This window comes from Salipiger thiooxidans (assembly GCF_900102075.1).
GTDB lineage: Bacteria > Pseudomonadota > Alphaproteobacteria > Rhodobacterales > Rhodobacteraceae > Salipiger > Salipiger thiooxidans.
In genome coordinates this window covers 1-55622 of sequence record NZ_FNAV01000023.1, presented here as the reverse complement: position 1 = coordinate 55622, position 55622 = coordinate 1, and the positions used below count along the sequence as shown (strand labels likewise).

The 55622-nt window shown below is 67.0% G+C and carries 53 protein-coding genes and 2 pseudogenes; 38 read left to right on the top strand and 17 right to left on the bottom strand.

The genetic code is table 11. The features are described 5' to 3' along the window. The first annotated feature begins 413 nt into the window (after positions 1-413). Together BLQ77_RS24630 and BLQ77_RS24625 are read left to right on the top strand one after the other, a co-directional pair. Positions 414-641, top strand: a complete 228-nt coding sequence (locus BLQ77_RS24630) for an AbrB/MazE/SpoVT family DNA-binding domain-containing protein (RefSeq protein ID WP_089963594.1) — start codon at positions 414-416, stop codon at positions 639-641. After that, positions 631-1026, top strand: a complete 396-nt coding sequence (locus BLQ77_RS24625) for a PIN domain-containing protein (RefSeq protein ID WP_008888010.1) — start codon at positions 631-633, stop codon at positions 1024-1026. Before BLQ77_RS24630 ends, BLQ77_RS24625 begins: the two co-directional genes overlap by 11 nt. 333 nt (positions 1027-1359) lie before the next feature. Here BLQ77_RS24625 and BLQ77_RS24620 read toward each other — a convergent pair whose 3' ends face one another. The 4 genes from BLQ77_RS24620 to BLQ77_RS28910 form a co-directional block, all read right to left on the bottom strand. Further along, positions 1360-2676 (bottom strand): acetamidase/formamidase family protein, encoded by a 1317-nt coding sequence (locus tag BLQ77_RS24620; RefSeq protein ID WP_089963592.1) that lies wholly within the window; start codon positions 2674-2676, stop codon positions 1360-1362. A gap of 907 nt (positions 2677-3583) precedes the next feature. Then, complete coding sequence (locus BLQ77_RS24615; protein WP_089963589.1) at positions 3584-4261, bottom strand: VPLPA-CTERM sorting domain-containing protein; 678 nt, start codon at positions 4259-4261, stop codon at positions 3584-3586. Between the two features lie 353 nt (positions 4262-4614). Further along, positions 4615-4872 (bottom strand): hypothetical protein, encoded by a 258-nt coding sequence (locus BLQ77_RS28525; RefSeq protein ID WP_131822055.1) that lies wholly within the window; start codon positions 4870-4872, stop codon positions 4615-4617. A 376-nt stretch (positions 4873-5248) separates the two neighbouring features. Continuing rightward, the gene (locus tag BLQ77_RS28910; RefSeq protein WP_165617194.1) at positions 5249-5419 is read right to left on the bottom strand and encodes a hypothetical protein; all 171 of its coding nucleotides are present in this window, start codon (positions 5417-5419) and stop codon (positions 5249-5251) included. A 6-nt stretch (positions 5420-5425) separates the two neighbouring features. Here BLQ77_RS28910 and BLQ77_RS24605 point away from each other — a divergent pair, with 6 nt between their 5' ends. Continuing rightward, entirely contained in the window at positions 5426-5920 is a 495-nt protein-coding gene (locus BLQ77_RS24605; RefSeq protein ID WP_089963585.1) for a LysR substrate-binding domain-containing protein, read from the top strand. Positions 5921-6169: 249 nt separating this feature from the next. Here the strand turns inward: BLQ77_RS24605 and BLQ77_RS24600 are convergent, their stop codons facing one another. Further along, positions 6170-6691, bottom strand: a complete 522-nt coding sequence (locus tag BLQ77_RS24600) for a DUF2478 domain-containing protein (RefSeq protein ID WP_089963582.1) — start codon at positions 6689-6691, stop codon at positions 6170-6172. 85 nt (positions 6692-6776) lie between these two features. Between BLQ77_RS24600 and BLQ77_RS24595 the strand changes: the two genes are divergently transcribed. The 3 genes from BLQ77_RS24595 to BLQ77_RS24585 are packed head-to-tail and all read left to right on the top strand — an operon-like array spanning position 6777 to position 10080. Next, complete coding sequence (locus BLQ77_RS24595) at positions 6777-7655, top strand: formate dehydrogenase accessory sulfurtransferase FdhD (RefSeq protein WP_089963580.1); 879 nt, start codon at positions 6777-6779, stop codon at positions 7653-7655. After that, positions 7652-8296, top strand: a complete 645-nt coding sequence (mobA, locus tag BLQ77_RS24590; RefSeq protein ID WP_089963577.1) for a molybdenum cofactor guanylyltransferase MobA — start codon at positions 7652-7654, stop codon at positions 8294-8296. The genes BLQ77_RS24595 and mobA overlap by 4 nt, the downstream gene beginning before the upstream one ends. Then, positions 8293-10080: a bifunctional molybdopterin-guanine dinucleotide biosynthesis adaptor protein MobB/molybdopterin molybdotransferase MoeA gene (locus BLQ77_RS24585; RefSeq protein WP_089963574.1), complete on the top strand. Its 1788-nt coding sequence runs from the start codon at positions 8293-8295 to the stop codon at positions 10078-10080. Before mobA ends, BLQ77_RS24585 begins: the two co-directional genes overlap by 4 nt. Positions 10081-10086: 6 nt before the next feature. Here BLQ77_RS24585 and BLQ77_RS24580 read toward each other — a convergent pair whose 3' ends face one another. The 3 genes from BLQ77_RS24580 to BLQ77_RS24570 are packed head-to-tail and all read right to left on the bottom strand — an operon-like array spanning position 10087 to position 13375. Beyond that, positions 10087-10314: a sulfurtransferase TusA family protein gene (locus tag BLQ77_RS24580; protein ID WP_089963571.1), complete on the bottom strand. Its 228-nt coding sequence runs from the start codon at positions 10312-10314 to the stop codon at positions 10087-10089. 38 nt (positions 10315-10352) lie between these two features. Next, positions 10353-12320 (bottom strand): sensor histidine kinase, encoded by a 1968-nt coding sequence (locus tag BLQ77_RS24575; protein ID WP_242661854.1) that lies wholly within the window; start codon positions 12318-12320, stop codon positions 10353-10355. Between the two features lie 26 nt (positions 12321-12346). Next, the gene (locus tag BLQ77_RS24570; RefSeq protein WP_008887984.1) at positions 12347-13375 is read right to left on the bottom strand and encodes a replication initiation protein; all 1029 of its coding nucleotides are present in this window, start codon (positions 13373-13375) and stop codon (positions 12347-12349) included. 650 nt (positions 13376-14025) lie between these two features. Here BLQ77_RS24570 and BLQ77_RS24565 point away from each other — a divergent pair. The 5 genes from BLQ77_RS24565 (at position 14026) to BLQ77_RS24545 (ending at position 18684) form a co-directional block, all read left to right on the top strand. Continuing rightward, entirely contained in the window at positions 14026-15228 is a 1203-nt protein-coding gene (locus BLQ77_RS24565; protein WP_089963569.1) for an AAA family ATPase, read from the top strand. Then, positions 15225-16232: a ParB/RepB/Spo0J family partition protein gene (locus BLQ77_RS24560; RefSeq protein WP_089963566.1), complete on the top strand. Its 1008-nt coding sequence runs from the start codon at positions 15225-15227 to the stop codon at positions 16230-16232. Before BLQ77_RS24565 ends, BLQ77_RS24560 begins: the two co-directional genes overlap by 4 nt. Before the next feature lie 225 nt (positions 16233-16457). After that, positions 16458-17162, top strand: a complete 705-nt coding sequence (locus BLQ77_RS24555) for an ABC transporter permease (RefSeq protein ID WP_008887963.1) — start codon at positions 16458-16460, stop codon at positions 17160-17162. Beyond that, complete coding sequence (locus BLQ77_RS24550; protein ID WP_089963563.1) at positions 17159-17872, top strand: ATP-binding cassette domain-containing protein; 714 nt, start codon at positions 17159-17161, stop codon at positions 17870-17872. The genes BLQ77_RS24555 and BLQ77_RS24550 overlap by 4 nt, the downstream gene beginning before the upstream one ends. After that, complete coding sequence (locus BLQ77_RS24545) at positions 17869-18684, top strand: ABC transporter substrate-binding protein (RefSeq protein ID WP_089963561.1); 816 nt, start codon at positions 17869-17871, stop codon at positions 18682-18684. Before BLQ77_RS24550 ends, BLQ77_RS24545 begins: the two co-directional genes overlap by 4 nt. A gap of 117 nt (positions 18685-18801) precedes the next feature. On the opposite strand, the gene BLQ77_RS24540 is transcribed toward BLQ77_RS24545, so the two are convergent. From BLQ77_RS24540 to BLQ77_RS24520, 5 genes are read right to left on the bottom strand one after another with little or no spacing between them, the layout of a single operon-like run. Then, entirely contained in the window at positions 18802-19317 is a 516-nt protein-coding gene (locus BLQ77_RS24540) for a DUF6505 family protein (protein ID WP_008887925.1), read from the bottom strand. Next, positions 19314-20024: a biotin/lipoate--protein ligase family protein gene (locus tag BLQ77_RS24535; RefSeq protein ID WP_089963558.1), complete on the bottom strand. Its 711-nt coding sequence runs from the start codon at positions 20022-20024 to the stop codon at positions 19314-19316. Before BLQ77_RS24535 ends, BLQ77_RS24540 begins: the two co-directional genes overlap by 4 nt. Further along, positions 20021-21100, bottom strand: a complete 1080-nt coding sequence (locus BLQ77_RS24530; protein ID WP_089963556.1) for an Mrp/NBP35 family ATP-binding protein — start codon at positions 21098-21100, stop codon at positions 20021-20023. Before BLQ77_RS24530 ends, BLQ77_RS24535 begins: the two co-directional genes overlap by 4 nt. Further along, positions 21097-21309, bottom strand: a complete 213-nt coding sequence (locus tag BLQ77_RS24525) for a DUF6494 family protein (protein ID WP_008887989.1) — start codon at positions 21307-21309, stop codon at positions 21097-21099. Before BLQ77_RS24525 ends, BLQ77_RS24530 begins: the two co-directional genes overlap by 4 nt. 27 nt (positions 21310-21336) lie before the next feature. Further along, a complete protein-coding gene (locus tag BLQ77_RS24520; RefSeq protein WP_089963604.1) occupies positions 21337-23295 on the bottom strand; it encodes a 4Fe-4S binding protein in 1959 nt (652 codons plus the stop codon). 372 nt (positions 23296-23667) lie between these two features. On the opposite strand from BLQ77_RS24520, the gene BLQ77_RS24515 reads away from it, so the two are divergent. The 9 genes from BLQ77_RS24515 to BLQ77_RS24480 all read left to right on the top strand — a co-directional run bounded on the left by BLQ77_RS24515 (position 23668) and on the right by BLQ77_RS24480 (position 32377). Continuing rightward, positions 23668-24207, top strand: a complete 540-nt coding sequence (locus BLQ77_RS24515; protein ID WP_008887948.1) for a DUF3305 domain-containing protein — start codon at positions 23668-23670, stop codon at positions 24205-24207. Beyond that, entirely contained in the window at positions 24204-24797 is a 594-nt protein-coding gene (locus tag BLQ77_RS24510) for a DUF3306 domain-containing protein (RefSeq protein WP_089963554.1), read from the top strand. The genes BLQ77_RS24515 and BLQ77_RS24510 overlap by 4 nt, the downstream gene beginning before the upstream one ends. Next, on the top strand, positions 24794-25402 hold the full coding sequence (locus BLQ77_RS24505; protein ID WP_008887917.1) for a TorD/DmsD family molecular chaperone: 609 nt from the start codon (positions 24794-24796) through the stop codon (positions 25400-25402). Before BLQ77_RS24510 ends, BLQ77_RS24505 begins: the two co-directional genes overlap by 4 nt. A 65-nt stretch (positions 25403-25467) precedes the next feature. After that, positions 25468-25662 (top strand): twin-arginine translocation signal domain-containing protein, encoded by a 195-nt coding sequence (locus tag BLQ77_RS24500; RefSeq protein ID WP_008888009.1) that lies wholly within the window; start codon positions 25468-25470, stop codon positions 25660-25662. 167 nt (positions 25663-25829) lie between these two features. After that, positions 25830-28814 (top strand): formate dehydrogenase subunit alpha, encoded by a 2985-nt coding sequence (locus BLQ77_RS24495; protein WP_089963551.1) that lies wholly within the window; start codon positions 25830-25832, stop codon positions 28812-28814. Positions 28815-28826: 12 nt separating this feature from the next. After that, the gene (gene fdh3B / locus BLQ77_RS24490) at positions 28827-29420 is read left to right on the top strand and encodes a formate dehydrogenase FDH3 subunit beta (protein ID WP_008887940.1); all 594 of its coding nucleotides are present in this window, start codon (positions 28827-28829) and stop codon (positions 29418-29420) included. A gap of 176 nt (positions 29421-29596) precedes the next feature. Next, a complete protein-coding gene (locus BLQ77_RS24485; RefSeq protein ID WP_089963549.1) occupies positions 29597-30817 on the top strand; it encodes a formate dehydrogenase subunit gamma in 1221 nt (406 codons plus the stop codon). A gap of 72 nt (positions 30818-30889) precedes the next feature. Continuing rightward, on the top strand, positions 30890-31015 hold the full coding sequence (locus tag BLQ77_RS29745; protein ID WP_008887964.1) for a hypothetical protein: 126 nt from the start codon (positions 30890-30892) through the stop codon (positions 31013-31015). A 21-nt stretch (positions 31016-31036) separates the two neighbouring features. Next, positions 31037-32377 carry a sigma-54-dependent transcriptional regulator gene (locus tag BLQ77_RS24480; protein WP_089963546.1) on the top strand — a complete coding sequence of 447 codons (1341 nt, stop codon included), beginning with the start codon at positions 31037-31039 and terminating at the stop codon, positions 32375-32377. 127 nt (positions 32378-32504) lie between these two features. Here the strand turns inward: BLQ77_RS24480 and BLQ77_RS24475 are convergent, their stop codons facing one another. Then, entirely contained in the window at positions 32505-33644 is a 1140-nt protein-coding gene (locus tag BLQ77_RS24475) for a hypothetical protein (RefSeq protein ID WP_089963544.1), read from the bottom strand. A 608-nt stretch (positions 33645-34252) separates the two neighbouring features. On the opposite strand from BLQ77_RS24475, the gene BLQ77_RS24470 reads away from it, so the two are divergent. After that, positions 34253-35902, top strand: coding sequence for a BCCT family transporter (locus BLQ77_RS24470; RefSeq protein WP_008887908.1), 1650 nt, complete (start codon positions 34253-34255; stop codon positions 35900-35902). A 109-nt stretch (positions 35903-36011) separates the two neighbouring features. Here BLQ77_RS24470 and BLQ77_RS24465 read toward each other — a convergent pair whose 3' ends face one another. Beyond that, entirely contained in the window at positions 36012-36566 is a 555-nt protein-coding gene (locus BLQ77_RS24465) for a cytochrome b (RefSeq protein WP_089963541.1), read from the bottom strand. A gap of 165 nt (positions 36567-36731) precedes the next feature. Here BLQ77_RS24465 and BLQ77_RS24460 point away from each other — a divergent pair, with 165 nt between their 5' ends. From BLQ77_RS24460 to BLQ77_RS24415, 9 genes are all read left to right on the top strand, one after another. Beyond that, the gene (locus BLQ77_RS24460) at positions 36732-37409 is read left to right on the top strand and encodes a CDP-alcohol phosphatidyltransferase family protein (RefSeq protein WP_008887912.1); all 678 of its coding nucleotides are present in this window, start codon (positions 36732-36734) and stop codon (positions 37407-37409) included. After that, positions 37406-39037 (top strand): sulfatase-like hydrolase/transferase, encoded by a 1632-nt coding sequence (locus BLQ77_RS24455; RefSeq protein ID WP_242661853.1) that lies wholly within the window; start codon positions 37406-37408, stop codon positions 39035-39037. The genes BLQ77_RS24460 and BLQ77_RS24455 overlap by 4 nt, the downstream gene beginning before the upstream one ends. Next, positions 39034-39957 carry a lysylphosphatidylglycerol synthase transmembrane domain-containing protein gene (locus tag BLQ77_RS24450; RefSeq protein ID WP_089963538.1) on the top strand — a complete coding sequence of 308 codons (924 nt, stop codon included), beginning with the start codon at positions 39034-39036 and terminating at the stop codon, positions 39955-39957. Before BLQ77_RS24455 ends, BLQ77_RS24450 begins: the two co-directional genes overlap by 4 nt. Positions 39958-39987: 30 nt before the next feature. Beyond that, positions 39988-40977 carry an ABC transporter substrate-binding protein gene (locus BLQ77_RS24445; protein ID WP_089963535.1) on the top strand — a complete coding sequence of 330 codons (990 nt, stop codon included), beginning with the start codon at positions 39988-39990 and terminating at the stop codon, positions 40975-40977. 36 nt (positions 40978-41013) lie between these two features. Continuing rightward, positions 41014-41805, top strand: a complete 792-nt coding sequence (locus tag BLQ77_RS24440) for an ABC transporter ATP-binding protein (protein WP_375360216.1) — start codon at positions 41014-41016, stop codon at positions 41803-41805. Continuing rightward, on the top strand, positions 41802-43397 hold the full coding sequence (locus tag BLQ77_RS24435) for an ABC transporter permease (protein ID WP_207545887.1): 1596 nt from the start codon (positions 41802-41804) through the stop codon (positions 43395-43397). The genes BLQ77_RS24440 and BLQ77_RS24435 overlap by 4 nt, the downstream gene beginning before the upstream one ends. Continuing rightward, a complete protein-coding gene (locus BLQ77_RS24430; RefSeq protein ID WP_089963530.1) occupies positions 43394-44437 on the top strand; it encodes a glycosyltransferase family 4 protein in 1044 nt (347 codons plus the stop codon). The genes BLQ77_RS24435 and BLQ77_RS24430 overlap by 4 nt, the downstream gene beginning before the upstream one ends. A 580-nt stretch (positions 44438-45017) precedes the next feature. Then, the gene (locus BLQ77_RS24420; RefSeq protein ID WP_089963528.1) at positions 45018-45206 is read left to right on the top strand and encodes a hypothetical protein; all 189 of its coding nucleotides are present in this window, start codon (positions 45018-45020) and stop codon (positions 45204-45206) included. After that, complete coding sequence (locus BLQ77_RS24415) at positions 45203-45493, top strand: integrase core domain-containing protein (RefSeq protein WP_089963526.1); 291 nt, start codon at positions 45203-45205, stop codon at positions 45491-45493. The genes BLQ77_RS24420 and BLQ77_RS24415 overlap by 4 nt, the downstream gene beginning before the upstream one ends. A 243-nt stretch (positions 45494-45736) precedes the next feature. On the opposite strand, the gene BLQ77_RS24410 is transcribed toward BLQ77_RS24415, so the two are convergent. Next, entirely contained in the window at positions 45737-46483 is a 747-nt protein-coding gene (locus tag BLQ77_RS24410) for a TrmB family transcriptional regulator (RefSeq protein ID WP_089963524.1), read from the bottom strand. A gap of 297 nt (positions 46484-46780) precedes the next feature. On the opposite strand from BLQ77_RS24410, the gene BLQ77_RS24405 reads away from it, so the two are divergent. The 5 genes from BLQ77_RS24405 to BLQ77_RS24385 all read left to right on the top strand — a co-directional run bounded on the left by BLQ77_RS24405 (position 46781) and on the right by BLQ77_RS24385 (position 51283). Further along, positions 46781-47713 carry a carbon-nitrogen hydrolase family protein gene (locus BLQ77_RS24405; RefSeq protein ID WP_089963522.1) on the top strand — a complete coding sequence of 311 codons (933 nt, stop codon included), beginning with the start codon at positions 46781-46783 and terminating at the stop codon, positions 47711-47713. A 10-nt stretch (positions 47714-47723) separates the two neighbouring features. Then, the gene (locus BLQ77_RS24400; protein ID WP_242661852.1) at positions 47724-48251 is read left to right on the top strand and encodes a TRAP transporter small permease; all 528 of its coding nucleotides are present in this window, start codon (positions 47724-47726) and stop codon (positions 48249-48251) included. Beyond that, on the top strand, positions 48248-49522 hold the full coding sequence (locus BLQ77_RS24395; protein WP_089963520.1) for a TRAP transporter large permease: 1275 nt from the start codon (positions 48248-48250) through the stop codon (positions 49520-49522). The genes BLQ77_RS24400 and BLQ77_RS24395 overlap by 4 nt, the downstream gene beginning before the upstream one ends. Before the next feature lie 65 nt (positions 49523-49587). Continuing rightward, complete coding sequence (locus tag BLQ77_RS24390) at positions 49588-50586, top strand: TRAP transporter substrate-binding protein (RefSeq protein ID WP_242661851.1); 999 nt, start codon at positions 49588-49590, stop codon at positions 50584-50586. Between the two features lie 67 nt (positions 50587-50653). Then, the gene (locus BLQ77_RS24385) at positions 50654-51283 is read left to right on the top strand and encodes a flavin reductase family protein (protein WP_089963516.1); all 630 of its coding nucleotides are present in this window, start codon (positions 50654-50656) and stop codon (positions 51281-51283) included. Between the two features lie 209 nt (positions 51284-51492). Here BLQ77_RS24385 and BLQ77_RS29535 read toward each other — a convergent pair. After that, a pseudogene (locus BLQ77_RS29535) lies at positions 51493-51867 on the bottom strand (P-loop NTPase family protein); the annotation flags it as partial. 58 nt (positions 51868-51925) lie between these two features. Here BLQ77_RS29535 and BLQ77_RS24375 point away from each other — a divergent pair. The 3 genes and pseudogenes from BLQ77_RS24375 to BLQ77_RS24365 form a co-directional block, all read left to right on the top strand. Then, positions 51926-53122 carry a hypothetical protein gene (locus tag BLQ77_RS24375; RefSeq protein ID WP_165617192.1) on the top strand — a complete coding sequence of 399 codons (1197 nt, stop codon included), beginning with the start codon at positions 51926-51928 and terminating at the stop codon, positions 53120-53122. A 167-nt stretch (positions 53123-53289) separates the two neighbouring features. Further along, the gene (locus BLQ77_RS24370; RefSeq protein ID WP_089963511.1) at positions 53290-54309 is read left to right on the top strand and encodes a nucleotidyltransferase family protein; all 1020 of its coding nucleotides are present in this window, start codon (positions 53290-53292) and stop codon (positions 54307-54309) included. 979 nt (positions 54310-55288) lie between these two features. Further along, positions 55289-55622: pseudogene (locus BLQ77_RS24365) on the top strand (IS5 family transposase); the annotation flags it as partial.

Sequence of the window (55622 nt, the reverse complement as noted above, 5' to 3'; positions counted from 1 at the left end):
CGCCAGTCAGGCTTCCCGGGCGCGACTCTACCGATGTCGGGATTCGTCGCCCGCATCCCCCGACCCATATCTGCCTTCGCAGTTGGGCGCGCCTGCACTCACGTCCTGCGAAGAGTGGGTGCCTGCCCGCCGCACCGGGAGCATTGCAGTAGATAGGAAGGGCTTTAAACAAAAGACGGCAGCCCCTCTTCAGTACTCGACGACCTTCAGACCAGACCGGCCAAACGAGACCCGGCATGCGAGGCCGCCGCGCAGCGGCCCGGCGCATCGGACGCCTCGAAGGCCTTGGACGTTCCGCAGAACAACGAGTCCCTCGCCCACGGCAGCGCCACGCTGACCACGGCAACGCGTTGCAAAGGCGGCGTTTTGGATATACATTTCCATCCTGTATATCCAAATCCAAGGAGGCCGCCATGCAGGTCGCGAAATGGGGCAACTCGCTTGCCGTCAGGCTCCCCGCAGAGCTGGTCCGGAAGCTTGGGCTCAAGGAAGGGGACGAGATCGACCTCACCGCGGGCGAGGCCGGTCTTGCGGTCACCCGCCATGCCCGGCCCGACGAGATCCTGAGCGGGCTCCGGCGGTTCCGGGGCCGGCTCGCCGCTCAGGACCAGCTGAGCCGCGACGCTGCGCATGAGCGCTGAGTTCCTCGACACCAACGTCATCCTCTACCTTCTCGACGATGGCCCCAAGGCGGACCGGGCCGAGGCGCTTGTGCAACGCGGGCCCCGCATCAGCGTGCAAGTCCTGAACGAGGCGCTCGTGAACTGCCGCCGCAAGGCCGGGATGGCGTGGGACGAGGCCGGGGAGTTTCTTCTCGGCATCGAGCAACTCTGCACGGTCGAGGACCTCACGCCGCGCACCCACACCGTGGGCCGTGCTCTGGCCGAGCGCTACCGGTTCTCGGTCTACGACGCGATGATCGTTGCAGCGGCGTTGCTGGCCGGCTGCACCACGCTCTATTCCGAGGACATGCAGTCGGGCTTGCTGGTCGAGGGGCAGCTTCGGATCGTGAACCCGTTCCTTTGATGCAGTGCCCCCGGCGCTGGTGACAGTGCCGAGCGGCAGGCGCTCTTTGCTCCGATCCAGATCGCATTCCGGACATAGAGCACGCGACAGAGCGACGAGGATTGTCCCGATGGCGCCGGCTATTCATCGGGAGACCGCCAGAGAATTCCGTTTCCGGCGGCCCGAAGCTTGAAGGCAAGTCCCCCGATCCGGATCTCCTGCATTCGGGGAGCCAAGGGCGGCAACAAGCGGCCGCGCCTACCCGACAAATCCCGACGCCACAAAAACATCCCGACATTCCCAACGCGATCGAACCCGGGCGGCACACACAACCGCCCGGGTCCGGGAATGGGATCAGAGCCCGTATTGCTCGCGCGCGTAGTCGCCGAGGCCCACGGCATCGAGGCGGGACAGGGGCGCCAGGAAGGTGACCTGGATCACGCCCGGCGCACGTCCGATCTCGATGGCGCCGTTGATCGTCGCGCGATTGCGCACCTCGGCCACCGTCATGCCGAGAAGCTGTGCCGCGCGCTCGAGCCCGTTGTCGATCGCGGCGTTGAGGTTCGCCGCCGTCCCGATGACCGAGATCGGCGACATGGGCTCGATCTCGGCCACATTCCACTTGTCCGCAAGGCGCTGGCCCTTGGCCTTCTCGGCCGCGGTAAACGGCCGGGCCAATGGCGGCAGGTCTTCCTCGAGCGGGAACAGCACCGGCCCGTCGAGCGGGTAGCCCTTCACGACCTCGACCTGCAGCGTGACGCTGCCCGAAACGTCCATCGTGTGGCCGGCGATCTCGCCATCCCCCTGCCCTGCGTGCATGTCGCCCATGTAGACACCGGCGCCCTGCACCTTCACAGGACAGACGAGGATCGCGCCGGCGCGGACCGCGTCGATGTCCATGTGCCCGTCGGTCTTGTGCTCGGCCAGCTGTTCCTCGGTGATCGCGTAGCTGTGCGGCGCGCCGACAAGGAAGGCCCCGAAGTCGCCGGCGTTGTGGCTGTCGGGCATGGCCATGGACGGGCAGGTCCCGAGCTGGCCGAGGAAGGGGCGCATCCGCACCAGCGTGCCCGGCATGTCGGACGGCGCATAGGTCAGGATCGAGTGCTGGCGGCTCCCGTCCGGCAGGGCCGCGTAATGGGCCGCGTCATGCGCGATGGTCTCGGCCGCTTCGGTGGGCAGGGTCAGCCCGACGGTGCGGGTCTCGTCGAAGGTCACCGTGTAGCCGTGGACGATCTCGAACGGCTTCACGGTGTTGCCGCAGGCATCGCATTTCACCGCGTTGCCGCCGATCCCCTCGACATGGGTTTCGGGCCAGACGGTATCGCACACCGGGCAGCGCGCCGCGACGTAGGGATCGCCAAGGCAGAAGCCCTCGGGAGAGCTGTCATGCCCCGAGGCGGTGGCGATGGAGGTCACGGTGATGTCCCGGATGCGGATCGCGACGCCGTCGCCGACCTCGGCACCGGCGACGAAGACCGGTGTCGTCACCTCGTGACCGCCCCGCAGCCGGGGCGTGATCATCGGCCCCCAGCATCCGGGGGCGGTGTTGGCAATGATCGTGCCACCGTTTTCGACCGGGCCCAGCATCGGCGCGTCGGGGTCGAGAACGCTGTTGGTGAATTCCGAGACCACGGCGCTACGACGCGCTACGGATGTGCTTCCATCAGGCATGACAGCCTCTCCAGTGTTGTGACGATTGTTGGCGCGAGACTATCGCGGCGACGCACAACTGCAAGCGAAGCTTCCGCACTTCTGATGCTTCCGGAAGACTGCGCCGACCGAGGCCGGAGCGGGCGAATGTCCGGCAGGCGGTCTCCCGTTTCCTGGTCGCGGCGGCCCTGAAGATCTTGCAGAGCGGAAGCTTCGATGACCGATGGCACCCCTGATGCCCTGGCGACACCTGCCCAACGCAGCCTGACGCCGAAACCCCATGGTCTGATGCTGCTGGTGGTGAGGTTGTGACAGGTCACTCAAGAATGGTCGCGCAGATCCCTCGGGGGACGGGGCAGCACAGGCGGTCCCGGTCATCGGTCGTCGCCATCCCGAGGCGCCCGCAACGGCGGACCGCCCCGCACGGCATTCCTGTCCTGATCCACATCTCCCGAAGCGTGGCCTCGCGTCGAAACCGTCCGCGACCACGTCCTGCAGCCGGTCGTCGACGGTCACCTGCCCCGTCTTGTAGCGCACGGGAAACCCGAAGCTCAGCGCGTAGCCGATATCGCCGCGTGGCCGCAGGAAGACGGTGCCGGACATCAGCACGCCGCTGCCCTGACCACAGGTGGTCCGGCCTCCGGCGAGTTTCATGGGGACCTCCAGAATGTCCTTGCCCACCCGCAACCGTGCGCGGCGGTCGGCGGGCAGGCGCCTGACCCGGCAAAGGGTGCCGCCGCCACGGCCGGCGACGTCGTTTCGGGCAAGGATCGCCGGGAACGGGCCTGGACACCCCGTTCTCTCTCTCGCGTCACGGCTCTTCCGCGACGACGCAAGAAAAAACGGGCCGCGCAGTCAAGCTGCGGCCCGTTCCCTTTTTCAAACGACTTGCCATCCCCCGCGACATTCGCCGCGGGACGATGACCGATCAGGCCGCCATGCGCTTCTTGCGACGCGCAGCGAAGCCGAGCCCGCCCAACGCGCCGATCAGAAGGATCCCCGCGGCCGGCAGCGGCACCGGGGTCACAGAGTTCACGAAGCTGTCGGACGCACCGCCGGGAAGCCTCTGCAGGTGGATCCCGAAGCGCAGCTCGCCAGAGGTCAGCGCGCTGATGATCGAGGCGAAGCTTCCGGACACGCCAAGGATAAAGCCGCCGGTTTCACCCTGCTGAATCGCATTGGCGTTGGCCGCTCCAGGGACCCGGTTGAAGATGAAGTCGGTCGAGAAGCCGACATTGTTGCCCTGCGGGAGATTGCCCCTGAAATAGCGTCTCATGTTGACGGTGCCGACCGAATGGGACTGATCGTTTCTATTCGGCAGCGCCGTGAAGAGGGACGGAGAGCTATCATGCACGAAGATCGTGCGGATGAAGTAGTTCAGCGCCGGGGCAGCAGCGCTCACGATCTGGAAAAGCGCGTTGCCAGAGCCAAGATCGGTCACATTGAGCGAGAAGTTCCCGGCATAGGCATCGCCGGCAACACCCGCACCCGGGATATTTTCGAAGGGGAAAGTGACCGCGCCCGCCTGTTGCGACGCACCGAGCAAAACGCCCGCACCAATCAAGCCCGCTACCACCATATTCTTGAGTTTGGCCGCAAAAATCATGTCGTAGACCCTAAAGAAATGCCTTTAAGCGCTAATTTTAAACCCAAAGGCGATTAGAAAAACGTCTGAGCAGTGACAGATTACAGATATGACCCTTATTTACAAGGGATTCTGTGATGCACACTTCACCTTATTCGGGAGCATGGCGCGCGGGCGACCATCAATCCCGGAGGGTCCGCGGGGGCCTGTCACGGCCGGGCTCCGCTTTGCAATCGGGAGACATTGAAGAGACGAAAGCTGCGCTGTATCCGTCGTCGCGAAGCGCAATTCGCAACGTGGACGACCGCCTCACGGGGACGGGTCGGGCTGGCGTCCCTTTTCGCGAACGCTCCCGGTCAGAGACAGCGACGCGCTCACACCTCTTCACGAAGCACCGGCGGCCGTGCGCATGCCACGCCCGCCATCCCGACCGCGCGGGCGACCCGCAGTGCGAGCGCCTCCCTCCAGGGGGGCACGATGTCCTGCACGCCGATCGGCAGCTCTCCGGGCAGGAACACGGGCACGGTCTCTACCGGCAAGCCGATGCAGGAGAAGGGTTGCGCGAGAAGTCCGAGGTTGGGCCGCAGAGGCCGCGCTTCGCCGCCGCGAACCAGGCTCTTCTGCCCGCGCAACGTTCGGCGTCGCGGGCACGATGCCCGCGTCGACGCGGGCGAAGGCCTCCAGCGCCTGCGCAATCCACCAGGCCCGCGCCCTCTGGCGCGACTCCCCCCGCGGCGGGCGGCAGGGCGCCCGCAAGGAAACGGTCGCGCGTGTCGGGGTCGACACTCCTCCGCGCGGTGGCGCAGCCTGTCGAGATGGAAGGCGGCGCCTTCGGAATTGGTGATGAGATAGGCGGCGGCGCGCCCGGCCTCGGCCCCGCCGAGAGCGTCGTCCCCCTGTTGCCTGCCACCCGCCGCGCCGAGCGCCCGGGCGACGCCCACCGTCCTTGCGCGCAGTCTGCCGTCCGTCACCCTCGCGGCGATTTCGTGCGCCATCGCCCATTGCAGATCATTCCTGACCGTCCTCCGGCAGATCCGGGAGCCGAAAAACCGGCGCCAGAACCCGCTCTCCGTCGATCAGGGTTTTCGCCCTCGCCGCGAGGTGCGGCACCATGCCAAGCACGATGGCCCGGGCGTGCTTCACCGGCGAGGTCTGGAGGAACTGCGCACCGATCAGCATCCCGATATGGAGCAGGAGCTCCGCGCTTTCGCCGCCGACTTAGCGCTGGTGTTCGAGCCGGCACACCTCGTGGATTTCGAGGTGATCGAGGCCACTGAGCGGCCGGTCTGCGCTGTGCTGGCCGGGACCCACCCGCTTGCCGGGCGCGAGGTGCTGCGGCTGCGCGACTGCCTCGCCGGTCCCCATGTCATCCCCTCGCCGGAATACAACGTGCGGCACCTGCTGGCGCAGGCGACCAAGGTCCGGTCGATATCGCTGCGTCCCGTGGCGGAGGCCGACAGCTTCGACCTGATGCGGCCGTACGTTCTCTATGAACAGGCGGTCTGCTTCCAGATCCCGATCGGCATCCCCGGCAACGCCCGACTCCGGTCTCGTGCTGCGCCTTCCGCGAGAGGGCCCTCCCTCGGGCGGTGCGGTCGATGGCCTCCACCGGCGGCTGGCGGTACCCGCCGCACCCTGTCCGGGGCCTTCGCGCGGAATGGCCGCACGGACATGCACTGACGTCAAGGCAGGTCTGCATTGCTGACCCTTGCGCTGCGGCGCAGCAATGCCTAGGTTAGCGATAACGGCGCAGAGATGTGCCACAGAGTTTCCCGGGTTCTCTCCTCCTCCCTGAACCCAGGAATCAGCGGCGACCCTCCCTCCTCCTCCCTGAGGGTCGCCGCGCCCCCCCCCTTCTCTCCCAGACACGGCCCCGCCAAGACCGCTTGCCATGCGCGTTTGTCTCGACGCACGCACGATGGCAAGGCCTCAGCCGTTCGCCTCCTGCGCCCCGGCGGTCATGCGTCCGGCCCAGTCCGACAGCACCTGCGCATTCGGTGCGAGCCGCTCGCCCAGACCCTCGGCATAGGTCTCGAAATCGGGAAGGTTGCCGGCGTTCACCGCGGTCAGCACCGGGATGCCCGAGGACAGCGCCTCATTGATCACCGGGCGGAAGCCGCGCCCGCCGATCTCCTGCTTGCCGAACTTGTTCACGATCACAAGATCCGCGCCCCCGGCCAGCGCCGCCTGCACGAGCCCCACCGCGTGCTCGAGCCCCTCGGGATCGAGCCGGCAGCCCTGCGACAGCGCGCCGAGATCCTGGGTGATGCGCACCACCGCGTCACCTTGCAGGATATGCAGGTCCATCAGGCACTTGTGGGCCGGGTCGGACTCAAGATTGACCTGCACGGCCCCGGCAATCCGCAGCCCGCGTGCGATCAGGGTCCGGGCGACCCCGGCGATCAGGCGATCCGCCTCGCCCTGTCCTTCGGCCACGACATATCCCAGCATGGCGTCTCCTGTTGCGTCTGCCGTCCGGGACATACAAGATACCCCGCGGGCCGAAAAGACAACGCCAAGACACCGGAGCCACAGCGTGATCCCCCCCAAGCTTCCCCTCCTGCCGGACCTCACCCGTCCCGGACTGACCCGCCGCGTCACCGGACACGACCAGACCGGCGCCGAGACCGAGATCGCGGTGGTCGAGGAGCGCCCCCTGACGATCTACCTCAACCGCCAGGAAGTGGTCACCGCCATGACCATCGGCGACTACCCCGAGTACCTGGCGCTCGGCTTCCTGCGCAATCAGGGGATGCTGCTCGACGACGACGTGCTGACCGGCGTCGACTACGACGACGAGATCGAGACGGTCGTGGTGCGCACCGAACGGCAGACCTCCTATGAAGAGAAGATGCAGAAGAAGACCCGCACCTCGGGCTGCGCGGTGGGCACCGTCTTCGGCGACATGATGGAGGGGCTCGAGGGGCTGTCGCTGCCGCAGACACAGGTGCGGACGAGCTGGCTCTATGCGCTGGCGCGCCAGATCAACACCATGCCCTCGCTCTATCTCGAGGCGGGCGCGATCCACGGCACGGTGCTGTGTCAGGAGGACCGGCCGCTGGTCTACATGGAGGACGTCGGCCGCCACAACGCGGTGGACAAGGTCGCGGGCTTCATGTTCCGCCACGACGTGACGGCGGCGGACAAGATCCTCTATACCACCGGGCGGCTGACCTCGGAGATGGTGATCAAGACCGCGCTCATGGGCATCCCGGTGCTCGCCTCGCGCTCGGGCTTCACCGCCTGGGGCGTCGAGATCGCGCGGCAGGTGGGGCTGACCCTGATCGGGCGGATGCGCGGGCAGCGCTTCATCTGCCTCTCGGGCGAAGAGCGGTTGCTGCGCGACGCGGACCCCTCGACAATCCCTGACGACAGCCGCAAATCGCGCCGCAAGAGCGCAGGAGACGACGCATGAAACAGCCTCTCGGGGTCATTCTGGCCGGTGGGCTCGCCACCCGCATGGGCGGCGGCGACAAGACGCTGCTAAGCGTCGGCGGCGAGAGCCTGCTGTCGCGGATCATCGACCGGCTGGAGCCGCAGGTGGCGGGGCTCGCGCTGAACGCCAACGGCGATGCGAGCCGCTTTGCCGACACCGGCCTGCCGGTGCTGCCCGACAGCATCGAGGGCTTCGCCGGGCCGCTGGCGGGTGTGCTCGCGGGGCTCGACTGGGCCGCGACGCAGGGCGCCGACAGCATCGTGACCGTGGCGGGCGACACGCCGTTCTTCCCCTGCGATCTGGTGCCCCGGCTGCTGCTCGCAGCCGAGGGCCAGCCCCATCCGCTGGCGCTGGCCGCGACACCGCGGACCGGCGACGAGGCGCTGAGATCCGGCGGAAAGCGGGTCAATCGCCACCCGACATTCGGCCTCTGGCCGGTGGCGCTGCGCGACGATCTGCGGGCAGCGCTCGGGGACGGGCTGCGCAAGGTGGTGGCCTGGACGGACGGGCACGGCGCCGGCGAGGCGCTGTTCCCTGCCGAGCCCTTCGATCCGTTCTTCAACGTCAACACGCCGGACGACCTTGCCCATGCCGAAGCGCTGCTGAAGGGCGCGGCATGAAGGTCTACGGCGTCACCGGCTGGAAGAACGCGGGCAAGACCGGCCTGATGGAGCGGCTGGTGGCCGAGATCACTGCGCGCGGCTTCTCGGTCTCGACGGTCAAGCACGCGCATCACACAACGGATGTCGACCAGCCCGGCACCGACAGCTTTCGGCACCGGCAGGCCGGTGCGGGCGAGGTGCTGCTGGCCTCGCCCCACCGCTGGGCGCTTATGGCCGAGCTGCGCGATGCGCCCGAGCCGCCGCTCGAGGCGTTGCTGGCGCGGCTCTCGCCCGCCGATGTGGTGCTGGTCGAGGGCTACAAGACCGCGCCGCATCCCAAGATCGAGGCGCACCGGGCCGAGACCGGCAAGGCGCTGCTGTCTGCCGAGAACAACAGCGTCCGGGCGATCGCCTCGGATGCGCCGGTCGAAAGCCCCCTGCCCCGCTTCGATCTCGACGACACCGGTGCCATTGCCGATTTCATCCTCGCAGATCTGGGCCTGGTAATGGCCGCGCCTTCCGAGGCCGCGTCCGGCGATCTGACCCCGCCGCGCCTGCGCGACGATTGTTTCGCCATGCCGCAGGGCGTGGCCTGGGTGCCGGTCAATGAGGCTCTGTCCCGGCTCAAGTCGGTCCTGCGCCCGGTCACCGGGACCGAGACCTGCGCCACCCACGCCGCCCGCGGGCGGGTGCTGGCCGAGACCGCCGTCGCGCGCCGGTCGAACCCGCCGCGTCCCAATTCCGCGGTCGACGGCTACGGCTTCGCCCATGAGGCGACCGGCGAGGGCGTGCAGCGCCTGCCGCTGGTCGCGGGCCGTGCCGCAGCCGGGCAGCCTTTCGAGGGCGCAGTGCCTGCGGGCCACGCCGTGCGCATCCTGACCGGGGCGATCCTGCCCGAGGGCGTCGACACCGTGGTGCTCGAGGAGGACTGCGCGGTCAACGCCACGCACGTCGCCTTCGACGGGCCGGCGAAGCTCCGCGCCAACACCCGCAAGGCGGGCGAGGACGTCACCGAGGGCTCCCCTGCCCTGCCCGCCGGACACCGGCTGCGCGCGCCCGACCTCGCGCTGCTCTCGGCACTCGGGCTGGGCGAGGTGACGGTGCAGCGGAAGCTGCGGGTGGGTGTGCTCTCGACCGGGGACGAGATCGTCCCGAGCCCCGCCGAGCCCGCCCTGCCCCACCAGATCTGGGACGCCAACCGCCCGATGCTGCTGTCGCTGGCCGAGGGCTGGGACTATGCGCCGGTCGATCTGGGCCATGTTCGAGACGATCAGGCGCTGATCGCCACCCGGCTCGACACGGCTGCGAAGGAGTGCGACGTCATCCTGACCTCCGGCGGAGCCTCGGCCGGGGACGAGGACCATGTCTCGGCTCTGCTGCGGTCACAGGGCACGCTCTCGAGCTGGCGGATCGCGCTGAAACCGGGCCGGCCGCTGGCGCTTGCCATGTGGAACGGCACGCCGGTCTTCGGCCTGCCGGGCAACCCGGTGGCAGCGCTGGTCTGCGCGCTGATCTTCGCCCGCCCTGCCCTGTCACTGCTGGCGGGCGCGGGCTGGACCGAGGCGCAGGGCTTCACTGTCCCCGCCGCCTTCTCCAAGCGCAAGAAGCCGGGACGCCGCGAGTTCCTGCGCGCCCGGCTCGATGCCGAGGGACGGGCCGAGGTGTTTGCGTCGGAAGGCTCCGGCCGGATCAGCGGGCTGTCCTGGGCGACCGGGTTGGTCGAGCTGCCCGACGAGGCTGTCGAGATCGCTCCCGGAAGCCCCGTGCGGTTCCTGCCTTACGAGGGTCTTGGGCTGCGTTAGAGCCGCTCAGCCCCGCCGGACGAGGTAGATCTGCACCGCGCCCTCGTCCTGCATCGACAAGAGCTGGTGCCCGGCTTCGTTGCAGAAATGCGGTACGTCGATCACCGCCGCCGGATCATCGGCGAGGATGCGCAGCACCTCGCCGGTCGCGAGCTGGGACAGGCGCTTGCGTGCCTTGAGCACGGGCAAGGGGCAGAGCAGCCCCACGGCATCGAGTTCGGCGGTCACATCCATGCTGTCTTGCTAATCCGCGCGCTGCGCCCTGTCCATGGTCAGGCCGCCGCCTCGGGCAGCCAGACGGTGAATTCCGCGCCGGTGACCATGCCCGCCTCGTCGGTGACGTTGCGCACGGAAATGAGCCCCCCGGCCCGCTGGATCAGGCTCTGCGAGATCGAGAGACCGAGCCCGGTGCCCTCGCCCTGCTTGGTGGTGAAAAACGGGTCGAACACGGCGTGAATCGAGCTTTCCGCCACCCCCGGCCCGGTATCGCGCACCCGCAACGCGGCGCCCGAACGGCCGTCGCGCGTCTCGGGCCCGAGCGTGAGAAAGAGCTCGCCCGCCTCACCCATCGCCTGCACGGCGTTGACGATCAGGTTCACCACCACCTGCTGCAACTCGCCCGGCTCGACCCGCACCGGGGGCACCTCGGCGAACTCGGTGCGCACGGCGACATGGGCGCGGGTGACCACGTGCTCGACCAGCACCAGGCAATCGCGCAGCACCGGCTCGAGAGGCACCTCGCTGGCGAAGGTGCCGTAGTCCCCGGGTCGGGAGAATTTCAGCAGTTTGCCCACGATGGTGTCGATCCGGCGCACCTGGTCGTCAATCAGGTCGAGCTCGGTGCGGACGTCCTCGGCCTCGCGACCGAGCACCTCGCGGATCACGTCGACATTGCCCTGAATCACCGCGATCGGGTTGTTGATCTCATGCGCGACGCCGGCGGTGATCTCGCCGATCGAGGCCAGCTTCTCTCGCGTGACCAGCTGGTGGAAGGCCTGTTCGAGCTTGTCGTTGGCCTCGCGCAGCTCGGCGGTGCGCTGGTCGACGCGGGCGTTCAGCTCGTCGGCCCAGGCCCGCAGCCGCCGGTCGCGGTCCTGCACCTGCTCCAGCAGGTCGTTGAGATGCGCGCCCACCTGCGCGACCTCGTCGCGCTTGCGGGTCGGCCCGATGCGCGCCGTCAGATCCCCGGCCCGCACCCGCCGCATCACCTGCGTCATCGCCTCGAGCGGGGTGAAGACCCCGCGCGCCATCCACAGGAACACCGGCGCGGAGAGCAGCAGAACCGCCACGAAGGCGCCGATCATCCAGAAATAGGCGGCACGCTTGGCGGCGTTGAAGGGCGCCTCGAGGAAGCCCACGTAGAGCATCCCGACCCGCTCGCCGAAGCTGTCATGCAGCGGCAGGTAGCCGGAGATGTACCAGTCGTTGACCACGAAGGCGCGGTCGAGCCAGATCTTGCCCTCCTCCAGCACCTGATGCCGCACCGCCTCCGAGACGCGCGTGCCGATGGCGCGGCGCCCCTCGAAGAGACTGACGTTGGTCGAGATCCGGAGGTCGTCAAGGAACACCGTCACCGTGCCCTTGCGGTCGCCGCCCGTCACCGGGTTGAGGAAGACGAGCTCGTTGATGTCGTCAATGAACTTGAGGTTGCGGTTGAGCAGCACGCCCCCCACCAGCACGCCGACGCGTTCACCGTTCTGAACCACAGGGCTGGCGGCGTGCAGCACCATGCCGCGCGTCTCGACCTGCGTCGTTGCCTCTCCCCTGCCCGGCAGCTCGTTGATCCGCGCCTGAACGGCGAGCCCGAGCGTGCGTGCATCGAGCTGTTCCGCGGACATAAGGTCGATCTGGGCCGTGGCCTTGCCCTGCATCGCCTGCGCGATGACAGGCCAGTCCTCGCCCGGGGCCTTGGCGGCGGCAGAGGGCAGGTAGTAGAGAAAATCGAAGCCGAGCGACCCGCGGGATTCGGTGAAGAAGCGATGCTGCTCTTCGAACGTGCTGGCGAGCACCTCGGCGAACCTCACCGTGCGGGCGGTGGCCTGCAGCTGGCCGCTGGCGTTCTCCATCATGCGGGTCAGGTACTGGTCGGCGATGCGCAGGTCGCTCTCGACGTTGGCGATCAGCAGCGCATCGTAATCCGCGGTCCAGCGCGCCATGCCGATGAGCAGCAGCAGCGGCATCAGGATGATGAGCGGCGCCAGCGCGAGGACGAGCAACCGCAGCCGGACCGAGGACAGCATGCGGCGCGCCCGGTCGCGCAGTCCGGTCACAGCGGGTTCTTCTCGACGAAGGTGCGGAAGAAAGCGAGGAAGGCGCGGTCGGGATCGCGCGCCTCTTCGCGGTCCTTCGCCCAGGCGCGCCATTCGCCCTCGACATGGTAGATGTCGTACCCCGGGTAGCGCAGGCGCGCGGTCTCGTAGGTCTCGGTCCGGAGCGCGGGTCCGCGGGCGTCGAGCCATGCGGGCCGGGCCTTGGGTTCGGTCACCACTTCCTCGCTGCCGCTGATCCGCGCCTTGCGGCCGACCTTCGAAAAGCTGAGCTCGCGCTCCACCTGCGCGCTGCCGCCCTCGTCCTTGCGCCACCAGCGCAGCTCGACATGGGTGACGCGCCGCCCGGTCTTGAGCGGCGCAATCTCGACCACGTAATCCGACAGCGCGTTGACCTCGGCCAGCGCCGGGTCGATGGCGCGCAGCTTGAGGTTCGACCACGAGGTCAGCTTGCCCTTCGAAACCCCGAGGATGCCGCGCAGGTCCTCGAGCGAGAACTTCTCCGAGCTGCGGTAGCGCAGGTTGCCGCGCTTCTGGATCATCTCGTAGAGCGTCAGCGCGTATTTCGAGCTGAGCGCGAACATGACCTCGCGCTGCAGCCGGGCGAAGACGGTGCTGTCCTTGATGATCCGCCGCAGCCGCTGCGGGATCTCGTATTCCAAGAGCCCGTCGCGGCGCGTGGTCTCGATGTTGCCGCCCAGAAGCTGCACCCGCTCGATGGCGTCCTCGCCATCACGGGTGACGCGCACCTTGACGATGGCCGACATCAGCCGCTCGATGGTCTCGCCCACCCGGTCGTTGGAATTGTGCGACCCCCGCAGGTCGGATTTCGAGATCACATGCGTCACCGGCTTGTCGATGGCGTCCCACGCATTCTCGAGCAGCTGGTTGTAGATGCGCCGGTCGGCAAGCGTCAGCGGCGTGACCTCGACGAGGTCCACCAGCTCTCCGGGCTTGATCAGGCTTTCGGCGTTTGGCCGGGCCTCAATGGTGCGATATGGTTTCGGAGACGCCGGTCGCTGCGCCATTGCGTTACCTGTCTGCTCATACTTTTGTATTCGTTGCGATGTAAGCTATCAGAGGCCCCCCGATCCGTCCAGCACCCGAAACGTAAGCTTTGTGTGCCTCCCCCGCCCTGGTCCGATTCGCGAAGTCCTTTAAAAACAGGCAGTAAATCAAGGGGTTTGAGTCGGTGGCGAGAGTCACCCAAAAGGTAAGAATAAGGCCCCATCCAATCCGTAAGCTTTCGCCTCCCGGAACGTATGAGCTCGCATCCCGAGAGGTAAGCCAAGACAGCCCAGGATGTAAGGTTATCCCGTAATAGTCGCGCAATATCATTGGGTTATCGGTAACGAAGATAGAACACCTAGAATCCAGAACAGCAGGGTCAGGCAGGGTGTGGAAAATCCGGGTGTCGGGCCCCTCCGGATGCGGCAAAACGGACTCCGTCGGCCAAAACCCTTACAGTTTGGGCAAGATTGGTTGAATCGGCTGAGAAAAGATCGGAAACACGATCTTGAGCACATGGTTTCCGATCATCCGACCCCCGACCCGAGATTTCCGCTTTTTCGGCCAGATCCCCGAATTATTCGCACTTGAGCGCAGAGGCCGGACGGGCCATGATTCGAGCGAACACGCAGGTCCCTCGCCTTCGACCCAGTCCCAAGAAGAGGATGAAATGGAGCAGTCCGCCCTTCCCACGGTGTCCCTCGACGAACTCGATCGTCTCGCGACCCGGGCATCGACCGTCATCAACCGGCTGCGCGACAGGCTCTACGCCCCGGGCAACCAGAAATCACTGGATCTCCAGTTCAACGTGCGCCGCGCCGCCGAGATGGTGGGCCGCAGTGAAAAGCTGATACGGGATGCCGAAGCCGACGGGCGCCTGCCCGAGCCCGAGAAGGACCCGCAGACCGGGCGGCGCACCGGCTACAGCCTCGCCGACGTGAACCGGATGCGGCAGGTGTTCGGCACCCTACCCTACCGCGCGCCCTCGGATCCCGCGATGGTCCTCGCGATCCAGAACTTCAAAGGCGGCGTGGGCAAATCCACCACCGTCTGCCACCTTGCGCAGTACCTGGCGCTCAAGGGCTATCGGGTCTGCGTCATCGACTGCGACAGCCAGGCCTCGACCACCTCGATCTTCGGGCTGAACCCGGACGTGGATGTCGACGAGGAAGAGGACACGCTCTATCCGTTCTTCCGCCACGGCGGCCCGCCCGACCTCTCTTACGCGCTGCGCTCGACCTACTGGCCGAACGTCGCGCTGATCCCCGCAAACCTCGGTCTCTACGACGCGGAATACGAGTTCGCCGCCCGCATGGCACGCGAGCAGACATTCGTGCTCGACCGGCTTCGGACTGGAATAGAGACGATCAAGGACCGGTTCGACGTCATCCTGCTCGATCCGCCGCCCGCGCTGGGGATGCTGTCGCTCTCGGTGCTGCGCGCGGCCGAGGCACTGGTGATCCCGGCCCCGCCCAACAACATCGACTTCGGCTCGACGGCGCATTTCCTCAAGATGCTCGGCGCCACGCTGAACGAACTCGCCCGCGCCGGTGGTCCCCGTGACTACGCCTTCGTCAAGATCCTCGCGACCAAGATGAACGACAGCAAGTCGGCGCATGTGGCGATCAAGCGGATGATGGACGCGGTGTTCCCGATGGACATGCTGCAGGCCGTGCTCAAGGACAGCGCCGAGATCGACAACGCGACGGCGAACCTCAGCACGGTCTACGAGCTCACAGGCGCCGCCACGCGCACCGACACCCACAAGCGCTGCCGGGCCTATCTCGACGCGGTCGGGCGCGAGATCGAGATCCTCATCCGCAAGACCTGGCCCAGTCATCACGCGCAACTGCGCAAGGAGGGACTGCTATGACCCGCAAGCACGGCAAACACGACGCGATCTTCGACGACGTCCTGAGCGGGCTCGACGAGCCCTCTGCCCCGGCGGCGCCGAAACCCGTCTCCGACCATGACGCGGGCAGCGCCCGTTTCCTCAAGCGCTCGACCACGATCAGCGAGCGGCTCTCGGGCGAGATCGAGGAAAAGACCCTGCGTTGGGTCGACCCGGCCCGCTGCCGCATGTGGGAGCGGCACAACCGGGAATACTCGCTGTTGACCGAGGACAGCTGCCGCGACCTGATCGACGGCATCCGTGCGCAAGGCAAGCAGGAGTTTCCCGCCATCGTCCGGCCTTCGGCCGAGCCCGGGTTCGACTACGAGGTGATCTGCGGCGCGCGTCGCCATTTCGCGGTGAGCTGGCTGCGCGCCAACAATTACCCGCAGTTCCGCTACCTGATCGAGGTCCGCGATCTCACCGACGAAGAGGCCTTCCGTCTCGCCGACATCGAGAACCGCGACCGCGAGGACATCTCGGATTACGAGCGGGCAATCGACTACGCCGACGCCGTCGCGCGCTATTACGGCGGGCGTCAGAAGGCCATGGCCGAGCGGCTCGAGGTCAGCCAGCCCTGGCTCTCGCGCTACCTGCAGCTCGCCAAGCTGCCGGACGTGGTCATCGCCGCCTTCTCCAATGTCCGCGAGATCCGCGAGCGCAACGCGCGCGAGCTGAAACCCCTGCTGGGCGCCGCCGAGAGCAGCGCCGCGATCATGGCCGAGGCCGCCGCCATCGGGCGCGAACAGCAGGCCGCCCGCGAGGGGCGCGGCAGCTTCGTCGATGCGGCGAGCGTCATGCGGCGTCTCACCCGCGCGGCCCGGCCGGCCGAGCCCGCGGTGCCCGTCGAAAAGGCCGTCTTCGGTGCCGGGCTGCGGGTCCAGACCAAGGCCGGTAAGGTGACCATGAGCTTCGACGACACGCTCCCGCGCGAGGCGCTGGAAGAGGCCTTCGCGGCCTATCTGGACAGCCGGTCAGAGGGCTGAGTCCCCTGCTCCTCGGGAATTGCCCACGGGCAATTCCGGCCCCTCCCCGGCCTCACGGACATTTTGTCCATGACTGTGGGACAACTCACGAAATTCTGGACAGTTTGGCCCGCAGCACGGAATTCCGGTGCGCGGGACTGGCACGCCAACGGCGATCCTGACACTGTGCCACCGAATTTGGCACGAAACCGCGCCTCGCGCGGGACGAGGGAGGAACATCGACCGATGGTCGATCTGTGGAGCGGGTTTTCTCAGGCCTTCTGGCTGGTGGTCACTTTCGACCCTGAACTGGCCGAAATCGCCTTTCGCTCGCTCAGGGTGACGCTCTCTGCCCTGCTCGTGGCCTCAGTCATCGCCCTGCCCCTCGCGGCGCTTCTCGCGGTGAAACGCTTCCGCTGGCGCCGCTGGATCATCGCGATCCTGAACGCGCTCATGGGCCTGCCGCCGGTGGTCGTGGGACTTGTCGTCTACGTGGTCCTGTCGCGCTCGGGGCCGCTCGGGGTGCTGGGGCTGCTGTTCACGCCAACGGCTATGATCGTCGCGCAGACCATCATCATCGTGCCGCTGATCGCCTCGGTCGCGCACCAGTCGTTGCGCGAACTCTGGGCCGAGTACCATGACCTGCTGATCTCGATGAACGTGACGCAATGGCAGAAGATCCGGACGTTGCTCTGGGATTCCCGGCGCGCGCTGCTGACCGCCTCGCTGGCGGGCTTTGGCCGCGCCATCGGCGAGGTCGGCGCGATCATGATCGTCGGCGGCAACATCGACCACGCGACGCGGGTGCTGACCACGGCCATCGCGCTCGAGACCGGCAAGGGTGACTTCGGCCTTGCACTGGCGCTCGGCTTCGTGCTGATCGGCATCGCCGTCGTGGTGAACCTGTCGATCCACTGGCTGAGCCGCACCGAGCGCGGAGATCGCTGGTGAGCCGTCTTCTTCCCCTCGCCGTTGAAGGTGCCGTCGGGCGTCGTCGCAGCCGCACGATCGTGGGGCCCGTCGACCTGCGCATCGAGGGCGCCGGCATCACCGTGGTGATCGGTCCGAACGGCGCCGGGAAAACCAGCCTCCTCAGCCTCCTGCACGGGACCGAACGGCTTGCCGCGGGGCGCATCGACTGGGCCTGTCCGCTCGAGGATGCGCGCCACGCGCAGGCCTTCGTGTTCCAGCGCCCCGTGATGCTGCGCCGCACCGTGGCCGAGAACATCGCCTATCCGCTGCAGATCCGCGGCGTGGCCCGCAAGGAGGCGCAGGCGCGCGCGGCAGACTGGGCCCGGCGTGTCGGTCTTGGCGAGGTGCTGAACCGCTACGCGCCGGTCCTGTCGGGCGGTGAGCAGCAGAAGCTCGCGCTGGCCCGTGCGCTGATCATCGAGCCGGACGTGCTGTTCCTCGATGAGCCCTGCGCCTCGCTCGATGGGCGCGCCATGCGCGAGATCGAGGAGATCCTGCTGGCCGCTCGCGACCGGGGCACCCGGCTGGTCATGTCGACCCACAACATGGGTCAGGCCCGGCGCCTTGCCGACGAAGTTCTGTTTCTGCTGCAGGGGCGAATCCACGAGAGCGGCCCCGCATCCACGTTTTTTACGGCGCCCGATACGCCGCAGGCACGGGCATTTCTGAAGGGAGATATCGTCGAATGATGAAGCAACTGTTTCTGAGCGCCGCGCTGGTCGCGGTCGCAGGTGCCGCGCAGGCACAGGACGTGATGAAGATGGCCGTCACGACCTCCTTCAATAACTCCGGTCTCGCCGAGGTGCTGCTGCCCGAGATCCAGAAGGACCTTGGGCTCGAGGTCCAGCTTCTGGTCGTCGGCACCGGCCAGGCCATCAAGCTGGGTGAGTCCGGCGACGTCGACGCGATCCTCGTGCACTCGCGTCCCGCCGAAGAGGCCTTCATCGAGGGTGGCTACGGCACCCACCGCACCGAGATCATGTACAACGATTTCGTCCTCATCGGGCCTTCCGACGACCCCGCGGGCATCGCCGACGACGAGACCGCCGTCGAGGCCCTGCAGGACATCGCCAGCACGGAGTCTGCCTTCGTGAGCCGTGGCGATGACAGCGGCACCCACAAGATGGAGCTGGCGCTCTGGAAGGACGCCGGGCTCGATGTCGAGGGGTTCGGTGACTGGTACAATGCCGTTGGCCAGGGCATGGGCGCCGCGCTCAACACCGCCGCTGGCATGAACGCTTACATTCTTTCGGACCGCGCGAGCTGGCTGAACTTTGGCAACAAGGCGGACCTCGGACTGCTGTTCGCGGGTGACCCGGTGCTCTTCAACCAGTACGCCTACATCCCGGTGAACCCCGAGAAGCACGAGCACGTTCAGACCGAGCTGGTCGACAAGCTCGAGGCATGGCTGGTGTCGGACCGCGCCAAGGAGCTTATCAACAGCTACGAGATCGCGGGCGAGCAGCTTTTCGTCTTCAACGCGGGCGAGAACGCCAACTGATCCAGCCCGCAAGGGGCTGAAACGACAAGGGCCGCGCAGATGAATGCGCGGCCCTTTGCATTGGTGAAATTGCCCGTGGGAAATAATTGCCCATGGGCAATTTCCCGGGGAAGCGGCTTAGTGGTCGTGATCGTGCGGTTCGTCGAGCGAGCCATGGACCGCGAAAAGATCGAGCTCGGCGGCCTGCGGTTCGATCACCCTGTAGGCCTCGCGCACACCTGCGGGGGTCAGTTCGCGGGCGACGGTGAGCAGCGTGTTGGGCGCGTGGTCAGCGCAGAGCTCGGCCATCTGCGCGAGCTCCTCGGCGGCTACGGGTCGTGCGGCCTCGGCCGATGGGGCACCGTAGTAGGTGACGAAATGCTCGGCGAGGCGCGCGGTCAGCGCCTCGAGTTCTCCGGGCTCGATCTGGGTCACGGCAACGAAGGTCACACGGCCAAAGGTCTCGAGCCCGAGCCAGCCGTTCGAGAACGCCTGCCGCGCCTTGCCGGCGAGATCGCCCTCGGTCCAGTCCGAGAACTCGAACCCGCCCGAGAGGCACCATTCGCCGGTGCGCGCGGGGCTCGCGAAGACGCGGGTGTCGCTTTCGTCGAAATGGATGGCGCGGGCGAGATGCAGGGGGGCGGCCTGGCTCATGGCGACTGCTCCAGAAGGGTGGTCAGCGGGATCTGGTGGGTGGTGCCGGTCTCGTCGCGCAGCAGCATGCCGAAGTCCTCGTCCACGCCGAGGAAGGTGCCGCTGCGACCGTCGCGGGTGACGTCCTCGCCGATGTCCCGCGCCAGGCCGCGCCACTCTGCGTGCAGCGCGCGGGGGCCGTCCTGTTCCCACTGGTTGAGGTGGTGCAGCGTGTGCCGGGCCCAGGCCTCGACCAGTTGCGGCGGGTGCACGTCGGGGCAGCCTTCGCCGAAGAGCGTGGTCTGGTCGGGGGTGTTGCCGGGGTTGACCGACTCGGGCCAGAGGGGCAGGGTGAAGCCCACCACGAGCCAGTCAGGCACCGTCTGCGGAATGCGCGAGGAGGCGCGGCAGCGGAAGCCACCGCAGCGCGCCCCGTTGAGGTAGAGCGTGCCGTCCCAGCCGAGATGCACCGCGACCTCGGGCGGGGCGAGCGCGCCGAGCGCGTTCTGGAACCCCACGCCGCAGATTGGCAGTACCGTCATGGCGCGCATCAGCGGCACCTCGGGGGCAAGCACCAGCGCGGCCTCCATCCGGTTCTGCCCTGTGGCATAGGCGACCATGCCGGCATCGCAGCCCATGGTCGCCTTCATGCAGGCGTGGTCGAAGGCATCCGCCGCGACCGGCTCACCGTACATCAGCGGCGGGAAGCTGAGCGCCTCGATGCTCATGCCACACCCTTCGCCACGAGCGCGCGGGCGATGTCGTGGAAGGCCTGCGCCTGCGCGCTGTCGGGCTGGCTGATCGCGATGGGCGCACCCCCGTCCGCGGCGAGGCGGATCTGCAGGTCGAGCGGGATCTCGGCCAGCAGCGGCACGCCGAGCTTGGCTGCCTCGGCGGCGACACCGCCATGGCCGAAGACGTGCTCCTCGTGACCGCAGGCCGAGCAGATGTGCGTGCTCATGTTCTCGATCATGCCGACCAGCGGCACCTTGAGCTGCTGGAACATGTCGATGCCCTTGCGCGCGTCCAGAAGCGCCACGTCCTGCGGGGTCGAGACGATGATCGCGCCGTCCACCTGTGCCTTCTGCGAGAGCGTCATCTGCACGTCGCCGGTGCCGGGCGGCAGGTCGACGATCAGCACGTCGAGCGCACCCCATTGCACCTGGGTCAGCATCTGCTGCAGCGCACCCATGAGCATCGGCCCGCGCCAGACCACGGCCTGGTCGTCGTTGGTCATGAGGCCGATCGACATCATGGTGACGCCATGGTTGCGCATCGGCAGGATGGTCTTGCCGTCTGGGCTCGCCGGTCTGCCCGAGACGCCCAGCATCCGCGGCTGGCTGGGGCCGTAGACATCGGCATCGAGCAGCCCGACGCGGCGGCCCTGCTGGGCCAGCGCCACGGCGAGGTTGGCCGAGACGGTGGACTTGCCGACACCGCCCTTGCCGCTGGCGATGGCGAGAATCCGGTCGATGCCGGGCACCTTCTGCGGGCCCTTGGGCTCGGCCGCGCGCTGCGGCTTGAGATCCGGGGGAGGGGCCTTTTCCGTGTGGCCGGTCAGCACGATGGAGACGGCGGTGACGCCGGGCAGGGCGCGCAGCACCTCCTCGGCGCGGGTCTTCACGGCGGTGTAGGTCTCGGCGTGGCGCGGCGCGATCTCGAGCACGAAGCGCACGGCGCCTTCGGCCGAGACGTTGAGCGCGCGCATCACGCCGCTCGCCACGATGTCGCCACCGGCGACGGGATCGTCCACGGTCTTCAGCGCGACGAGCACCGCGTCGCGGGTCAGGGGGGCAGGGGTCATGCTTGCGCGTCGTCCCCGGCGTCGGGGGCGGTGATCTCGCCGGTGACCTCATGGGTGAGGCCAAGCTCGGGGATGGTGATCACGGCCTTGACGGGAAAGCTGCCGCCACTGGCCTCGGCCTTGCGCACGGCCTCTTCGATGGCCTGTTGCGAGGTCACGCCGACCTGCTTCAGGAACTTGCGCATCGACATGTTGAAATCGTCGCTCATCGGGATCTCTCCGGTTCGGGGCGCGGGTCAGTGGTCGCGCCGCTTGGACAGGTAGTCGTCGGTGGTGCGGGGACGCGGACGCTCGGGCCCGGTCAGCGGGTTGTTCTGGTTGTGATACTGCGCATTGATGCGGCAGTCATCGCACATCTGGATCATGCGCAGCCGCTCACCGTCGGCGAACATCGAATGCCCGCGCAGCTTCTCGGTGATCCGGTCGATGGTGGACTTCACGCCGAAGAGGCTGCCGCATTCGATGCAGGCAAAGGGCTCTTCCTCGTTCAGGATCTCCTGCGAAAGCGCACTCTCGTTAAGGTTGAATCTCGGGTCGAGTGTGATCGCGTCCTCGGGGCAGACCGTGGCGCAGATCCCGCATTGCAGGCAGGCGTCTTCCTGGAAGCGGAGCTGCGGCAGGTCCGGGTTGTCGCCAAGCGCCCCCGAGGGGCAGAGCGAGACGCAGGAGAGGCAGAGCGTGCAGGCGCCGGTGTCGACCAGCACGGCGCCGTAGGGCGCGCCTGCGGGAAGGGGCAGGATGCCGCCCTCGGGATGCAGCGCGCGGGCCGCCTGACGGGCGATCTGGCGGCGGGTGCCCATCGGGCGCACGGGGCTTGCCAGCGGGGCAGGGGACTCTCCGCCGTAGAGCGTGTCGGACATGGCGTCGGGGTCGGGCGTGTCGAGCACGGCGATGCGGCTTTCGCCCGCGATGGCTGAGGCCAGCGCCACCTGCGCGGCAACCGCGTCGCGGTCCGCTCCGGGTCCGGGCAGCAGCGTGACCGAGGCGAAGCCGGCGGCCAGCGCGGCCAGCGCCTCGGCATGACCGAAGGCCCCGATAGCGGGCAGCTCGAGCGGGATCACGTCGGCGGGCAGGCCGCGGCCGTGGCGGGCCGAGAGCCGCACCATCTCGGCGCCATGGGCATCGTGTACCAGCAGGCGCGGGGCGTGGCCCCCGGCGTCGAGGAACGCCTTGGCAAGGGTCTGCACCCGGCGCATCGTCAGGTCCACCGGCGGCGCGTCGTAGCTCACCGCGCCCGAGGGGCAGGCGGCGGAACAGGCGCCGCATCCGGCGCAGATCATCGGGTCGATGGTGACGTGATCGCCGTCGGGCAGGATGGCGCCGGTGGGGCAGAGATCGAGACAGCGGGTGCAGCCGGTCTGCCCGGCGCGGGAATGGGCGCAGAGCAGCGGCTCGGCGCGGATGTAGAGCGGCTTCTCGAAGGTACCGACGAGGTGCGAGGCGGCGAGGATCGCGGCGCCCACGGCGGGGGCGTGGGTCGGATCGGCCCGCAGGTAGCCCTCGCGTTTCTCGTGGGCGGGGAAGAGCGGCTGTCCGCCGCGCAGGTCGAGGACGATGTCGCACTGGCTGCGCCCGCCGTCCTGCGGCTCGGTCAGGGCAAAGCCGCCGCGCCCGCCGGGCACGACCTGCTGCAGCGCGTCGATGACCACCTCGAACTGCCCCAGCGCGCCGGACGCGCGGCGCAGGCGGCCCACCACCACGTCATAGGCGCGGGTGTCGGGGATCTCGGTGGCATCCTCCAGCAGCACCGTCACCCCCAGATGGTCCTTGAGCTGCTCGGCGGCGGCAAGCGCTACCTCGGTGGACCCGAGCACGAGGCACAGCCCCTCGGAGATCACGTCAAGCATCCGGCCGGCGGGGGCGGGCAGGGCGGCCTCGGCGGCGAGGGCGGACATTTTGGCCAGTTTCGGGGCGGGATCGGCGGACCATCCGGCGCGGTCGCGCAGGTCGAGCAGGGCAGGGGGGGCGACGTCGAGTTCCTCGGCCAGCGCCTCGAAGGTACGGGCCTCCTGGGTGCAGCAAATAATCGTGTCCGCCGCGTCCGGGCCGGTCATGGCGGTGGCCGCTCGGGCGATCTGGGTGGTGCAGAGCGCCGAACAGGGGGGGGCGACCGCGTGTCCGGTGGCCTTGGAGAGGGCCTCGGCGTCGATCGTCTGGCTTCCCAGACAATCGCATGTTATCAATGTCTTGGGCATGATTTCCCCCATTGGCTGGGGCCCGTTTCGGGCCCGGTCCGGCGCTGGTGCGCCGAAAGGCTAGCGTCCGAATGGGCACGGCTTCAACCGGATTTCAAGGGTCTTCGGCAGACGCTGAAGGCCAATCGGCGCAGGTGATTCGCCGGGTTCCGCAGGGTAAGCGATTTGTCGCCGAAACCAGAGCAAAACAGTCAAGATGGACAAAATGTCCCTTTCGCCGAAAGTGGCCGGGCCGGGCTGGCCAGAAAGGCCGACCGCGCGGAGATTTTACCGACAGATCAAGGATCCCCCTTTCGCGATTCAGCCGAAAGCTCCATCTTGGGCCCTCACGCAGGAGGCCCCGTGACCCAGGAACAGAAACCTTATCGGTCCATGCCGATCGGTGTCGTTGTCAAACGGCAGCCGGGGGTGACCCGCTGGGCGAAGTATGCCTGGAAGGCGACGTCGATCCTGCCGGGCGCCGGCGACGCGCATTGGCGCGAGCTGCGGCGCGAGGGCGACGTGGTCGAGTTCCACGCCGGGACCGCGACGCTCGAGCTCTTCGGGGCCGAGACCGAGGCCTATGTCCACGGGCTCGGCGCGCAGGTGCCTTGTCTCTACGTGATCATGCGCCAGATGCCCGGCACGCCCGACACGCCCTTCGAGATCCTGCTCGTCACCGCCTCGCCCTACGAGGCGCAGGATTACTGCGACACCGGCGAGGAGCTGGTCGAGAAGGTCGCCATGACCCCGGGCATCGAGGCCTGGGTGCGCGACTTCGTCGAGCTCTTCCACGAGGACGAGGAATTCGTGAAGCGCCGCCGGCACCGCGAGCGGGTCGACAAGGTCGAGGACGGCATCGGCGATCCGCGCATCGGCGGGGTAGGGGACGTCTACGCCTCGCCCGCGCTGCAACGGAGGCGGATGCAATGAGCGGCTTCTGGTCCCGCCGCCGCGAGGCGGTCGCCGCGGAGGAACGCGCCGAGGCCGAGGCGGTCGCCGCCGCCGATGCCGCGAAGACCGAAGCCGAGCTCGAGGCGCGCAGCGACGAAGAGCTGCTGGCCGAGCTGGGCCTGCCCGAGCCGGAAAGCCTCGTCGGCGGTGAGGAGCTTCAGCGCTTCCTCGCGTCGCAGCTGCCGCAGCGGCTCAAACGACGGGCGCTGCGCACGCTGTGGCGCTCGAACCCGGTGCTCGCCTGCCTCGACGGGCTCAACGACTACGAGGACGATTTCACCGACGCCGCCGTGGTGAAGGAGGGGATGCAGACCCTCTACCAGGTCGGCCGTGGGTTCGCTGAGCGCGTGCAGGAGGTCGCCGAGAAGATACCCGAAGTGGCGGAAGCAGAGCCCGAGGTCGAGCTCGCCACTGACGCACCCGCACCGCTGCCCGAGCCTCCGACGCAGATGACCATGGCTGAGCCGGTCCCGCCCGCCGACGCGGTCGAGGACGAGCCCGCCGCCGACATCCTTCCGCCCCGGTTCCGGCGGATGCAATTCCAGTTCGACGAAGGACGCCCCGCATGACCGAGACCGCACAGACCGTCCGGGTCGCCGAGGAAGACCGCCTGCGCGCGGATCTCTACAATTTCCTCGGGCTGCTGCTCAGCAACCCGCCCGACCGGATGCTGCTTGACCAGACCGCCGGGCTTCAGGGCGACGACAGCGAGCTGGGGCAGGGGATCACCACGCTCTCCAAGCTCGCGCGGCTGACCAAGCCCGCCACCGTCCAGAGCGAGTTCAACCGCCTCTTCATCGGCCTCGGGCGCGGCGAGCTGCTGCCCTATGCCAGCTACTACCTGACGGGTTTTCTCAACGAGAAGCCGCTCGCGGCGCTGCGGCAGGATATGACGGCGCGCGGCCTTTCGCGGGCCGACAACGTCTTCGAGCCCGAGGACAACATCGCCTCGCTGATGGAGATGATGGGCGCGATGATCGTGGGCCGCTTCGGCACGCCCGCGACGCTCGGCCAGCAGCGCGACTTCTTCAACCGGCACATCGCACCGTGGGCCGGTCACTTCTTTGCCGACCTCGAGGGCGCCAAGAACTCGGTCTTCTACGTGCCCGTGGGCACCGTGGGCCGCTGCTTCATGGCCATCGAGTCCGAGGCATTTCGCATGAGCGCGGGTTGATCGCCGCGCGCATAAGGGGCGCCTTGGCGCCATTCACCGGGAGCAACCAGCAAGGGAGGACTCTCATGACCGGAAAGACCGAAGGCAGCAGCCGCCGCGATTTCCTCAAACTGGCCGGCACCGTGGCGCCGGCGGCGGCCGTGGCCGTCGCGACCGCGGGATCCGAGGCCAACGCGGCCCCGGCCGAGCCCGATCTGTCCTCGGACAAGATGCAGGACACGGCCCATACACGCGCCTACTACGCCGCCGCACGGTTCTGAGGCGGCCCGCCCGCGGTTGCCGCGGGCCACGAGACGACAGACGGCCCGGCCTCCGGACCCGAGACGACCCGGCGAGATACGACTGGTTGCGAAACGCCCGACTGTGATCGCCAAACGATAGCCACCACGGCGCAGGGCCCAGTTCCTGTGCTCAGGGAGTGAAAACCATGTTGAGGAAAAAGACCAACGGGGTTGCGAGACGCCCCCAGCGGACAAGTATCCTGTCTGACGTGGCCAATGCCTCGGTCGACCGCCGCGCGTTCCTGCGCGGCTCCGGGCTGGCCATCGGCGGCCTTGCCGCCATTGCCGCGACAGGCGGCACCGTGAAACAGGCAAACGCGGCCACCGCCGCAACCGGCGGCACCATCGAGGTGAAGAAGTCCGTCTGCACCCACTGCTCGGTGGGCTGCACGGTCATCGCCGAGGTGCAGGACGGCGTCTGGATCGGGCAGGAGCCCGGCTGGGACAGCCCGTTCAACCTCGGCTCGCACTGCGCCAAGGGCGCATCGGTCCGCGAGCACGCCCACGGCGAGCGCCGCCTGAAGTACCCGATGAAGAAGGTCGGGGGCGAATGGCAGCGCATCAGCTGGGAGCAGGCGATCGACGAGATCGGCGACCAGATGCTGAAGATCCGCGAGGAGAGCGGCCCGGATTCCGTCTACTGGCTGGGATCGGCGAAGCACTCCAACGAACAGGCCTACCTGTTCCGCAAGTTCGCCGCCTACTGGGGCACGAACAACGTCGACCACCAGGCGCGGATCTGTCACTCGACCACCGTTGCGGGCGTTGCGAACACATGGGGCTACGGCGCCATGACCAACAGCTACAACGACATCCACAACAGCCGCTCGATCTTCATCATCGGCGGCAACCCGGCCGAGGCGCACCCGGTCTCGCTGCAGCACGTGCTGAAGGCGAAGGAGCAGAACAACGCTCCGCTGATCGTCTGCGACCCGCGCTTCACCCGCACCGCCGCCCACGCGGACGAATACGTGCGGTTCCGTCCGGGCTCGGACGTGGCGCTGGTCTGGGGCATCCTGTGGCACATCTTCGAGAACGGCTGGGAAGACCAGGAATTCCTGCGCACCCGCGTCTGGGGGATGGACGAGATCCGGACCGAGGTCGCCCGCTGGACCCCCGATGAGGTCGAGCGCGTCACCGGCGTGCCGGAAAGTCAGGTGGCCCGCGTGGCACGCACGCTGGCCAACAACCGTCCCGGCACCCTGATCTGGTGCATGGGCGGCACCCAGCACACCAACGGCAACAACAACACCCGCGCCTACTGCATCCTCCAGCTCGCGCTGGGGAACATGGGTGTCGCGGGCGGCGGCACCAACATCTTCCGCGGCCACGACAACGTGCAGGGGGCGACCGATCTTGGCGTTCTCGCCGACACGCTGCCGGGCTACTACGGCCTGACCGCCGGGGCCTGGGCCCACTGGGCCCGCGTCTGGGGCGAGGATCTCGACTGGCTCAAGGGCCGCTTTGCCACGATGAAGGGTAAGGACGGCAAGGACAAGGAGATGATGGGCCTTTCGGGCATCACCGTCTCGCGCTGGATCGACGGCGTCCTCGAAGCCAAGGAGAACATCGAGCAGCCGGACAACACCCGGGCCATGGTGTTCTGGGGCCACGCGCCCAACTCGCAGACCCGGCTGAAAGAGATGAAGACGGCGATGGAAAAGCTCGACCTGCTGGTCGTGGTGGACCCGTTCCCGACGGTCTCGGCGGTGATGAACGACCGCACCGACGGCGTCTACCTGCTGCCCGCCTCGACCCAGTTCGAGACGCGCGGGTCGGTGACCGCCTCCAACCGTTCGCTGCAATGGCGCGAGCAGGTGGTGGCGCCGCTGTTCGAGTCGCTTCCCGACCACATCATCATGACGAAGTTCGCGAAGAAGTTCGGTTTCGCCGACCGGATGCTGCGCAACATCGAGATGGAGGACGACGAGACTCCCAGCATCGAGAGCATCACCCGCGAGTTCAACCGGGGCATGTGGACCATCGGCTACACCGGGCAGAGCCCGGAGCGGCTCAAGCTGCACATGGAGAACCAGCACACCTTCGACAAGACGACGCTGCGCGCCAATGGCGGGCCCGCCGACGGTGACTTCTACGGCATGCCGTGGCCCTGCTGGGGCACCGCCGACATGAACCACCCGGGCTCGGCGAACCTCTACGACCAGTCGCTGCCGGTGGCCGAGGGCGGCCTGCCGTTCCGGGCGCGCTTCGGCGTCGAGCGGGATGGCGACAACCTGCTGGCCGACGGCTCCTACCCGGTCGGCTCGGAGATCCAGGACGGGTACCCCGAGTTCACCATGCAGATGCTTATCGATCTTGGCTGGGACGGCGACCTGACGCCCTACGAGCGGCGGATGATCGAATATGTCGCCGGTTACATCGACGCGCGTCCGGAAACCGACACCGACCTCGGCGAGCAATCCCAGACCGGGCCATACCCGTCGGACTGGGCCGAGCAGATCGGCGGCGTCAACTGGAAGACCGACCTGTCGGGCGGCATCCAGCGCGTTGCCATCGCCCATGGCTGCGCCCCCTACGGCAACGCCAAGGCGCGCTGCGTGGTCTGGACCTTCCCGGACCCCGTGCCCGTCCACCGCGAGCCGCTCTACACCAACCGGCGCGACCTCGTGCAGGACTACCCCACCTACGACGACCGCACGTTCTGGCGGGTGCCGACGCTTTATGCGTCGATCCAGAAGAACGACTTCTCGAAGGACTACCCGATCATTCTCACCTCCGGCCGTCTGGTCGAATACGAAGGTGGCGGCGATGAAACCCGGTCCAACCCCTGGCTGGCCGAGCTTCAGCAGAACATGTTCATCGAGATCAACCCGCGCGACGCCAACAACCTCGGTGTGCGTGACGGGGCCCAGTGCTGGGTCGAAGGTCCGGAAGGCGGGCGCGTCCGCGTGATGGCCATGGTCACCGAGCGGGTGGGCGAGGGCGTTGCCTTCATGCCCTTCCACTTCGGCGGCTACATGGAGGGCAAGGACCTGCGGTCCAAGTACCCCGACGGGGCCGACCCGATCGTGCTGGGCGAAAGCACCAACACGGCGCAGACCTACGGCTATGACTCGGTGACCATGATGCAGGAAACCAAGGCCACCCTCTGCAAGATCATGCCGGCGTAAGGAGAGATACACATGGCACGCGCTAAATTTCTCTGCGACGCGGAACGCTGCATCGAGTGCAACGCCTGCGTCACCGCCTGCAAGAACGAGCACGAGGTTCCGTGGGGCATCAACCGCCGCCGCGTGGTGACCATCGAGGACGGCAAGCCCGGCGAACGATCGATCTCGGTCGCCTGCATGCACTGCTCGGATGCACCCTGCATGGCGGTCTGCCCGGTGGACTGCTTCTACCAGACCGACGAAGGCGTGGTCCTGCACTCCAAGGACCTGTGCATCGGCTGCGGTTACTGCTTCTACGCCTGCCCCTTCGGCGCGCCGCAGTACCCGCAGGCGGGCAATTTCGGCAGCCGCGGCAAGATGGACAAGTGTACCTTCTGCAACGGCGGCCCCGAAGAGAACGGCTCGGAAGCCGAGTTCCGCAAGTACGGGCGGAACCGGATCGCGGAAGGCAAGCTGCCGATCTGCGCCGAGATGTGCTCGACCAAGGCCCTGCTGGCGGGGGACGGCGACATGGTGTCGTCGATCTACCGCGAGCGCGTGGTGGCCCGCGGCTTCGGCTCGGGCGCCTGGGGCTGGGGCACCGCCTACGAGAAGAAGGCACCCTGATCTGACGGATCGGACCGGGCGGGATCTCCCGCCCGGTCGCCTTGCTTCCCGCGCGGTCCCCGCCGCGTGACGTGACTGACAATGGCGGGAGTATTCCGCCCCCGAGAGACCTGCCGCACCGCGTTCTGCCGGACCGGGACCGCGCGGCCCTGACCGACATGCCAGGGAGACCCCCCATGCTCCGCCATCTGATGGCACTACTCACCCTGACCCTGCTGGCGCTGCCCTTCCCGGCGGCCGCGCAGACCGACCCGACCGCGCCCGACCCCATCGCGGGCACCAGCGTCGACGACGGGTCCGCCACCGCCACCGGGCGCCAGACGCTCGAGGACATCCTTGCCCGCCAGCGCGGTGAAGAGCCCGCCAACCCGATCCGCAGCGAGGATCTTGGCGGCGACGCGCTGAACGCGCCCGGCATGGGTCCGCTCGGCGGCGCCTCGGATGCCGACATCTGGCGCCAGATCCGCTTCAACGACGCCGACATCCGCAACACCACGCTCAACCCCAACGGCGACGTGCTGGTGCAGACCGGCGGCATGTGGTGGGAAAACCTGCGCAAGAACGAGCTGCGCACCTACGGCGGCTGGCTGCTGCTCGGCACCATCGCGGTGCTCGCGGTGTTCTTCCTGATCCGCGGCCGCATCCGCATCGACGGCGGCAAGGACGGCACGCTGGTGCTGCGCTTCAAGTTCATCGAGCGCATGGCGCACTGGGTGCTTGCCGGCTCGTTCCTGCTGCTGGGCTTCACCGGGCTCTTCAGCCTCTTCGGCCGCAAGTACCTGATCCCGGCTTTCGGGCACGAGGTCAACTCGGTGCTGCTCACCGGTTCGAAGTTCATCCACGACAACGTCAGCTGGGCCTTCATGATCGCGCTGATCATCGTCTTCGTGATGTGGATCTGGCACAACATCCCGGACCGCACCGACATCACCTGGTTCGCGCAGGCCGGTGGCATCATCGGCGACAAGCACCCGCCCGCCAAGAAGTTCAACGCGGGTCAGAAGATCATCTTCTGGTCGGTGATCGTGCTCGGCGCCTCGGTGTCGGTCTCGGGCCTGTCGCTGCTCTTCCCCTTCCAGATGCCGCTCTTCGCGCACACCTTCGAGGTCATCAACAACATCGGCGTCCCGGGCTGGTTCGGCTTCGATCCTCTGCCGGTGACACTTGCGCCGCAGGAAGAGATGCAGTTCGCGCAGCTCTGGCACGCCATCGTGGCCTTCCTGATGATGGCCGTGATCCTCGGCCACATCTACATCGGCACGCTGGGCATGGAAGGCGCCTATGACGCCATGGGCTCGGGGCTGGTCGACCGCAACTGGGCGCACCAGCACCACTCGCTCTGGCTCGAACACCTCGAGGAGGAAAAGCCGGGCAAGATCCGCACCCCGGCCGAATAGGGCGGCGAGGGCCCCTCGGGGCCCTTCCGCTTCGCCTCCCGATACCTATCTCCCCTCGAAAGGGTGCTACTGATGAAAGCCATGCTCAGCGGCTTTGCCGCAATCATCATCATCGGCGTGGGGGCCTATTACGGGCTCCACATGCTCGACTTCTCGTCTCAGGACGTGTTCTCGAGCCCGAACGTCCGGCTGGACTGACCGGAAGGGGCCGGTGACGGCATGACCGACAAGGATGACTACGGCGGCAAGCTGCGCGGGGCCTCGATCCTCGTCGTGGACGACGAGCCGGGGATGCGCAACTTCCTCACCAAGATCCTCGGGTCGCGGGTCAAGCGCGTCGAGCAGGCGGGCTCGCCCGGCGAGGCGTCGAAGAAACTCGACGACGGCCATTACGACCTCGTCATCGTCGACAACATCATGCCGGGCCGCACCGGTCTCGACTGGCTCGAGGAGCAGTACCGCAAGGGGCTGTTCGCCGAGACCATCCTGATCACCGCCTACGCCGATCTCGACACCGCCATCGCGGCGCTGCGGATCGGGGTGAGCGATTTCGTCCTGAAGCCGTTCCGCGCCAACCAGATCCTCGGGGCCGTGGCGCGCGCGCTCGACCGCCGCTTCCTGCGCCGCGACAACACGCTCTTGCGCCACGAGCTGCACGCGGGCGGCAGCATGGCGGGCAAGCTCCTCGGCAAGTCGCCGGCGATGCTGGCGGTGCGCGCCATGCTCGAGAAGCTCGCGCCGCTGCCGACCCCAGTGCTGCTGACCGGCGCCAGCGGCACCGGCAAGGAGCTGGCCGCGCGCCACCTGCACCGGCTCTCGGCGCGCCGCGACAAGCCATTCGTGGCGGTCAACTGCGCTGCCATCGCACCCGACCGCATCGTCCCCGAGCTTTTCGGCACCGTCGAGGGCCGCGAGCGGCTGACCCCGGGCCTGCTGTTGCTTGCCGACGGCGGCACGCTCTTCCTCGACGAGGTGGTGCAGATGCCCGAGACGCTGCAATCGGCGCTCCTGCGGGTGCTCGAGGACCAGCGACTGCGCCCCGAGGGCGCCGAGCGCGAGATCCCGCTCGACCTGCGCTTCCTCTTCGCGACCAATGCCGACCTGCCGAAGGCGGTGGCCGAGGGCAAGTTCCGCGCCGACCTCTATCACCGCATCAACGTCATGCAGATCGAGATGCCCGCGCTCAAGGACCGGGCCGAGGACACGGTCGAGCTCGCGGCGCTGTTCCTGTCGCAGTTCCAGGCCTCGCTGTGCCTGCCGGGGCTCGAACTCAACGAGGTGACGCTGCTCAAGTTGCGCAGCTACGACTGGCCGGGCAACGTGCGCGAGCTGAAGAACATGATCGAGCGCTCGGTCATCCTAGGCGAGTTCCCCGAGGAATTCGCGGGCACGGGCACGGTGACCGGCGCGCAGGCGATCGAGAGCCTCGATTTCGTGGTGCAGCGCCACATCATGCACATGCTGGACGAGTGCAAGGGCAACCGCGCCGAGGCCGCCCGCCGACTCGGCGTCTCGCGCAAGACCATCGACCGCAAGCTGGCGCTCTGGTCGACGGACTGACGTCCGTGTCCGATGCGCGTGTCTTCCAGGCACGGGTTCGGCGGGGGTACCGGGGTCCAGACTACGCGAAAGCTCCGGCATTGGCCGGAGCTTTCGCTTTTGCCCAGGTCCAGTGCGTTCGGGGGGCCTACAGCACCGCCCGCGCGATGCGGAGCATCTGCAGCAGCTCGTATTCCGAGTCGTCGAGCTGCACGATCTGCCCGTTCAGCACGGCGTAATTGTCGCCGTCCTGCAGCCGTGGCAGGCGATAGAGGTTCCTCAGCTCGTCCTGCGTAAGCGCCGCCGTCGGGGCAATCGGAACGCTGTCCGACAGATCCGCCACCCGCGCCATGAGGTTGACCAGAAGCAGCGAGCGGTAGTCGTCGTCATCGAGCAGCACCGGCATGCCGTCGATCAGCCCGTAGCGCTGACCACGCGGCGCCGGATCGAGGTCGAAGAGCCGCGCGATCTCGTCCGATTGCAGCAGCAGGTAGTCCGGGTCGGGATCGACGTCGAAATCCGAGCCGAGCCATTCGCCACGACGCTCGCGCCACAGCTCGTCATAATCGTCGCGATCGTAGGACGCCCAGTCGTCGTAGCTCATGCCGTCGCGGGCGAGACCCGGCGGTACGCAGGGCGGATCCTTCTTGGCAAGGCCCGGCGGGCAGTTGCGATATGTAATCAGCTCATCTTCGGGCACGTCGCCGACCACCAGCTGCGGCGTCGCGAGGGCGAGGGCCGTTGCGCCAAGCACCCGCGCCATATCGCGCCCCGCGGGCGCCGGGGTCGAGACAAGTCGGCTCACCACGGTCTCGCGTTCGTCCTTGGTGAAGGCCTTGCGGTCCTTGCCGCGGTTGCCATTGCCCTTCGAGACGTGCTCGGGACCGTTGCCGTCCGCCTTGGACTTTGGCCCGCCTGCATGCTCGGGTTTGCCGCCGCCGTTGCCGGCATTTGCTTTCCCGTTGCCCTTGCCGGGATTGCCGTTGCCGTTCCCGTTGCTGGCATGATCGGGACCCTTGTCCGCCTTCGCCTTGCCATTGCCCTTGCCGGTCTGGGTGTTGCCGTTCCCTTTTCCGCCGTTGCCTTGGCCCTGCTTGGACAGCTTCTTGTTGCCGCCCCCGTTGCCATTGCCCTTGCCGTTGTTGCCGTTGCCCTTGGCGAGCCAGATCTGCTCGGTGGAGGCCGGGCCGATGCCGGAAAGGTCTCCGAATGCGTGGACCGGAGCTGCGGACAGATGGGTCGAAGAAAGTGCGAGCGCCACGGCGCCGCCGATAATGAGCTTGTTCATGACAGACGCCTTTCGTTTGGGCCCCCAACGCGACAATCGCGCATTGCGTTCCCTTGGCCGGGGTCCCGGCACCGACGTGAGAGACCTGTTCGCGCCCGCCGGCGCCCCGTTTTCGATGGGGATCACGCCACCACGGTGGCGGCGAGAAAAGCCCTCGTCCTGCTCTTCAGCCGCGGCAGCAGCATGGCCCGCGCGCCTGAACCCGCTGGGCCCCGACCACGGGAAAGCCGCTTTGTTCCCAGAGCCATACCGCGTCGTTTCCAAGACCGGGTTGCTGGGGCAGGGTCATGGCTGCGACCACCTGCATCTTGCCGAGCGAGCCCGACACATATCGCTCAAGATCATTCGGTGGGACTGCTGTGAACCTCGGTCAGAGTGGGGTGGCGACTTTGGCTCTCGGGCGCCTTGAGGCGGCGTGACAGTCATCGCCTCACCAAGGGGGGAGGGCGGCTTGCCGGGGGTTCCCATCAGCCCCCGGGCGCCTCCTGAGACACGCCAGCCCGGCCCCTGATACAGGTCCCACAACGCCGCCAAGGGCTGACAAACCGGTTTCGTGAGCTAGGTCCCTCCGAAACCAATCCGCCAACCAGTCCACTCAGGAGAGCCAGATGCACGACAAGATGCCGCAAGAACGGCTGTTCATCTTCCCGAGGGTGCACAAGGCCGTCTTCGCGGTCTCGGCGCTGCTCATCGTCGGTTTCATCATCTTCGGGGCGGCGTTCAACGAGCAGGCCAACAGCGTCTTCACCGGTATCCAGAACTGGTTCGCCGACACGCTCGGCTGGGCGCTGATCATCGAGGTCAACATCTTCGTGGTCGCCACGATCTACCTCGCTTTCGGCCCCTTCGCCGACATCCGCCTCGGCCGGATGACCGATAAGCCCGCCTACGGGCTGATCTCGTGGACGTCGATGCTGTTCTCGGCGGGCATCGGCATCGGCCTGATCTACTGGGGCGTGGCCGAGCCGCTCTACCACTACTTCGCGCCGCCCATCGGCGATCCGGAAACGCAGGAGGCCGCGCGTCAGGCGATGGTGCTCTCGTTCCTGCACTGGGGCTTCCACGGCTGGGCGGTCTACGCGGTGATCGCGCTGGCGCTGGCCTATTTTCACTTCCGCAAGGGCCTGCCGCTGACCATCCGTTCGGCGCTTTACCCGATTCTCGGAGAGAGGATCTTCGGCCCGTGGGGCAGCGCGGTCGACATCCTCGCGGTCTTCGGGACGATGTTCGGCATCGTCACCTCGCTGGGGCTTGGTGCCATGCAGATCAACGCGGGCCTGGGCGAGGTCTTCGGCATCGGCGACAGCGTGGTCACCCAGATCCTGATCATCGCGGCGATCACGCTGGCGGCGACAATGTCCGTGCTGGCCGGCCTCGACGGCGGCATCAAGCGGCTATCGAACCTCAATATCGGGCTCAGCTTGGTCTTCCTGATCTTCATACTGATCGTCGGCCCGACGGTCTTCATCTTCGATCTCTTCGTGCAGAGCTACGGTGACTACGTCGCCCGCTTCGTCAGCTGGGCCAGCTGGACGGAGGCCTGGCAGGCCGATGGCTCATGGCAGAATTCCTGGACCATCTTCTACTGGGCGTGGTGGATTTCCTGGTCGCCGTTCGTGGGCGTCTTCGTGGCGCGCATCTCCAAGGGCCGCACCATCCGCGAGTTCGTGCTGGGGGTGATGCTGCTGCCGACCTCGATCATGTTCTTCTGGTTCTGCGCCTTTGGCGGCACCGCGCTCAACATCTCGCTGGGAGGCGACGCGACGCTGGTCGAGGCCACCCGGAACGACTACGGCGATGCGATGTTCGCCCTGCTCGACTACTTCCCCGCCTCGGGGCTCATGTCGGGCTTCGCGATGATCCTCATCGTGCTGTGGTTTGTGACCTCCTCGGACTCCGGGTCCTTCGTGATCGACATGCTGACCGCGGGCGGCGACACCGATCCGCCGAAGGTGCAGCGGGTGTTCTGGGCGATCACCGAAGGCGCCGTGGCCTCTGTGCTGCTGCTGGCGGGCGGGCTCAACGCGCTGCAGGCGGCGGCGGTGGTGGCCGGCTTCCCCTTCGCGGTGGTCTGCCTCTTCATCCTGATCGGGCTCTTCAAGGCGCTGCGCTGGGACACGCTGATGGTCTACCGCCACAACCAGCGTTACCGCGACGACGAGGAAGCGGATCACGCCATGCCGTCGGAACTGCCGGGAGAGCTCTACGGCGCGGAACCGACGCCACCGCCGAGGCCCGCGTACAATCCTGCGGAGTGACCCCTTTCGGAACCAGACATCGGACCGGCGTTTTCGCCGGTCCCTTGCGTTGGCGGGCTCCGCAATCGGGGACCTGCAGGCTGGCTGGACGGTCAGGCCGGCTGATGCGTCAGGCAGGCGGCCACATGCGGCTGAACACCCCGTCGCGCTTCACCAGCCCGTGCAGCGCGGCAGCCCCGATATGCATGGCGATGAGCACGATCAGCACGCTCTTCGCCAGCTCGTGGAAGCCGCTGGCGGACTTGGCCAGCGCCTCGTCCTTGGCGATCATGCCGCCGAGCAGCGGGTCCCAGACCTCCATCGGGAAGCCGCCGGCCTGCACCCGCACGATGCCGGAGATCACCAGCGCCACCAGAACGATGTAGAGCAGCCAGTGAACCACCTTCGCCGCCAGCGCCTGCAGCGCCGACACGCTCGCGGGCAGCGGGGGCGGCGCAGCGATCAGCCGGACCACCAGCCGGAGGACGACCAGCAGCAGGATGACCGGACCGATGTTCTTGTGATAGAGAAAGAGCGTATCCTGCAGCGCCCGCGGCAGCCCCTCCTGCACCATGACCAGCCCCGCGGGGATGGTGGTCAGCACGAGCAGCACGGTCAGCCAGTGCAACAGCCGCGACGCACGGGAGTAGCGAAGGGAAAACTGAGTCTCGGACGCGCTTACCATGAGCCGACCTCCCGGTTCTGAATTCTCACAGCCTAGTGAGTAGATGTCTCTGCGTAAAGCGGGGCGCTTGACAGCTGCTGCCGTGCCAGCCCTTCATTCGTGATGGACCTGCCGCCCCCTCACCTTCCGCGCGCTTCGGCCCTGGCCGGGGCAAGGACGCCCTTCGTGTCCCTCGCACTGCTGGCGATGGGCCTGGCGCTCGCGCTCTACGGGCTGTCGTGGTGGCTGGCCGGGGCGGCGATGCTGCTGCCGGTGCTGGGCTTCGGCCTCGGGGCGGGGGTTTCGGGCCATTTCCTGCTGCGCCTCTGGCCCGCTCCGCGTCTCGGCTATGCAAACGCGCTGACCCTCGGCCGGCTGGCCCTGGCGGCGCTCATGCTGGTGCCGCTGGCCCGGCCCGGTCTGACCGAGGGCGCGTCGGGCTGGGGCTTCTTCTGCGTTGCGCTCGTCACCCTGGCGCTCGACGGGGTCGACGGCCCGCTCGCCCGCCGCAGCGGGCTGGCGGGGCCTTGGGGCGCGCGGTTCGACATGGAGGTCGACAGCGTCTTCGCCCTGCTGCTCTCGGCGGTGGCCTGGCGCAGCGGCGCGGCGGGGGGCTGGGTGCTGCTGCTCGGCAGCCTGCGCTACCTCTTCGTGGCGGCAAGCCTGCTCTGGCCGTGGCTCGATGCGCCCCTGCCGCAGCGCTTCCGGCGCAAGCTGGTCTGCGTGGTGCAGATCGCGGTGCTGGCGGGCCTGCTCGCACCCGTCGCCGTGCCGCCCTGGTCCGAGGTCGCGGCGCTTCTGGCACTGGCGCTGCTGGCATGGTCCTTCGCCTGCGACGTGCTCTGGCTGGCGAGGCGGCGGTGAGCGGGACGCTGCGCCTCGGGCTGGCGCTGCTCTGCTCGGCGGTGCTCGTCGACCTGCTGCTGATCCTGCCCAACCACCCGAACGCGTTGCAATGGCCGGCGCTGACCGTGGTGCCGCTGGAGCTGCCGGTGCTTCTGCTCGGCATGCTGGCGCTTGGGGGGCACGCCCGGCCGCTGGCAATCGTGGCGACGGTGGCGCTCACCCTGATGACGGCGCTCAAACTGGCCGACCTTTCAGCCTATGCCACCTTTGGCCGGGGCTTCGATCCGCTGGCGGACATGCATCTCGTGCCGGCGGCGGCGCATCTGCTGCGCGGCAGCGCGGGGTTTGCGGGCGCGCTGGTGACCGGAGCCACGCTGCTGCTGCTGGGCGGCGCGATGGTCCTGCTCTATCGCGCGCTGACGCTCTGGGCCCGCAGCGGCAGCCGTCTGCCGCGTGGCCCGCGGTACGTGGCGGGCGGCACCGCGCTGGTCTTCGCGCTGCTCTGTGCCGCCGAGATCCGCACCGCACTCAACGGCTGGCAGGGCTGGCGCCCGCCCGGCAGCGCCTTCACCGCGCGGCTCGGGGCCGAGCACATCCGGGACTTCGCCCGGTCGCGCGTGGCCCTGGCCGAGTTCGAGCGCGCCGCGGCAGAGGATCCATGGGGCCGCCGCGCCGGGCTCCTGTCGAAACTCGAGGGCCGCCCGGTGGTGATCGTCTTCGTCGAGAGCTACGGGCGCGCGGCCTTCGACAACCCGCTTTACGCCCCGCGCCACCTTGAAACGCTGGAGGCCGGAGAGGCCACGCTCGCGCAGGCGGGGCTGGCGATGCGCTCGGGCTGGCTGGGATCGCCGGTGCAGGGCGGCCAGAGCTGGCTGGCCCACGCGACGCTGGCGGCGGGTGTTCATGTCAGCGACCAGAGACACTATCGCGCCCTGCTGGCGAGCAAGCGCCAGACCCTCTTCACCCTTGCCGCGGGCGCAGGCTACCGGACCATGGCCGTGGCCCCGGCGATCGTGATGGACTGGCCCGAGGGGCCCGCCATGGGGCTCCAGGAGATCCGCGCCGCCGCCGACCTCGGCTATCGCGGGCTGCCCTTCAACTGGGTGACCATGCCCGACCAGTACACGCTGGCGGCCTTCGACCGGATTGCCGCCGGGCAAGACGCGCCGCTGATGACCGAGATCGCGCTGATTTCGAGCCACGCGCCATGGACGCCCGTGCCGCGGATGGTGCCGTGGGAGGCGGTCGGCGACGGCAGTGTCTTCGACGCCGAGGCCACGTCGGGTCCGAGCCCCAAGCAGGTCTGGGCCGATCCGGACCGCATCCGCGACCACTATGGCCGCTCGCTCGACTACGCGCTGCGCACCGTCCTGTCGTGGGCCGCGCTGCCGCGCGCCGAGCCGCCGCTGATCATCGTCCTCGGCGACCACCAGCCCGCCGGGTTCGTGGCGCAGGCGGGGGGCAAGGATGTGCCCGTCCACCTCATCGGCGCGCCGGACGTGCTGAGCCTCTTCGACGGGTGGGAGTGGACCTCGGGGCTGCGGCCCGCCGCCGCGCAGGAGACCTGGCCGATGCAGGCGTTCCGCGACCGGTTCCTGGACGCGACCAGCGAGGCGGATGCCGAGGTGCGGGCGGACGGCTCGTGAGCGCGCTGCGTCTTCTCCTGCCGCTCGTGCTGATCGGGATCTGCCTCTGGCTCTCCGACGGCCGAGACGCGTTGCAGAGGCTGTCGGACCTGTCGCCGGGTTGGGCGCTTGCCACGCTGGTGCTGCTCAACGCGGTCACGCTGCTGTCGGCGCTGCGCTGGCGGCGGACCGCTGGGGCCTTGGGGCTCGCGATGTCTCGGGGCAGCGCGGTGCGGGAGTATTACATGGCGCAATTCGTCAACCAGACCCTGCCCGGAGGCGTGCTCGGCGACGCGGCGCGGGCCGCGCGCAGCCGCCAGAACGGCCCGATGAGCCGCGCCGCGCAGGCGGTGGTGCTGGAACGCGCAGCGGGGCAGGCTGGCATGGCGGTCGTCGCACTGTCGGGCGCCGGGGTCCTGCTGGTGGGCGCGTCGCGCCCGGCGCCGGATGCCGGCCTTTCGGCGACCCTGTGGGTGCCCGGTGCTGTGCTTGCGGCGCTACTGGGCGCGCTCTTGCTGCTGCTGGCCAGCCGCGGGGGGCGGGAGAATGGCTGGCGCGCCGCCGCCCGCAAGGCGCTGCTGGGACAATGGCCCGCGCAGGTGGCGCTGTCGCTGGCGATCGCGGTGCTGACCGTCGCGGCCTTTGTCACCGCCGCCCGCGCCAGCGGCAGCCTGCTGCCCGCGGGCGAGGCGGCGCTTGTCGTGCCGCTGATCCTGACGGCGATGCTGCTCCCGGCCTCGGTCGCGGGCTGGGGCTGGCGCGAGGGCGCGGCGGCGGCGCTCTTTCCCCTTGCCGGGCTGAGCGCAGAGGCCGGGCTGGCGGCCAGCATCGCCTACGGTCTCATCAGCCTGCTTTCAGCCCTGCCGGGCGCATTCTTCCTGCGCCGCACGCCGCGGGCGACCCCCGAGGGCGCCACCGGCATTGCCTCACCCCACGATTAACCTAGTCTCATTTCAAACCGGGAGGGTCCCATGCATTTGCCGACACTCACTCGCCGCCTGTTTCTTGGCGGCACATTGTCCACCGCCGGGGCCGCATTGCTCGCGCCAGGGCGGGCGAGGGCGCAGGATGCGGTCGCCCTGCAACTGTCGTGGCTGCACTCGGTGCAGTTCGGCGGCAGCTACCTCGCCCGGAAGAACGGCTACTGGCGCGACGCGGGGCTCGAGGTCTCGCTGCTGCCGGGCGGGCCCAATGCGCCGGTCGAGCCGCCGGTGGTGGCGGGCACGGCGCTGGTGGGCATCTCGGCGGCGGACTACACCGCCGCGGCGGTGAACCAGGGCGCGCCCTTCAGGATCATCGGCGTGGCCATGCAGAAGAACCCCTTCGCCATCGCCTCGCTGCCGGACAACCCGGTCAACAGCCCCGCCGATCTGGTGGGCAAGAAGATCGGCATGGCGCTCGCCAACACCCCTGTGCTCGAGGCGCTCTGCTCGATCAACGGCGTGGACATCGGCGGCATCGAAGTGGTGCCGACCCAGTACGATGCCGCGCCGCTGGTGCAGGGGCAGGTGGACTGCCTGCTGTGCTGGGCCACCGACCTGCCCGTCGCGATGGAGATCCAGGGGGTGGAGAGCGTCACCATGCTGCTCGCCGATCATGGCTACTCGGTGCATTCGCAGACCTACATCGCCACCGAGGACAGCCTCGCCAACCGCCGTGACCAGCTCGTCGCGCTGATGAAGGGCGAGGTCATGGGCTGGCAGGACTACCAGGCCGATCCCGAGGCCGCCGCCGCGCTGAGCGTCGAGATGTTCCCCGACGCGGGGCTCGATCTCGCGACGCAGAAGCTGCAGGCCGAGCGGCAGGTGCCACTGATGTTCTCGGATCTGACCGAGGCCGAGGGCTTTGGCTGGTTCACCGAAGAGACCGTGGCCGCCAATGTCGAGACGCTGAAGCTTCTGGGCAAGCCGGTGTCGCCGGATCTCTGGGACCGCTCCATTCTGGAGGAGGTGCATGGCTAGGGGGCGCCGCGCGATCCCGCGGGTCGCCCAGGGGTGATGGACAGGCGGCCCGATATCCATCTGGCCGGGGTCGCCAAGAGTTTCGCTGGGGCGATCCGCCCGGTCGAGGCGGTGGCGCCGGTCGATCTCGTGCTTGCCGGGGGGCAGATGACCGCGCTGGTCGGCCCCTCGGGTTGCGGGAAGTCGACACTGCTGCGGCTGATCGCCGGACTCGAACCGCCGTCCGAGGGCCGGATCACCATCGGCACCGAAAGCCCGGACGAGCTGCGCCAGCGCGCCGGGCTGGCCGTCGCCTTCCAGGACGCGGCGCTGCTGCCGTGGCGCTCGGTCGAGGGCAATATCGCGCTGGGGCGGGCGCTCGCGCGCAAGCCGCGCGACCCGGGGATGATCCGCGAACTGATGTCACTGGTCGGCCTGTCGGGCTTCGAGCGCAACCGCCCGGCGGAGCTTTCGGGCGGGATGCGCCAGCGCGCCGCCATCGCCCGCGCGCTGGCCGGTGAGCCCGAGCTTCTCCTGCTCGACGAGCCTTTCGCGGCGGTGGACGCCCTGACCCGCGACCGGCTCAACACCGAGCTGCCGCCGCTCTGGGAAGCGCGTGGCGCGACCTCGATCCTGGTGACCCATTCGGTGGCCGAGGCGGTGCGCCTGTCGGACCGCATCCTCGTGCTGACCCCGCGCCCGGCGCGCATCGCCGCCGACATTCCGGTGCCCCTGCCGCGCCCGCGCGGTCCCGAGGTGCTGGCCTCCGAGGCCTTTCGCGCGCTCTGCACCGAGGTGACCGACGCGCTGCGCGACCACCAGTACCCCGAGAGCGTCGCCGCACAATGAGCGCAGGCCGGGGAACCCTGCGCGGCGGCCCCGCCGCACTGCGCGCGCAGCACCCGCTGCCGCGCGGGCTTGGCCTTCTGCTCGTCCTGCTGATCTGGGAAGGGGTAGCCCGCGCCACGGCGGGGAGCTTCATCATCGCCGCGCCGAGCCAGATCGCGGGATACATGGTCAGCCATTCCGGGCTGCTCTGGCGGGCGTTCGGCGCGACACTGGCCTCGGCGGTGCAGGGGTTCGTCTGGGGCAACCTCGCCGGGGTGCTGCTGGCGCTGCTGGTCGTGTTGCTGCCGCGCGGCGAGCGGCTCTTGTCGGCGCTCGCGCTGCTGGTCTTCTGCCTGCCGCTGGTCGCCACGGGGCCGATCCTGCGGGTGCTCTACGGGCCGGGCACCGGTCCGCAGGTGACGCTGGCGGCGCTGGCGGTCTATTACACCACCTTTCTGCCGGTGCTGGTGGGGCTGCGCGCGGCGCCGCAGGGCTGGTTCGACCTCGTGCGCAGTTACGGGCGCGGGCGCATGACCGCACTGCGCGAGGTCCGGCTGCCCGCGGCGCTGCCTTACCTGGTTGCCGGTCTGCAGATCGCCGCCCCGGCGGCCTTTCTCGGCGCCATGGTCGGCGAGTTCACCGGCGCGGAGCGCGGGCTTGGCGTGCTGACGGTACGCGCGCTGCGGGCGCTCGACCTGCCCGCCACATGGGCCATCGCGGTGATCGCCGCCGGGGTCTCGATGCTGGCCTTCGCGGCGGTGGGCGCGCTTGGCCGCCGCCTCGACCTTGCCCCGCCGGAAGTGCTCATGGCGCCACCCGTCGCGCGCAGCCGCCGGCCGTGGGAGGCCCCCGCACAGGCGCTGCTGGCGCTCGCCGCCGCGCTGCTGATCTGGAAGGGCAGCATGGAGGTCTTCGGCCTGCCGCGCTTCTTCGCCAAGCGGCCCGAGGACGTCTGGTTTTACCTCGTCACTGGCCCCGGCGCCGAGGCACAGCGCGCCCGGCTCTTCGCGGCACTCGGCGAGACCTTGGCGCTGGCCGGGCCGGGCTACCTCGCGGGGCTTGGGCTGGGGGCGGGGCTGGCGCTCCTGCTGGCGCTGGCGCCGCGCCTCGGAGGGGCGGTGATCCCGCTGTCGATCGCGCTGCGCTCGATCCCGATCATCGCCACCGCGCCGCTGATCGTCTGGGCACTCGGGCGGGGCGCCGCAGGCACCATCACCGTCGTCGCGGTGATGATCTTCTTCCCGACACTGATCGCCTGCCGGCATGGGCTCGCCCGGACGCCGCGCGCGGTGCTCGACCTCTTCGAGGTCTATGCCTCGAGCCCGCTGCGCCGGCTGCTCGGTGCGCAGCTGCCCGCCATGCTGCCCGCCTTCTTCGCTTCGGCGCGGATGGCGATTCCCGCCGCCATCCTTGCCGTCACCACCGCCGAGTGGCTGGCGACGGGGCGCGGCATCGGCGCGCTCATGGCGACGGTGGCCTCGACCTCGGATTACGGCATGCTCTGGAGCGCCATCGCCCTTGTTGGGCTGGCGGCGGTTCTGGCACATGCGCTGGTGGCCGCGCTCGAGCGCGCGGTTCTGGCCCGCACCAGCGCCGAGCAGCTTGCCCGATGAGACCCTGCGCCTTTGCCATTCCCGGCGATCACCGCCAGAAGACCGGCGGCTTCATCTACGAGCGCCGCCTGCTGGAGGAATTGCAGGCGGCGGGCCGGCAGGTGACCCATATCGCGCTGCCCGCCGGGGCGGCGGCGGCGGATCAGGACGCCGCGCTGCGCCGCGAGGTCACGCGGGTGCTGGAGGCCCTGCCTCCGGACCGGCCGCTCATCCTCGACGGGCTGGTCTTCGCCGCGATGCACCCCGAGGCGCTGGCCCGGCTGTCCTGCCCAGTGGTCGCCATGCTGCATCATCCGATGGGGATGGAGCAGGGGCTTCCCGCGGATGTCGCAGCGCGACTGCTTGAGCAGGAGACGGCGAACCTGTCGCTTGCGGCAGAGATCGTCGTCACCAGCCCCCACACGCGGCAGACCTACATCGGGCTCGGCGCCGACCCCGCGCGGATTACCGTCGCGCTGCCGGGCTACGACGGGCCGCGTGATCTGCCCCGCGTCGAGGCGGGGCCGCGCATCCTCTCGGTCGGCCTTCTGGCGCCGCGCAAGGGCCATGACGTGCTGATCCGGGCGCTTGCGCTGGTCGCGGACCTCGACTGGAGCGTGCGCATCGTCGGAAAGACCCACAGTCCCGCCTACGCCGACCAGCTGGCCGCGCTGATTGCAGAGCTGGGGCTCGGCCAGCGGGTCGACCTGGCCGGAGAGGTCTCCGATGCTGCGCTCGCCGAGGCCTATCGCAGCGCCCGGATCTTCGCGCTCGCGACGCGCTACGAGGGCTACGGGATGGCGCTGGCCGAGGCGCTCTGCCACGGGTTGCCGATCGTGAGCTGCGCCACCGGCGCGGTGCCCGGCACCGTCGGACAGGCCGCCCTGCTCGCCGCCCCGGATGACGCCGAGGCGTTCGCCGCGCACCTGCGAACCCTGCTCCGGTCCCGCACCGCCCGGGACGAGCTCTCCACCCGCTCCCGCGCTCTGGGGCGGGCTCTGCCGCGCTGGAAGGACACCGCAGCGGTCATGGGGCGGGTTCTGGACGGACTTCGGCGCTGAGCCGGAGGGTGTGCAGCCTTCAGTCGCGATCAGGTTTGTCCGGATATTCGGGGCGAATATCGCGTTTCTGGCGCAGCAATCACAAGCGCAGGCGCGACCCGCTCAAGCGCCTGATCCAGTGTGTCGCCTTCATGGTGTTTGCGGGCCGAAGCTGGAGTGCGCCCCAGCGGATGGACCAGGTTGGCCGGTTGAATTGACCTCCTGCGGGCTTTCAGAGGAAGAATGCCTATGCCCAGACGCCACCGAAGCCATAGTACCGAATTCAAGCTCAGGTCGTCGCCGAGTTTCAGGGCGGCGAGACGCTTCACGCGCTCGGCCGCCGCCACGACCTGTCGCGCAACCTGATCCGGGTCTGGATCGAAAAAGCGGAAGCAGGCGCGCTCGACGAAGACGTGGCGGCGGCCGAGCTGATGGCCGAATACGTAGACCGGATCGTTGCGCTGGAGCGGCTTGCCGGGCGCCGGGCGCTCGAGATCGAGTTTCTAAAGGGGGCTCAACGCTCCGGACGCCTGCTGAGAAACGAGCCTACATCCGGGACTGCGGACCTCGGGGGCTCTCGATCCGGCGGGGATGCGAACTGATGGACGTCGCGAGGTCCAGCTTCTATGCCGATCCCGGCCCCAAGCCCGGAGACACCGTCATCATTGAGGATATCCGGGCGATTACCGACGAGTTCGAGGGCTATGGCTACCGCCGGGTCGATGCCGAGCTCCGGCATCGGAGCTGCATCGAGGCATTCTTGCCGAACAGGGCTTCTTCGGATCTATGAGCCGCCGCGGCAACTCGTACGAGTTCAAGCTGGTCCGCGCCAGCGGATCGAACGGTCCGGGGGACCGTTCGAAGGCGCAGAACGCAAAGGCCCAGAGCGTCATGAAGACACTGAAGGTGGAGGACGCTTACCTTATGGAGTACGAGACGCTCGACGACGTCGCCACCGGCCTGCCCCGTTTCATCGATGCCTACAACAACCGCCGCCTGCATTCAGCCTTGGGCTATCTCAGCCCTGAACAGTTCGAAGATCGCCACGCCCGCGCCATGGTCAAAACCGCCGACTGAGAATGTCCATCCGCAGGGGCGCACTCCAATAGGGGGGGCAATTTTGCGAGCCGAATGACAGAAGGCCGCCGAAGAGGGAAGCCGATCAACAGCTATAAGGGCAAAACCGCGGTTGGGCGGGGCATTCGGCGTGCGCGAAAATTCTTGACTGAGACGCCCCCCGTTCCCGAAGTCCTGAGCCAGGGGCCACCCCTTCGGGTAGTTTGACAACTCTCCTGGAGGTCCTGAAGGAGCGCTCGGGCATCAGGTTTTCGAAGATGTCATCCATAGAGCTTCAAACAACTGTCGTTGCATTGTGGCGAACTCTACGCTTTCGATGATCATCCCATAGTTTTCGCGCATGGACGAGATCAGGCAGACCTTGTCGTCATAGATGAATGTCGTCATCGACAAGAGGACATTCTCAGGAGCGAAGCGGAGATTGCGCAGATCGCCGGAATCCGACGGCCAGATCGAGGCGACATCTTTCGTGCGGGACCGGATCACCCGGAGCCAGATCTGCTTTTCCTTGCGGGCGGCGATGAAATCCTCCATTTCCTCAAGCCCCGGAACATCGCGCAGCTCGTCCATGGACAAAATGCCCAGCAAGGTCGGGTTTGGGCCCTTGATGCTCAAGGTGTCTTTCAGCGCGATCAAAATCCCCTCGCGTCCTTCATGATACCGAATGCGGGGCTTGCCCTTCGCGCGGTTATAGAGTGAGCGCAGTTCCGGCATCACCTCGTTGAGCATCTGTTTGCGGGCTTCGATCCGCTCCAGCAGGACAGAGGGATCTTCGGCGACAACAATGCGCTTGTTGCCGCGTTTCACGATGACAACGAGACCCTCTTCCTCCAGACGCGACAGCGCGTCATAGGCCGTGGTGCGGACCAGACCTGCGCGCGTGGCCACATCGGAAATGGGCGCTTCGCCCAGTTCGATCGCCGCGACATACAAGCGGTAGAGCGTACCGCTAATGCCCAGCTTCGACAGTTTGCCTTGAAAATCATACATCCGTCAGGCCCTAAACCTCTAAACTCCTAAAATAAAGCGGCTTCATAACGCCCACAAGGGAATCTTTCCTGTCGGAAGCGTTCGACAAACCGAGTCGATTCGTGTGTCGAAAACGTCCGACAGAATGCCTGAAGTCCTCACAGAATCGCCTAATAAGTGATCAAATTCGAACGATCATGATCGTTTGAACGCCATAATAGGCTGAAAAAGCGGGATTATATGGGCGATGTTGACAGGCGGGCGCAAAATTCACACAAAACACCGGTGTCTAAACCAATCGACTAACCGAGGTGAGCGATGACTTTCAAAGCGGCAGTGATCCAGGCAGGCGCCGTGCCATTCGATATCGAGGCCAGCCTCGCCAAGGCGGAGGTGCTGATTGCCGAGGCCGGTGCGCAGGGCTGTCGTCTCGCCGTGTTCCCCGAAGCCTATATTTCCGCATACCCCAAGGAGCAGAGCTACGAGATCTCCGTCGGGGTGCGCACGGACGCAGGTCGCGAAGAGTTCCGGCGCTACGCCGACAGCGCCATTGAAATCCCCGGCGCCGAGACCGAGCGTCTGGGACAGGCGGCCGCCGCAGCCGGGCTTTACCTCGTGATGGGCGTCATCGAACGCGAGGCGGGCACGCTCTATTGCACGGTGGTCTTCTTTGGCCCCGACGGGGCGCTTTTGGGCAAACATCGCAAGCTGATGCCAACCGGCGCGGAACGTCTGGTCTGGGGCTTTGGCGATGGCTCGACACTGCCCACCTTTGACACTGACATTGGCAACCTCGGCGCCGTGATCTGCTGGGAAAACTACATGCCGATGATGCGCATGGCCATGTATGGTCAGGGCATCAACCTCTATTGCGCCCCCACCGCCGACGACCGGGACAGCTGGCAAGCGACAGTGAGACACATCGCCCTCGAAGGGCGCACCTTTGTGTTTTCGAGCTGCCAGGTGCTGAGGGAAAAAGACTTCCCCGAAGACTATGCCTTCACCCGGACCGATCCCGATCGCATCATGATGCGCGGTGGCAGCGTGATCCTTGATCCCTTGGGCAATGTCCTTGCCGGGCCGCTGTTCGACGAGGAGGGCATCCTTGTCGCGGAGATCGATCTGCACGCCGTGACACGGGGCAAGCTCGATTTCGACGCCGCCGGGCACTACGCCCGTCCGGATGTTTTCGAACTGCGGGTGAACACGACGCCCCGCGCGCCAGTCACCTACTCCAGAGCCAATGGATAAGGGGGTGACGATGCAACGCTTATCCGGCGCTTTCACTCACTTGCTCAACCTGCTCTCCGGGCTCGCCTTTGCCGCCGCCCTTCTAATCAACGCCGCCAATGTTGCAGGGCGATACCTGTTTCACAGCCCGATCTTCTGGGCCGAGGAGGTCACGACCCTGCTCATCATCTGGTCGGTGTGCCTGATGTCCTATCGGTTGACCCTGCACGGGGAAAACCTCTCTGCCGAAATTCTCAAACCGCTTTTGCCGCGTGCCGCATTGCGCTGGGTCGCCTTTGTCCTCGCCGCCGCAGGCGCCATCCTCTGCGGCTATTTCGCCTATAACGCCTATCTCGTCGTCGAGTTGGTCGCCCGGTTCTCCCAGGTGACAAACGTGGCCGAAATTCCCAAGCAATACGTCAATGGCTCGATCTTCGCGGCCTTTGTGCTGGCCTGCCTTGGTGGCATCGTGCGCAGCCTCTCGCTGCTCGTTTCCGACCAGCTCCTCGCCGCATCCGAGCCCGTCGAAGTTCAAGACGCACTGGCAGGTTCCAAATGACACTCATCGCCATTCTCGCCGGCTTGCCGCTGCTGCTGCTGATCGTCGGCTTGCCGATCTATCTTGTCCTGCTGACCACCGCGAGCGCCGCCATCCTCACCCAGATGAGTGTACCCGCCACGATGGTGCCGCAGATCATGTTCGGTGGCCTGGATAAATTCGCCCTGCTCTCCGTGCCGTTCTTTATCTTTGCAGGTGAGATCATGTCGCGCGGCGGCGTGTCGCGGCGCATCGTCAATTGCATCCTGATGCTGTGCGGCGGATTGAAATCCGCCCGCCCGATGACGGCCATCGGCGCCAGCGAATTTTTCGGCGCGGTCTCCGGCTCAAGCCCGGCCACCGTCGCCGCCATCGGCCGGTTGATGTACCCTAGCCTGCGCGACGGCGGCTATAGCGAAAAGTTTTCCCTTGGCCTCATCACCTCCGCAGGCGGCATCGCAAGCGTCATGCCGCCCAGCATCCTGATGATCCTTTATGCGGCCTCCTCCGAGCAATCCGTCACCGCGCTCTTTGCCGCCGGGATTCTGCCCGCCCTGCTGCTCGGCCTCGTCATTGTCGGATACATCCTCTGGGTGTCACGCAAAATGGAACCTTCGGGCGCCGACACCGTGCAAAAAGGCGAGGCCCTGTCGCTCCTGCTCTCGGCCCTGCCCGCACTCGGTACGCCTGTCGTCATCCTCGGCGGCATTTATTCCGGCATCTTTTCCCCGACGGAATCGGCAGGTGTTGCGGGCGTCTACGGTGTTCTGGTCGCGCGGTTCTTTTATCGTGAAATCACGTGGCGCGAAATCTGGAGCGTTGTGCTCAGCTCTGCCCATCTGACCGCGCAAATCCTGCTCGTCGTCGCCGCCTCCGGGGTTTTTTCCTGGGTCCTCACCACCAGCGGCGTGCCGCAAACCCTCGTCAATTTCGTCGAAGCCGCCTCGAGCGAGCCCTGGGTGGTCCTGCTGACGATCAACATCTTCCTGCTGATCGTGGGCTGTTTGATGGACCCGGTCTCCGCGATCGTTCTGTTGACGCCGATGCTGGTGCCCGTGGTCACCCATCTCGACGTAAACCTCGTCCACTTCGGCGTTATCATGGCCGTGAATCTGAGCATCGGCATGTTCACACCGCCCTTCGGTCTGAACATCTTCACCTCCAATGCCCTGTTCGGCGCCCCGATTTCGCGCATCAGCGCCGGATTGGTGCCCTTCATCATCCTGCAAACGCTGGCCCTACTTCTGATCACCTATGTGCCCGCGATCTCCCTGCCGCAACTCTTGTTCTGATCCCTCTCTCTAGACCCTCAAAATGGAGCTCCCACATGTCACTATTCCGACCCAGCCGACGCAACATGATCAAAGCCGCGGGCACCTGCCTCGTGCTTGCGACCCTCGGCGCCACCCCTGCCTTTGCGCAAGAGTTCACCATGAAACTGGCCACCGCCACCGTGAATGATGTCCAGACAGAAGCCATCAAACGCTTTGCCGCACGTGTCGAGGAACGTTCCGAAGGCCGAATCAAAACCGAACTGTACCCCGCTGCACAGCTTGGTTCGAACGCCCGTATGATCGAGGGCCTGCAATTCGGCACCGTCGAGTTCTACACCGGCCCCGCCGCCTATCTCGTTGGCGTCGACTCGCGCTTTCAGGTCACCGACCTGCCCGCGATTTTCGAAGATGCCCGCCACGCTCAACGGGTGTTCAGCGATCCGACTTTCCGCGAAACCTTCCTCAACCTCGGCACCGACAAGGGCCTCGTCGGTCTTGGCACCTATATCTACGGCAACACCGCCTTTGCGACCGCCTTTCCCGGCGACACCGTAGAGGCCTTCAACGGCAAAAAACTCCGCGTGCTCGCCTCAAAAGTCGAACGCAAAGGCGTCGAACTAATGGGTGCAACCGCCGTGCCCATCGACTTCAGCGAGGTTGCCACAGCCTTGCAGCAAGGCACCGTGGACGGCATGAAAAGCTCGCCGCCCGCGTTCACCTCGCTCAAACTCTACGACATCGTGAAACACATCACCGCCACCGAAGACGGCGTGATGGGCGAAGTCATGATGGTCAGCAAGATTTGGTGGGACACCCTGCCAGAAGACTTGAAAACCATGCTGCAAGAAGAGGCCACCGCCCTTGAGCCAGAGCTTTACGACTATGTTCTGGAAGATCAGGCCAACGCCTACAAAACCTGGGAAGAGATGGGGGGCACCGTCCATTACCTCCCGAAAGACGAACGTGACGCCCTTCTGGCCGAAATGCGCGTCGCTGTGCTTGAGCTGTTGAACGAAGATCCCAAGACCGCGGAGATGCTCGCGGTGCTTCTGGACGCTGCAGAGCGCACAGCAACGCAGTAAGACATCCCCAAAACCCGCGCTGCCCTGTCCCATGTCAGGGCAGCCGCTGTTTGAGAGAGGCTTTTCCATGCAATACGACTTGACGTCCCTCGAGGCGCGCAAACGCTACAAACTTCTGTCGTCGCTTGTGGTGCCGCGCCCGATTGCATGGGTATCCACCCTCTCGCCCGAGGGCATCGTCAACCTTGCCCCCTATAGTTTCTTCAACGTGATGGGCCATGACCCGGCAATTGTGGCGCTCGGAATTTTGGAACACCCCGAAAAACCGCTCAAAGACACCGTGCGCAACATCATGGAAACCGAACGTTTTACGGTCAATCTGGTGACCGAAGCGCTGGCGACACAGATGAACCAGACCGCGACGGACCTGCCCTACGCCGAAAGCGAAGCCGACATAGCCGCGCTCGCCATGGCCCCAGCCACTGCCAACGGGGTTCCCGGCATCGCGCAATCGCCTGTCCGGTTGGAATGTCAGTTGATGCAAACCATATCGACGCGCACACGCCAGAAAATCGTTCTGGGGGACATTCTCGCGCTTCACGTCGAGGACGCGCTGATGCTCGATTCAGAGGCGGCCAGAATTGATCTAGAGGCGTTTCTGCCGATTGCTCGCATGGGCGGCGCGGGCCTCTATTGCAGAACGGCGGATCGTTTCAGCCTTGCGCGCCCGGACAGAAACACCCAGCCGCTTGACTGAGCCGACCGGGGGAGCTGAGGGCATCATGGCCGCCACCGCGCGGGTGCTGTCCACCACCTGGCAGCGCTGCCGTGTCCACTTCCGCGGCGCTGGCTGCGGCCGCTTTGCGCCCGCGGGGGTCTCCTTGCCCGCCGGTGCCAGGTCAGGTGTGACGTCGGCCTCGGCTCTTGCGGCCTGGGCGTGGCGTGGCCCGCGTAGCGGGCCGTGGCCTCTGCGAGCCGGCTGCTCGCCTTTGCGTGCTCGGCGGCCTTTGGCAGCGCATGCGGCATGTCCATGACAGCCTGCAAGGCGTCGCGATCGCGCGGGGTCAGGCTGGCGATGTCGAGATCCCCGGTGAGCACCGAGATCATCTTGGCTGGCACCGCGGTCAGCACCGTGCGCAACGCCGGGGTGGGGGAGTCGGGCCTGACGGTCTTGAGGATGTCCTCGAACCATTCGAGCGTCCGCTCGGCAATCGAGTAGTCCGACTGCCCGGGCCGGGTCGGGATCAGCACGAGATCGGTGGCGAGGATCAGGTCCTCGGTGTCGGCATTGGCGCCCGGGCGGGTGTCGATCAGGACGAGATCATAGCCCTGGGCTTCCATGCGGTCGTATTCCAGTCTTGGTCTGCTCGCCTCGCTCTCCGGTCCCGGCAATGCGTTCATGGAAAAGCTGTCGCAGGCGTTCTTCGCGTCGGCGCAAACCCTGGAAGAAGGAGGCTCTCTCATGGTCGAGCCCGATACCCTGATGCCGTCCGAGACCCATGCCACCGCGCAGGACGGGCGCTTTGATCCCGTCGCGGCCATGATGCAGGCGCGGGACAAGATGCTGGCCGAGGCGCAGGAGACCTGGGACAGCATCCAGGCCATGGAGGCCAGCCCCGAGCGCGTGCGGATGGAGGCGGAGTTCTCCCGCACCAGCGCGGAGCTGCTGTCTGCGACGCAGGCCGATCCCTTCTTCCGAGATCACGCCACGATTGCGGAGCCGGGTGACGATCTCTTTGCAAACCTCACCCTGTCATCCCTGCAGCATGTGCGTGAGGGGCTGGGGGCAGACGATCCGCGTGTCGGCAAGATCACCAGAACGCTGGACGATCTGCGGGACGCGCTGACCAGCGCGTTCTCGAAAGACCCCGAGGTGGTGGCGCAGATGGGCACGGCGCCGGAGGAACTTGCCGGGTACGTGCTGCAAGGGGCGCATTCCCTCGCGCAGGCGGCGATGTGGCGGGCGCGGGCGGAAAGCCTGGACGAAGAGTCCTCCGCGCGCCTGACCGTGGTGCTGGAGAAGGGACATCGGATCGTCGACGGCGTCGCGGTGCCGCGGGATCTTGCCGAGCATCTGGCCCTCGATCAGCTGCTGACCGTGGACAAGCACCACCAGCTTGCCGACGTTCCCGCCATCGAGGCCCTCGTCGATCGGATGGCCGGCGCGTTGTCCAATGGCGACCTCGCGAAGGTGTTCGCGGGAGACCGCACGCCGCCGCAGGATGAGATCCGCGATCCCGCCGTTCGGGCGGCCGTCGCGGCCGAGCTGAAGAACGAAGCCGATGTCGTGGCCGGGCATGGACCCAGAGAGGGCGAGACCGTGGAAGCCTATCAGGCCATGCGCACGCGCGTCAAGCTGAACTGGCGGCAGAGCGGTCGCCAGACCACTTGCGCCGATACCGGCGGTCCGGCGGCAGCCAGTCCAAACGTAAGGCTGAGACTTATCAGACGTTTCCACATGATCTTCTCCTTCCCATTCCCGGGGGCGGAGAACTCAAGGACAACGACCCCAGCTCCAAGTTGCGTCGTCTATCTGGTGTCTGAGCACTGCGATTACACCGAAATTTGCCGAGCTTTTGATCCGCTGCGTGAGTAACCGTCTTTGTCTTGCTGTCCCATTTTCAGGTGTCGGGCGCAGATCGACTCTGAGGTGCGTGGCCAAAATCCAAGAATTGTGTGTGCATCAAAAAATACTTTGCTGCAGACCGCCAATGTGTGTATCAATTTCGTATTTGATGCACACGGGCGAAACGCAGGTACAAGATGGATCCGATATCGCACTCCCGCGCCGCCCAAGTCGCGTATCAAGACTTGCTGCGCATGCATCTCGACGAGGCGGCGTCGGAGATCATCGGCAGTATCGAGGAGCGTCGCCGCAATGGGCGGACCTATCTCTATGACCGGTTCCGGATCGGGACCGAGATGAAGAGCCGCTACCTCGGCGAGGACAGTCCAGAATTGCGCGATCGCCTGGCACACGCTGCCGACTTGAAAGCAGAGGCCCAAGAGCGAAGAAAACGCATGTCTCGTCTGGCGCGCGTTCTGAGGGCCGAAGGCATGATCGCAACCGATCGGGAGACAGGCTCCTTGCTCCTGGCGTTCGCGCGCGCGGGCGTCTTCCGGCTGGGCGGTACGTTGATCGGAACCGGAGCCTACGGGCTCTATCAGGGGGAGCTTGGCGTTCGCTTTGACTCTGAAGAGCTTGCCCAGACAGGTGACATCGATTTCGCGAGTTTCGAGCGGCTCTCAGTGGCACTTGGCGACCGGGTGGAGGAAGAGCCGGGGGAGATTCTTCGGTCGATGAAATTCGAAGCTGTCCCCGGGGTTTATGATCGGCAGATCTGGAAGTGGCGCCAAAGCGGCGGCGAGGCCATGGTCGAGTTCCTGACACCGGCTTTTGGCGACGAGGGCATCAAGCCGCTTCCGGCACTGGGGGTCAGCGCACAAGCGTTGAACTACCTCAATTTCCTGATTGCGGAGCCGATTCACGCCTTGGCGCTCTACCGCTCCGGAGTCCTTGTGCAGATCCCGCGCCCCGAGCGCTTTGCGATCCACAAGCTGATCGTGGCCAGCAGACGGCACGGCGGGCCGGACGAAGCGAAGGCACGAAAAGACCGGGCCCAGGCTGAGTTCCTCATCCGTATCCTCGCCGACGATCGGCCTGACGAACTCGCCGAAGCTTACGACCACGCGCTGTCGCAAGGCCCCCGATGGCGAGAGCGGATCGCCTCAAGCCTCGGACGCATGTCGGGCACAAAAGACCTTCTGCACGGGCTCGCGTGAACTGGAGAGGATGGTCCAAGGATCAGGAAGTTTGGTCTGCGTGACGAAGGACTTCACCCCGTCATCCCGACGGGTTGTCCAGAGGCGGCCTCAGACCGCAAACCTCCTGAGTATATGGCATGCGGCGCCATCGGCTATGTAGATCTTCCTGAGGGGGCGGTTCAATTCGTTAATCCGCAATGCGCTTGCGGCCGTGCGCCGGTCGTTGCTGATCGACACGTAAATCATCATGCATAGGCAGAGCTACCCGACACACGTGGGCGCGGAAACCCATCAGGGCTTTTCAAGACAGATGACACTCGCTTTGAGTGGGCCGACGCTTGCTACGACGAAGGCAGGGATAGCAAAGGCGCGAAGCGCGGAGACATCAACTATCGCAGCGCTTCGCGCCATTGCGTTAAGCGCACTTCGCCGGCCTTTGGGACCCGGCGAAAGTACCAGCTTTCAAACACCCCAGAAATTTGATCGTCAGCAAAATGCTGATAGGATTGCCCTCGGGTCTTAGGTCTCAGGAGGGTAAGCTAGTGCGGAAGCCGATACGATCTGATGACCAACCAGGCGGCCAGCCAAGCAACCTGATGGAGCGCATTGCGTCAGTGCAGCTACGTGCGCGAGCGATATCAACTGAGGCGACACTGAGCGAGGCGGAGTTAAAAGCTTTCATGGATGAACAGTGGGCTGAAAACAGCTAGGGGACTTCACTCGGCATACTCCAGCTCGAGACTGTTGGTACAAGCTGCGGTTCGCTCTGTTCGGCGACTTAACCCAAGTTCAAATTGACATAGAAACCGGTCTTTCCAAGCCGACGGATCTGGCGATATGACGTGCGACCCATGCCGCAGGCGCACATGGAAAAGCTGACCTGCACCGTAGGTGCAACCGTCTCCACCTACTTGCAGGAGCCGCTTGTCGTGCTCCTGCCACCCAGACCAACTCGGGCCTACCAAGAGGCTGGCCTTTTCCGTCATGTTCCTCCAGCATAGCGGACAGCACCGGCATCAAGGTCGAGGGCGAAGGCGAATGGCACGCCCGCAAGCACGGTGCCCCGAAACGTCGCGTCTGGCGCAAGATCCACCTCGGGATCGACGAGGAAACGCTGGAGGTTCGAGCCGTTGAGATCACCGGGAGCCACATCGGCGATGCGCCGGTCTTGCCCGACCTTCTCAGCCAGATCCCGGAGGGCCAGGAGATCGGCAGTGTCACGGCAGACGGTGCCTACGACACCCGCAAGTGCCACGATGCCATCGCTGAACGCGGCGCTCACGCCGTTATTCCACCCCGCAGGAACGCCAAGCCGTGGAAGGTGATCAAGC

Coding starts and splice junctions, on each gene's coding strand:
- BLQ77_RS24510 (WP_089963554.1), top strand. CDS start 24,204: ATGAGCGGCTTCTGGTCCCGCCGCCGCGAGGCGGTCGCCGCGGAGGAA.
- BLQ77_RS24625 (WP_008888010.1), top strand. CDS start 631: ATGAGCGCTGAGTTCCTCGACACCAACGTCATCCTCTACCTTCTCGAC.
- BLQ77_RS24535 (WP_089963558.1), bottom strand. CDS start 20,024: ATGAGCATCGAGGCGCTCAGCTTCCCGCCGCTGATGTACGGTGAGCCG.
- BLQ77_RS24615 (WP_089963589.1), bottom strand. CDS start 4,261: ATGATTTTTGCGGCCAAACTCAAGAATATGGTGGTAGCGGGCTTGATT.
- BLQ77_RS24400 (WP_242661852.1), top strand. CDS start 47,724: ATGCAACGCTTATCCGGCGCTTTCACTCACTTGCTCAACCTGCTCTCC.
- BLQ77_RS24415 (WP_089963526.1), top strand. CDS start 45,203: ATGAGCCGCCGCGGCAACTCGTACGAGTTCAAGCTGGTCCGCGCCAGC.
- BLQ77_RS24385 (WP_089963516.1), top strand. CDS start 50,654: ATGCAATACGACTTGACGTCCCTCGAGGCGCGCAAACGCTACAAACTT.
- BLQ77_RS24465 (WP_089963541.1), bottom strand. CDS start 36,566: ATGGTAAGCGCGTCCGAGACTCAGTTTTCCCTTCGCTACTCCCGTGCG.
- BLQ77_RS24505 (WP_008887917.1), top strand. CDS start 24,794: ATGACCGAGACCGCACAGACCGTCCGGGTCGCCGAGGAAGACCGCCTG.
- BLQ77_RS24605 (WP_089963585.1), top strand. CDS start 5,426: ATGGAGCAGGAGCTCCGCGCTTTCGCCGCCGACTTAGCGCTGGTGTTC.
- BLQ77_RS24475 (WP_089963544.1), bottom strand. CDS start 33,644: ATGAACAAGCTCATTATCGGCGGCGCCGTGGCGCTCGCACTTTCTTCG.
- BLQ77_RS24435 (WP_207545887.1), top strand. CDS start 41,802: ATGAGCGCAGGCCGGGGAACCCTGCGCGGCGGCCCCGCCGCACTGCGC.
- BLQ77_RS24375 (WP_165617192.1), top strand. CDS start 51,926: ATGGAAAAGCTGTCGCAGGCGTTCTTCGCGTCGGCGCAAACCCTGGAA.
- mobA (WP_089963577.1), top strand. CDS start 7,652: ATGAAACAGCCTCTCGGGGTCATTCTGGCCGGTGGGCTCGCCACCCGC.
- BLQ77_RS24585 (WP_089963574.1), top strand. CDS start 8,293: ATGAAGGTCTACGGCGTCACCGGCTGGAAGAACGCGGGCAAGACCGGC.
- BLQ77_RS24420 (WP_089963528.1), top strand. CDS start 45,018: ATGGACGTCGCGAGGTCCAGCTTCTATGCCGATCCCGGCCCCAAGCCC.
- BLQ77_RS24620 (WP_089963592.1), bottom strand. CDS start 2,676: ATGCCTGATGGAAGCACATCCGTAGCGCGTCGTAGCGCCGTGGTCTCG.
- BLQ77_RS24565 (WP_089963569.1), top strand. CDS start 14,026: ATGGAGCAGTCCGCCCTTCCCACGGTGTCCCTCGACGAACTCGATCGT.
- fdh3B (WP_008887940.1), top strand. CDS start 28,827: ATGGCACGCGCTAAATTTCTCTGCGACGCGGAACGCTGCATCGAGTGC.
- BLQ77_RS24580 (WP_089963571.1), bottom strand. CDS start 10,314: ATGGATGTGACCGCCGAACTCGATGCCGTGGGGCTGCTCTGCCCCTTG.
- BLQ77_RS24470 (WP_008887908.1), top strand. CDS start 34,253: ATGCACGACAAGATGCCGCAAGAACGGCTGTTCATCTTCCCGAGGGTG.
- BLQ77_RS28910 (WP_165617194.1), bottom strand. CDS start 5,419: ATGCTGATCGGTGCGCAGTTCCTCCAGACCTCGCCGGTGAAGCACGCC.
- BLQ77_RS24445 (WP_089963535.1), top strand. CDS start 39,988: ATGCATTTGCCGACACTCACTCGCCGCCTGTTTCTTGGCGGCACATTG.
- BLQ77_RS24515 (WP_008887948.1), top strand. CDS start 23,668: ATGCCGATCGGTGTCGTTGTCAAACGGCAGCCGGGGGTGACCCGCTGG.
- BLQ77_RS24395 (WP_089963520.1), top strand. CDS start 48,248: ATGACACTCATCGCCATTCTCGCCGGCTTGCCGCTGCTGCTGCTGATC.
- BLQ77_RS24570 (WP_008887984.1), bottom strand. CDS start 13,375: ATGGCGCAGCGACCGGCGTCTCCGAAACCATATCGCACCATTGAGGCC.
- BLQ77_RS24525 (WP_008887989.1), bottom strand. CDS start 21,309: ATGAGCGACGATTTCAACATGTCGATGCGCAAGTTCCTGAAGCAGGTC.
- BLQ77_RS29745 (WP_008887964.1), top strand. CDS start 30,890: ATGAAAGCCATGCTCAGCGGCTTTGCCGCAATCATCATCATCGGCGTG.
- BLQ77_RS24540 (WP_008887925.1), bottom strand. CDS start 19,317: ATGAGCCAGGCCGCCCCCCTGCATCTCGCCCGCGCCATCCATTTCGAC.
- BLQ77_RS24440 (WP_375360216.1), top strand. CDS start 41,014: ATGGACAGGCGGCCCGATATCCATCTGGCCGGGGTCGCCAAGAGTTTC.
- BLQ77_RS24370 (WP_089963511.1), top strand. CDS start 53,290: ATGGATCCGATATCGCACTCCCGCGCCGCCCAAGTCGCGTATCAAGAC.
- BLQ77_RS24560 (WP_089963566.1), top strand. CDS start 15,225: ATGACCCGCAAGCACGGCAAACACGACGCGATCTTCGACGACGTCCTG.
- BLQ77_RS24630 (WP_089963594.1), top strand. CDS start 414: ATGCAGGTCGCGAAATGGGGCAACTCGCTTGCCGTCAGGCTCCCCGCA.
- BLQ77_RS24500 (WP_008888009.1), top strand. CDS start 25,468: ATGACCGGAAAGACCGAAGGCAGCAGCCGCCGCGATTTCCTCAAACTG.
- BLQ77_RS24495 (WP_089963551.1), top strand. CDS start 25,830: ATGTTGAGGAAAAAGACCAACGGGGTTGCGAGACGCCCCCAGCGGACA.
- BLQ77_RS24520 (WP_089963604.1), bottom strand. CDS start 23,295: ATGCCCAAGACATTGATAACATGCGATTGTCTGGGAAGCCAGACGATC.
- BLQ77_RS24390 (WP_242661851.1), top strand. CDS start 49,588: ATGATCAAAGCCGCGGGCACCTGCCTCGTGCTTGCGACCCTCGGCGCC.
- BLQ77_RS24530 (WP_089963556.1), bottom strand. CDS start 21,100: ATGACCCCTGCCCCCCTGACCCGCGACGCGGTGCTCGTCGCGCTGAAG.
- BLQ77_RS24555 (WP_008887963.1), top strand. CDS start 16,458: ATGGTCGATCTGTGGAGCGGGTTTTCTCAGGCCTTCTGGCTGGTGGTC.
- BLQ77_RS24575 (WP_242661854.1), bottom strand. CDS start 12,320: ATGCTGTCCTCGGTCCGGCTGCGGTTGCTCGTCCTCGCGCTGGCGCCG.
- BLQ77_RS24410 (WP_089963524.1), bottom strand. CDS start 46,483: ATGTATGATTTTCAAGGCAAACTGTCGAAGCTGGGCATTAGCGGTACG.
- BLQ77_RS24480 (WP_089963546.1), top strand. CDS start 31,037: ATGACCGACAAGGATGACTACGGCGGCAAGCTGCGCGGGGCCTCGATC.
- BLQ77_RS24430 (WP_089963530.1), top strand. CDS start 43,394: ATGAGACCCTGCGCCTTTGCCATTCCCGGCGATCACCGCCAGAAGACC.
- BLQ77_RS24600 (WP_089963582.1), bottom strand. CDS start 6,691: ATGCTGGGATATGTCGTGGCCGAAGGACAGGGCGAGGCGGATCGCCTG.
- BLQ77_RS24545 (WP_089963561.1), top strand. CDS start 17,869: ATGATGAAGCAACTGTTTCTGAGCGCCGCGCTGGTCGCGGTCGCAGGT.
- BLQ77_RS24405 (WP_089963522.1), top strand. CDS start 46,781: ATGACTTTCAAAGCGGCAGTGATCCAGGCAGGCGCCGTGCCATTCGAT.
- BLQ77_RS24485 (WP_089963549.1), top strand. CDS start 29,597: ATGCTCCGCCATCTGATGGCACTACTCACCCTGACCCTGCTGGCGCTG.